Here is a 56542-nt window from a genome sequence, read left to right as displayed (position 1 = left end):
ATCGGCCTGCTCGGCGGCTACTGGGGCGGCCGTCTGCTCGGTTTCGACGAGGCCGTCTGCCGTACGCTCGCGATCGAAGTGGGCATGCAGAACTCCGGTCTCGCCGCGACGCTCGGCAAGCTCTACTTCACGCCCCTCGCCGCGCTGCCGGGTGCGCTGTTCTCGGTCTGGCACAACCTGTCGGGCTCGCTGCTCGCGGGAGTGTGGGCGGGTCGCCCGGCGAAAGGCTCGACCCGTCCCGACGGCGAGCGCGCGCTGCACGCCGGGCGCGTCTGATAGAGCGTGGGCGCGCCGCGGTTCGCATCGGGTGATGGATCACCGAATCGCGGCGCCCTCCCGACCGACGCGCGGCACGCTGCTGCGTTTGCAGACGAACGACGAACACGCGCCCCAATTCCCTTAGAATGGTTTTCTCGACAGCGTGCGCAGGCCTTCGCTGTCGCCACGCGAAAAGCTTGCAAAACAAGGGGAAAACAGCGTGCAGGGCCAATTCGAACAACATCGGCGGGCCGCGCGCCGCCACTCGATAGTCAGCACGACGAGGCAATTTTTCCTGCTCTGTTGCGCGGCGGCATTGGTGACCGCCTGCGCGACGAAGCCGCCCGCCACCGCGTTCAACCGCCAGCTCACGCACGCACTCCCCGCCACCGCGGATACGCCGCTGCGCGAAGCGCTCGCGCCGTTCGAGGCGAAGCATCCGGAGCAGTCGGGCTTTCGCGTGCTGGCGAACGGCACCGACGCGCTGCAGATGCGCATCGCGCTCGCGCGCGCGGCGACCAAAACCCTCGACATGCAGTACTACATTGCCAACGAGGACACCACCGGCAAGCTGCTGCTCGGCGCCGCGCTGTATGCGGCCGATCACGGCGTGCGCGTGCGCATGCTGGTCGACGATCTGAACTTCAAGGACATCGACCGCATCATGGCGGGGCTGAACTCGCACGACAACATCGAGATTCGCGTCTTCAATCCGTTCGGCAGCGCCCAGCAAGGCATGTTCGAGCGCACCACGAACGTCTTCACGCAGATCGGCCACTTCACGCGCCGCATGCACAACAAGGCGATGATCGCGGACAACCAGCTCGCGATCGTCGGCGGGCGCAATCTTGGCGACGAGTACTTCAGCGCCAGCGAAACGCTGCAGTTCCGCGACATGGACGTGCTCGCGGCGGGCCCGATCGTCGCCGACGTCTCAGCGAGTTTCGACGACTACTGGAACAGCGACCTCGCCTATCCGCTGCGTGCGCTGAACAAGCAGAAATTCGACCAGAAAGAACTCGACCAGACGCGCGACGACCTGCGCCACCACTGGCGCACCAATGCCGATCCGTACAACGCGAAACCGCTGAACGCGACGCCGCTCGCCGCGCAGATTACGAGCGAGCAGCTCGGCCTCACGTGGGCAAGTGCGGAATTCTGGGCGGACCTGCCGGAGAAGATCGCGCATCCGTCGCCGGACTACGTGAGCCCGCCGCTCGCGCGGCTGCGCGAACTGATGCGCGACGCGCAGCACGACTTCCTGATCGTGTCGCCCTACTTCGTGCCGCACGCGTCGGGCGTGCAGGCGGCCGGCGAGCTCACGCGCCGCGGCATCCGCATCGCAGTGCTGACCAACTCGCTCGCGGCTACCGACGCGGTCGCCGTGCAGGCCGGCTACAGCCCGTTCCGGGTGCCGCTGCTAAAGGCAGGCGTCGAACTGTACGAATTCAGGTCATTCCAGGACACGCCGAACGTGGGGCTGGTCGGCTCGCGTTCGCGCGCGAGTTTGCATGCGAAGACTTATGTGATCGACCACCAGATTCTCGTCATCGGCTCGATGAACCTCGACCCGCGCTCGGCCAATCTGAACACCGAGCTAGCACTCGTGATCCACAGCCCCGAACTCGCGAATCAGGTCGCCGGCATCATCGAGCGCGCCATCCAGCCCGATCACAGCTACCACGTGACGCTCGCCGACGCGGCCCAGCTCGCCTATCTGCGCTCGATCGGCGCGCCCCTGTCGCCGCTCGTCTGGACCGACGTCGAGAACGGCCAGACACGCACCTACATTTTCGATCCGCAGGCCGGTTTTTACCGGAATGCGCTAACGGGTCTATTCTCGTTATTGCCTGTCAACTCGGAACTTTGAGAAGCGGAGTCAACCATGACTGAAGACGTACGGATGGAGCGCGACACGTTCGGCGAAATCGCGGTGCCGAACGCCCGCCTGTGGGGCGCGCAGACGCAGCGCTCGCTGCAGAACTTCAAGATTTCGACGGAAAAGCAGTCGCCCGAGCTGATCACCGCGCTCGCGGTGATCAAGCGCGCGGCCGCCGAGGTCAACCTCGGCCTCGGTGTGCTCGACGAGCAGAAGGCCCGCGCGATCATGCAGGCGGCCGACGAGATCATCGACGGCAAACATCCGGACGAATTTCCGCTGGCGGTCTGGCAGACCGGCTCGGGCACCCAGACCAACATGAACCTGAACGAGGTGATTGCCAACCGCGCAAGCGAGCTACTCGGCGGCGAGCGCGGCGAAGCGCGCAAGGTGCATCCGAACGATGACGTGAATCGCGGGCAGTCGTCGAACGACGTGTTTCCGACCGCGATGCACGTGGCTGCCGCGGATGCCATCGTCAAGCATCTGCTGCCCGCGCTGAAGACGTTGCGCGACACGCTCGACGGCAAGGCGAAAGCGTTCACCGACGTCGTCAAGATCGGCCGCACGCACCTGCAGGACGCGACGCCGCTCACGCTCGGCCAGGAATTCTCGGGCTATGTCGCGCAGCTCGAGCACGGCATCCGGCACGTCGAGTCGGCGTTGCCGCATCTGTACGAGCTTGCGCAGGGTGGCACCGCGGTCGGCACGGGACTGAACGCGCACCCGAAGTTCGCCCACGGCGTCGCCGCCGCGATCGGCAAGCTGACCGGTCTGCCGTTCGTGTCGGCGCCGAACAAGTTCGAGGTGATGGCAGCCGCCGACGCGCTGGTATTCGCGCACGGCGCGCTCAAAACGGTGGCCGCGAGCCTGAACAAGATCGCCAACGACATCCGCTGGCTCGCGAGCGGCCCACGCTGCGGTCTCGGCGAGCTGTCGATCCCCGAAAACGAGCCGGGCAGCTCGATCATGCCGGGCAAGGTCAATCCGACCCAGTCCGAAGCGTTGACGATGCTGTGCGCGCAGGTGTTCGGCAACGACGTCGCCGTGAACATCGGCGGCGCGAGCGGCAACTTCGAACTCAACGTGTTCCGTCCGATGATCGCGCACAACGTGCTGCAGTCGGTGCGCCTGCTCGCCGACGGCGCGCACAGCTTCAACGACAACTGCGCGGCCGGCATCGAGCCGAATCACGAGCGCATCGATACCTTGCTCAACGAATCGCTGATGCTGGTGACGGCGCTCAATCCGCACATCGGCTACGACAAGGCCGCGCAGATCGCGAAGAAGGCGCACAAGGAAGGCACGACGCTGAAGGCGTCGGCGCTGGCGCTCGGCTATCTCACCGAGCAGCAGTTCGACGAGTGGGTGCGACCGAAGGATATGGTCGGACGCACCGCATGATGCTGCGCGCCTAGATCTTTCCCTGCGCGACTTCTTCCGGCTTCAGCTCGACGATCGCGTCGAGCGCTTCCTTCACGTCCATCGCGTACCTGGCGAGGCGTTTCTGTTCGTCGGTCTCTGGCAGGAAGGCGGGCACCGGCACCGGATGGCCGTTCTCGTTGACGGCGACCATGACGACGAGACAGTCGGTGGTCTGCAGCAGTTCGCCGCCCTTCGGATCGCCCGCGTGCACCGACACGTGGATGTGCATGCTGGTGCGGCCCGTCGCGACGACGCGCGCGCGCAGCTCGACCAGATTGCCGACGAGGATCGGCCGACGGAAACGGATATTGCCGACGCTAACCGTCACGCAATAGCGCCCAGACCATACCGCCGCGCATGCGTAGGCGGTTTCGTCGATCCACTTCATCAGCGCGCCGCCATGCACCTTGCCGCCGAAGTTGACCGAGGTCGGCTCGGCGAGAAAGCGGAAGGTGGTTTCCGAACGGTCCAGCGGTGCGGTGGGAACAGTGCTCATCTTGACTCCGGTCAATCGGATGCATTGAAAGGAGGCGATTATACGAGCGCAATATTGCGCGCGGCGCGGCGTCGATTGGGGACGCGGCGCGAAGCGCGCCGATGGGCCGAGGGTGGGCCTAGTTGTGGACGCTGATCCCTGTGTCGACGGTGCCGTACATGTTGATGCTGCCGCTGCCGGCCGACCCCGAGCCGGCTCCGCCCCCCGCGCAGGCGCTGGACAGCAGAACCGCCGCGGCGACGGCGAGAAGAGTTTTCATCACATCGATTTCCTGCAAGGACAGGCTTCGATTCTAGCCTGGCGGCTCGCGACGACGCGCAAACGCGGACCGAGCCGGACACGTCCGTCGCATCGATTGTTCACGCGAAGCTGAAACATCGAATACCCGATGCGCGTAGAGTAGGAATCGTGGCGGCGGGCTTTGCGATTGGACCGCGCTGCCCTGTGCCGCCCATTCAGGAGACCGCGCCATGACCGCCCCCCTCTTAGACGACCAGAACCACTTCCCCGGCCTGAGCCGCATCGGCGCGCTACTCGCCGATCCCGGCCGCGCCGCGATGCTGTGGGCGCTAATGGACGGCAGCGCCCGCCCAGCCGGCGAACTGACGATGATCGCGGGGCTGTCGCCATCGGCGGCGAGCGCCCATCTCGGACGGCTCACCGACGGCGGGCTGCTCGCGCTCGAAGTGCGCGGCCGGCATCGCTATTTCCGTATCGCGTCGGCGGACATCGCCGCATCGATCGAAGCACTCGCCAACGTCGCGCAGGTCAGCGCGCCACAGCGCTCCGTGCCGCGTCCGGCACGCACCGTGCCGCTAGAAATGCGCTACGCGCGCACCTGTTACGACCACATGGCAGGCGAGCTGTCGGTGCGCATGTTCGAGCGCATGCTCGAGCGCGGACTGCTGACGCAAGACGGCGCTTCGCTCGAAGCGACCGCGCAGGGCGTCGCCCGCTTCGCCGACTGGGGCATCGATATGGCCGCGCAGAAGACCCGACGGCGGCGCTTCGCTTGCACCTGCCTCGACTGGAGCATGCGCCGACCGCATCTGGGCGGCGCGCTCGGCGCGGCGTTGCTCGATGCGTGGTCGGCGCATGGCTGGGTCGAGCGGGCCGAGCGGCCGCGCGTGCTGCGCGTCACGCCGGCCGGCCATCAACAGTTCGATGCGTTTCTGGCCGGATAGACCGTTCACCTGCCGGCGGCCCGACGCCGCGAGACCTTTTGTTACACGCCAGTGAGTCCACCTTACAAATGAGCGACTCTTGAAACATAGGCGGCAAGTACAGTGACTGAACGGACCCGGCCCATTGCCGCGTCCGTCGGAGATCAGTCATGACACACGCCAAGCAGCCCGTGCAGCATGCCGGGATCCGACGCCGGATGAGCGGCTATACGCTGATCGCGGCCGCCGTCGCGCTCGCGGCGCAGAGCGCCCTGGCGCAGCAAGCGACACCCACGCCACAAGCCGCGGCGGCCGTCGGGCCGGGCGGCGATCCGTCGGGCGGCGCTCCGTCGGGGGGCGATCCGCCGGGGCGCGTCGCGCGGCTGAACTACACGGCCGGCGCCGTGACCACCGAGCCCGCCGGCGCGACCGACTGGTCGTACGCGCAGATCAACCGGCCGCTGACGACCGGCGACCAGCTATGGAACGACCAGAACGCACGCTCCGAGCTGCACATCGGCTCGACCGCGGTGCGCCTCGGCCAGAACACGAGCCTCGACGTGCTCAATCTCGACGACACGACCGCGCAACTGAAAGTCGCGCAAGGCACGCTATCGACGCGCGTGCGCGAGCTCGCGCCGGGCTCGTCGTATGAAATCGACACGCCGAACCTTGCGCTCGGCGTAAATGGTCCCGGCGACTACCGCGTCGACGTCGCGCCGGACGGCAGCAGCACGACCGTCACCGTGCGCAGCGGCAGCGCGATCGCGTACGGCGACGGCGGCCAGGTGCCGGTCGCGGCGGGTCTGCAGATCCGCTTTGCCGGCACCAGCCTGCAGCAGCTCGCCGACAACCGCGCCCCCGCTGCCGACGAGTTCGACCAGTGGGCCGCCAGCCGCGACGCCACCGAAGACCGCTCGCTGTCGGCGCGCTACGTATCGCGCGACATCCCCGGCTACGAGGACCTCGATGCCAACGGCACATGGCGCGAGACGCCGCAGTACGGCGAAGTGTGGGTGCCGAATGCGACGCCGGCCGGCTGGGCGCCGTATCACGACGGCTACTGGGTCTGGCAGGCGCCGTGGGGCTGGACCTGGGTCGACGACCAACCTTGGGGCTTCGCGCCGTACCACTACGGCCGCTGGGCCGAGCTCGACGGCACGTGGGCCTGGGTGCCAGGTCCGCTCGAAGCGGACGCGACGCCGGTCTATGCGCCGGCGCTGGTCGCATTCGTCGGCGACGACGACGGCGGCGTCGACTGGGGTGTGAACCTGGCGGTCGGCGGCGTCATCGCGGCGGGCGTCGCGTGGTTTCCGCTCGGGCCGGGCGAGCGGTGGCATCCGCATTGGGGCGGTCACGACCGCTGGAGCGCTGGGTACTACGACCGCGTGAACCGCACGACGATCGTCAATGACTACCGCCGCAACGTGAACATCCACAACGTGAACATCCACAACACATACGTGAACTATCGCGTGCCGGGCGGTGTGACAGCCGTGCCGGCGACAGCGTTCGTGCACGGTCAGCCAGTCCGACGCTTTTCGCAGAAGGTCGATCCGGCGCAGTGGCGCAACGCGCGGATCAACCCGGGCGCACCGGGGATCGCGCCGGTGCGCGAAAGCTTCGGGTCGGATCTGCGGCGCGCGAACTACCGGCCACCGGCGAGCGTCGTCGGCCGGCCGGTCGTCGCGACTCGCAATCCCGTCGTGCCGGCCGCTTATCACGACGAGCTCGCGCAGCGCTTCGCGCAAAGCGGCGGTCGGGTGCCCGGCGGCGGCCAGCCGGTCGTGCGCACCGCGGTGCCGGCGCATATGACCGGCGCACCGAACGCGCTGCCGATGGCGAACGTGCGGGTCGTGCAATCGCATGTGCCGGGACGTCCGCCGGGGATGGCCGCGGGTGCGCCCGGCGCGCCTGGCGCAATGGGCGGTAACGGCCCGCATGGCGTCGAGCAGGCTGGCCAGCGGCCCGGCGAAGCCAGCGTCGTGGGGCCGCATGGCGAAGCGCCGCAAGCGCGTCAGGGCATGCCGCCGCAGATGGTCGGCAAGCCGCGTCCGCCGCAGCCTGCCGAGAGCGGGCTCGCGGGCAATATGGGCCATCCGTCGAATGGTGTGCCGCGGCCGCCGCAAGCAGCCGGCGGGAATTCAGCCAACACGGCGGCGTACGCACGGCAGCGCGGCGCGCCGCAGGAATGGGGCGCGGTCGGCAGGTCTCAGCCGGCATGGACGCAGCCGCATACCCCGATGGCGCAGCAGGCACCGCGCATGGCGCAACCGGGCGGCGCGCAACAGCCGAGCTTCGCGCAACAGTCCGGTGTGCCCCATCCGCCGGACAACCCGGCTGCGCAGCAACAGGCGCGTGTGCCAAACTCGCATCCGCCTGTGACGCAACAGGCGCCGCACGCCCTCCCGCCGCAGCAACCGCGTCCCGAACCACAAATGCAGCAGGCGCAACAGCGGCGTGTCGAACCGCGTCCGCAGCCGATGCCGCAAGCCCGGCCCGAGCCGCGTCCGCAGATGCAGCAGCCACGCCCCGAACCGCGGCCCCAGCAGGTGCAGCAGCCACGTCCGCAACCCCAGCCGCAACCGCAACATGCCGAGCAGCACCAGGGCGGCGGCAATCGCGACGAGCATCACAAGAGCTAAGCAGGACGCCTGCCGTCCCGGCAACAATAAAGCCCCGCGATGCAAACCATCGCGGGGCTTCTGTTATTCGACGACGACAAGGGCGAGCGCTACCGCCCCGCTCCCACCGACATCAGATCGCCATCGGCGCCGTCAACGGCTCGTGATGCCGATAGCCGACCAGAGAGAAATCCGCAGGCTCGATCGTCTCGAGCCATTCCGGCTCGTACACGCCGGTCTTCGCGTAGTCGGGCACGCGATCGGAAATCGCGAGCCGCGGACTCTCGTACGGCTCGCGCTCGAGCTGCTGGTGCAGCATATCGAGCTGATTCTCGTAGATGTGCGCATCGCCGATGAAATAGCTGAACCAGCGCGGCGTATAGCCCGTCAGCCGTCCGACCAGATGCAGCAGCGCCGCGCCCTCGGTCAGATTGAAGGGCGTGCCAAGCCCGACGTCGTTGCTGCGGATATACAGGCACAGCGAAATTTCGCGGCGCGTAACGTTCGGCAGAAACTGGTACAGCAGATGGCAAGCCGGTAGAGCGATCTGGTCGAGCACGGCTGGGTTCCAGGCATGGAACAGAATGCGTCGATCGGCGGGGTTCTGCATGATCGTGTCGAGACACTGGCGCAGCTGGTCGATCGCCTTGTAAAGCAGCACCTTCGAGCGGCCTTCTTCGTCGAACTGCGTGATCACGCGAAAACCGCGCGCCTGCGCGTCAGCGAGTTGCGCACTTGCGCTGGCGTCGAGCACCTTGTAGGCCGGCCACTTGCGCCATTGCACGCCGTAGACATCACCGAGATCATCCGGGCCCTCGCGATACGGATTGGCGAGCCACTGCGCGTTCTGATTCGCGTTCCCGTCCCACACCTTGCAGCCGAGCTCGCGGAAATCCGCGGCGCTGCGCGAAGCACGCAGAAACCCGACCAGCTCGCCGATCGCCGACTTGAACGCGAGCTTCTTCGTCGTGACCGCTGGAAAGCCTTGTTGCAGATCGAAGCGCAGCATCGCGCCGGGCATGCTGATGGTGCGGATGCCGGTGCGGTTTTCCTGCCACGTGCCGGTGTCGAGAATCGTACGGACGAGGTCCAGGTATTGTTTCATGCAGTTTCCTTCGGCGCGGCGCGAACCCGATCAGGCGCGCACACGGAATTGAGCAAAACCCGATTCTAACAAGCGCGACCGCACGCCGCCGGGGCATGGCGCGCCGCATGGGGAATATCGAGGGATATATCAGACGGAAAGGAAAACACCGCGGTACGCGATATACGGGCGGCAAATACGTGCATGCAAAAGTGCTTCGACGCGACGCTTGGCCGGCTGGCGTCGCTGCGCCCGGAAGGCACAGTCAATCCGTCCGAACCGGCACAGCCCGAGACCCACGGCGACGCGCCAGACCTTCACATGCCACGTCGCCCGTCTCGCCGCTCGCCCCGCCGCCTACAGATGCTGCACCGACGCCGGCAAATCGCCGTGCGGCGGCGCCATCGGCTCACCTTCCATATGACGCATGCCGTGCGAGCACAGCAGCCGGTACAGCGTTACTCGCGAGATGCCAAGTTCCTGCGCCGCGTCTCCGAGCCGCCCGCGATGCCGCAGCAACGCAAGCTCGATCGCCTGACGCTCGGCCGCTTCGCGCGCCTGCGCGAGCGACACCGGCACGATCTCGACGTATTCGGCAAGTTCGAGGTCGCGCGCGGTGATCGCGCGTCCCTCCGACATCACGATCGCGCGCCGCACCCGATTGATCAGTTCGCGCACGTTGCCGGGCCAGCCGTAGTTATGCAGCGCGGCGATCGCGTCGGGCGCGAAGCCACGCAGGCGGCGGCTCGCATCCTTCTTGAAACGTTCGAGCATGTGCCGCGCGAGCAGTTCGATGTCCTTGCCGCGCGCGCGCAGCGGCGGCTCGTCGATCTGCAGCACGCAGAGGCGGTGATAGAGGTCGGAACGGAAGCGCCCTTCGATCATCGCCGCGGTCATGTCCACGTGCGTGGCCGAAATGATGCGCACGTCGACGTCGATCGCGCTATGGCCGCCGAGCCGCTCGACCTTGCGCTCCTGCAGGAAGCGCAACAGGCTCGCCTGGCTTTCGAGCGGCAGATCACCGATTTCGTCGAGAAACAGCGTGCCGCCGTTGGCCGCCTCGACCCGGCCGATCTTGCGCTGGTTCGCGCCGGTGAACGCACCGCGCTCATAGCCGAACAGCTCCGATTGCAGAAGATGCGGCGGGATCGCACCGCAATTGATCGGCACGAACGGCGCGTTGCGCCGCGCCGAGCGTTCATGAATGGCGACTGCCGTCAGCTCCTTGCCGGTACCCGATTCGCCGGAGATGAACACCGGCGCGTCGGTCATCGCGACCTTGCGGATCGAGCGGAACAGCGCGAGCATCGCGTCGCACGAGCCGACCATCTCGCCCTCGGCGCCTTGCGAGCCGTCGTGCGACGCCGTTTCGCTCAGCGAGATCATGCCGTACGCATGACCGACCGAGTCGACAATACGGTCGCCAGAAGACGGCACCGTCACGTAATCGAAACAGTAGTCGCGCACGAGCCGGCGCAACGCGGCGTCCTGGAGTTGGCCAGGCGTAGTGGCAGCGACCCAGCCGACGTTCGGCATGGTCAAACAGGATTCAAAAGCGGCGATTTCGTGCGGCTGGAAATCACTGGACAGATCGAGCAGGCCGCCAGCAGCCGAGCCGGTGCGCACTGCCCGGCGCGCATCGCGCGCCGATCCCACGACTTCGACATGCCAGCCACGCTGCATAAAACGCGTATTCAGTTCCGCGCTCGGGTCACGCGAAACGTAAATCAGTTGCCGCGTTGCGGGTTCCATTATTCAGATCCTCTCGCCAACGAACGTTAAGGACGACGCATGCACCTGAAATTGCGGTTCAGACACGCTGACTCGTCCAGGATTCGCGAATCGCAAAACCCGAACGGCCATTCCATTCCGTGCGGACAGCTGATCCCCAAGAGAGCGGCGTGTGTGTTCGAGACGGCCCGATTGGGCCTTTTTTAAATCTGAAGCTGTTTTCGAGAGCTTACTATACGCGCGCCGCTTCGAAAACAATTATGCGAATTTAATCGATCGATCCGTTGCCCATCAAGGCTTTGCGGCCGATCGCGATTTATTCAGCCGACAAATCAAACATTAGTGGAAGCGCTTTTCGTGGCGTTCTCGCGACAGTATTTCGTACCTTGCGGATTAACGAATTATAGGTATTTTCTGCTGATCCGTTTCAGGGCTGCAACGTTTTTTCCCGATTTGGAACGCATTAGTCGTGTTTGCGCTGGTTGGCGCCAGACGTATCAATGGATTGCGAGCGATGGCACACGTTTCGCTAATTGGCGTGCACCAGGGAGACACATCATGCGACTCGCATTCCGCATCGATCTGATAAGTCGCCGCGCACCATACTTCGCGATCTGCGCAGCTCTCGCGTTCAGCGCCCTACCGGCGAGTGCCGGCACGCCGACAGCGCAAGCCGCCCCGGCGCGATTCGCCACGCTGACGGATTCCGGCGATGCCGCCGACCCCGCCTCCGCCAGCCTGCAAGCCACCGCGCCGGTTGCCGCGGAGGACGACAGCCAGATTGCCGCCAACCCGTCGACCCCGGCTGCCGATGCTGCATCCATGAACGATATTTCGCTCGACGACCAGATGCTGTCGCGGCAACGCGGCGGCGCGGTCGGCATGTTGATGGTCGCCGCGACGCCCCGGTTGATGCAAAGCGGCGGCAACCAGGTGACGTTGTGGGACGAGATCGCGCCACCCTCGCCGCTGCCGGTGCCCGTCGATGCCGCGCGCGCCGCCCAGGGCAACGTCGCGACATACCAGCGCAAGTAAGCAGGACGAAGCCACGAACAGACGGCAAATAACCAGGCAATGCAGGACCGGTGGCCGCGCGAGCAGTGACGCGCCCCACGACGGCGGGACACAGGCAACAAGAGAGAAGGGACCGGGACATGAGTACGAACCAACAGACGCCGCACGCCCTCGGGCTGCCGGCGGCGTCGTTCAGCAACGCTCCCGTCTTGCCGCGCGCCGCTTCGGCCGGCACCGCCCTTCTCGCCAGCGTCCTCGTCACCGTCTGCTTCACGAGCCATGCCTATGCCGAGCAGGTTGCCAATCCGGGCGACCTCGTCGTCGAGCGCAGCGTCACGCCGCGCGACGCGTTCGTCCCCGTGCCGCGCGACCAGGACCCGGTCGCCGTGCGCGCCACCACGTTCCCGGCCAACTCGTTCGATCCGACGATCGCGACGCTCGTCGGCGACACCGATCTGACGAACGCGCACGGCTCGAACGGCGTCGCCGCCGGCGGCGTACTCGGCGGCACCGGCATGCAGGCCGTCACGCAGATCCTCTCCGGCAAGACGACCGGCAACACGATCCCGCTGAACTCGGGCGGCATCGGCGGACCGGCGACGGGCGTCGGCGGCACGATCAGCTCGTCGGTGACGGGCGCGCTCGCGCCGCTATCGAACGTGCTCGGCGGCGCGCTCGGAGGTCTGAAATGAGCACACGCCTGCGCCCCTCGCTGCGCTCGCGGCAAATCGCTGCGGCACGCCCGGCCCTGCGCGTCTGCACGTGCCTGTGCATGGGCGTCGCTGCGTTCGTCGCCGGCGCGGCTCACGCGCAGGCGCAAGCGGTGCCCATCGTCGGCGCCATCGCGACGATCGGCCCCGGCGCGGGCATGGGCGCGACGGGCGCGCTCGCGGTCAACGAAACGGCTGGCCTCGACAACGCGCAGGCCAACCAGATCACGGTAACGAACGGCGCCGCGGTCGGCAACGCGAACGCGAGCGTGCAAAGCGCGTCGGTGGCCGCGAACGTGCCGCGCGCGCAGGCGTCGATCGAAGCCAATGCGTTTTCGAACACATCCGGCGCGGTGCTGGTGAACCAGTCGGCCGGAGCAGGGAATCTGCAGCGCAACAGCACCCAGATCGGGACTGCGGCGCTCGGAGTCGAGACCGTCTCGGATGGGGAGCTATCCGCGACGGCCCCGAAAAACGGCAGTCCGGGGCAGTCGAACGCGATTCACGGCGTGCGCGAGGCAAGCATTTCCAGCGACGCCTTGCGCAACGCGAACGGAATCGTGCAGGTCAACCAGGCAGCCGGCGCCGGTAATGCCACGGCAAACAGTTTTGTGCTCCGTCCCCCGGCGGGCACTTTTTTTAACTGACCACACTTAAGTATCGGAGCGAATCATGAAGCGCACTCTCATTGCCACGGCCGTCCTCGTTGCCGCGTCCGGCAGCGTGCTTGCCGCGCCGCAGAAGGCCTACCTGTTCAATACGACGGTCGTCGGCGAGATGGTCGGCGTCGAAGGTCTGGTCGGACTGTTTGGCTGCGTGCATGTCTCCAGCACGGCTAACGCGGTGATCAACAACAATCAGACCGTCAACGTGAATGCGACGCTCGATCCGCAGGCCCAGACCTACACCAGCGGCAACGTGACCACGACCCTGAACAACAGCACAACGTCGGTCAGGGGCGGCGGCTCGGCATTCGCGTTCACGACGCAAAACCATACGTCGTCGAGCTCGGGCTCGCAGGGCTTCGAAGCCTCCGGCGGCTATGCGTACGGCAGCCAGAGCGCGAGCGTGACGAGCAGCGGCTATGAAACCAGCCAGCAGGCAGCCGGCATCGCGGGCACCTTCTCGCACACAAGTCAGAACTCGGGCGGCCAGCTGTCGGCCGGCGGCTCGATCGGCGGCAGCTACAGCTATCAGGACCACAACACGTTCTCGCACGGCAGCGGCTCGTTCAGCGCCCGCAGCGGCCTGCAGGCCGGTTATCGCGAATCGAGCTACGCGAACTCGTCGGGCGTCGCCGGCGGCTTCGAAGCGAGCGAAGCGTCCGGGCAAAGCCGTTCATGGGGCTTCAGGGCGAGCGAAGGCTCCGGCTATGCGATGGTCGGCGAGCAATCGTCGGGCTACTCGCGCAGCCGCTCGTCGTCGAGCGACTCGTATGGCGCCGCCTGGGGCATCGACGCAGGCATGTCGACGACCGACGTGACGACGCGCGGCTCGATCACGCAGCACATCAACAACGAAGCGGCCGCCACGCTGAATGCAACCACCGGCACCAACGCAGCCAGCAACGTGTCGGGCAACCTCGGCATCAACATCGCGGAAGGCATCGACAACGCGCAGAGCAACGACGTGTCGCTCGCCTCGGTCGACGTCGGCAACGTGTTCGGCAACGCGCAGGCCTTCAACGTGCAGTCCTCGGGCGGCAGCGCGACGATCCACAACTTCAATCTGAACGCGTCGGTCGGCAACGGGTCGCTGTCGGGTGTGACGGGCAACGTCGGTGTGAACATTGCTTCCGGTATCGGCAACGCGCAGGACAACGCGCTTGCCGGCGCCGTGACGACGACCTCGCCGGGCAAGGCGCTGACCACCGCGATGGATGCGACGGACGACAACTCGCAATCCGCGACGATGACCGTCCACGGGCAATTCCAGGGCACCGCGAGTCTGGGTGCCGATACGCTGAAAGGCGCCTCCGGAAACATCGGCGTGAACATCGCCGGCGGCGCGGGCAACGTGCAGCACAACGGCCTCGCCATCGCGGCGCTGAACAGCGGCAAGTAAGCCGACGACGCAGCGAGCGCGGGCAAGCAGAAGAAGCACAAAGCAGTCGGAGGGGCGCGCCGGCAGCCATCGAAGCTGCCGGCTCGGATCGGGCAGGAGACCAGCATGACCGGGTTCAAGGGGTTCCCGGCGCTACCGTTCGCCGTAGCGCTGGCAGGGTGCGTGCTGTGCGCGGATCACGCCGCCGCACAGTCGAGCATCGACACGTCCACGTTCGTCGGCGTGCCGTTGACGAAGACGGTCCGTTCAATGAAGGACCTGCGCTACAACCACATCGTCAATCAGCAATTCGATTACAGCTGCGGCGCCGCGGCGCTCGCCACCCTCCTAAAGTACGGCTACGGCATCGATATTCCGGAAACCGAACTGATTCGCCGGATGATGGTCTTTTCAACCCCCGAAGTCGTCGTCAAGAACGGCTTCTCGATGCTCGACATGAAGCACTTCGTCGAGACCATCGGACTGCGCGGCCGCGGCTTTCGCGTCAACGTCGAAGCGCTCCACCATCTTCAGATCCCCGTGATGGTCCTGATGAACATCGACGGCTACGAGCATTTCGTGATCGTCAAACATGCGCAGGACGGCCGCGTGTTCATCGCGGACCCGGCGCTCGGCAATCGCATCGTGCTCGAAGAGGACTTCGCGAAGACCTGGAACGGTCTCGTGTTCGCGGTCCTCGGCAAACCCTTCAGGGAGGATTCACCACTGTTGCAGGACAACGAGTCGCTCGCGCTGAAGCTGCGCGCCGCTGCGCTGGCAGCCGGCACCGCCGCGACGCCCTTTTTCGAGTACGGCTTGAACAAGGCAGACATGTTCTGATCCCGCCATGAAGTCACACTTCACACAGCTTGGGTTCGTGCTCTGCGCCGTCGCCTGCGGCGCAGGCGGCCTTGCCCACGCTTCGGAGGGCGCCGCCTCGCCACCGGCTCCCGAACTTTCGATACCGCCCGAGCCAGGCGCCGCGCCCCTGCGGGTGCAACTCGTCGGCGACGACGTGCTCGCGACCCAGACCGGCAAATACGCCGGCGCGACGATGATTTCCGGCTTCGTGCTGAACGTCATTTCGCAATGGCAGTTGCCCAACGGCGCGAGCGCGCTCGCCCAGGGATCGCTGAGCGCGGTACAGAACGGCGGCGGCCAGCTCACGAGCTCCGTCAGCACGTTCGCCAGCGTGAGCGGCGGCGCGCACGGCCAACCAGGCGATTCGGGCGCCAACCCGAATGCCCAGGCGCGCGGCGGCCAGAGCGTCGGCGTCAATGGCGTGTCGCAGATCACCCAGGTCGCGGGCGATCGCAACAGCGGCACCAACACCGCGCTAATCGACTTCAACAACAGCGCCGTGACGCTGACGGGCTCCGCCAACTCGCCGTCGGCATCGGCCAGCAATTCGACCGGCTCCGTGAAAGCCGGCATTTCGTTCGGCAGCAACGGCGTGAACGTGGCGCTGCAGACACCCGCTGGGCTCGCCACCCAGACCATCGCGCCGAGCAACGGGCAGATCGCCCAGTTGCTGCAGATTGCAGGCAATAACCAGCAAGTCGCCAACGCCCTGCAACTGCATCTGCAAACCCAGCAGATGTCGGCTTCGATGCTTCGTCAGTTAGGCGTACTGCAGGCACTGCAAAACAGGAGATGACGAAGCGGTCCGCCACCTGCCAGTTGCAGCAAAAGCAGTAAAGAAACGGCCGCGCAGTCAGCACCGCGCGGCCGGACCACCGGGGGAGCAAAAATGAAAAAAGTGTCATCGACCAGGGCACCGGGCATGGCTCTCGCGGCCATTCCGGCCGCCGTGATGCTGTGGGCTCTTTCTCAGTCGGCGAGCGCGCAGGCGCTCGCCGGTCAATCCGTGGAGGACCGTCTGAACACGCTGATGCGCGTCGTCGACGAGCAGCAGCGGCAGATCCATTCGCTCGAACGGCAGGTCACCGAACTCGAGATGGCGCAGCGCGGACGCGGCGTGCCGGGCGCCGACGCCCCCGCGGGCAGCGACACGGTGGCCGAGCAGCCCGGCGCCGACGGCCTGCCGGTGCCGCTGCCGCCGCTCGCGCAGATCGCGCCCGGCGCGCCCGCGCCGGCGGGCACCACCGGCACCGCGACCGGCGTGCCGGTCAATCCGCCGACGCCGGACGGCAGCAATGCAGGCAACGCCAGCGCCGGCGGCCTGCCCGCCGCCACCGACGGCAGCGGCGCGGTCGGCCGGACCCAGCGCGCGAACGAACCGGTGCGCACGCAGGCCGAGCAGGCGGTCGTGCAACGCGAGCATGCGCCGCTCTTCGACCACAAGCTGACGATGGACTTCGGCATCAGCGACACCTACTACGACCGTCGCCAGTTGCAGTTGTCGGGCTTCCTCGCGCTCGACGCGATTTTCCTCGGCAACATCAACCTCGGCCAGACCAAGTCGCACCAGGTAATGGCGGACCTCGACACGCGCTACGGCGTGTCCGACCGCATCAATGTCGACGTCGACGTGCCGTACCTGTATCGGCGCAGCACCTTCATCGTCGGCGGCGCGGGCGGCGCGGCGAGCACGCTGTCGGACGCGACGGTGTCGAGTCACGACATCGGCGACGTGAACTTCGGCATCTACTACCAGTTCGTCAGGGAAACCAATGCCTTGCCGGACGTGGTCGGCAGTCTGCGCGTGAAGGCGCCGACCGGCAGCTCGCCGTTCGGCGAAAAAGTCGTGCAGGTCGACGCGGACAACACCAACCTCGTCGCGCCGACCAGACTGCCGACCGGCACCGGCTTCTGGAACATCACGGCGGGTCTGTCGGTGCTGAAGACCTACGACCCGGTCGTGCTGTTCGGCAGCGTTTCCTATACCTACAACCTTGCGCGTTCGTTCGCGGACATCTCGTCGGTGCAGGGACAAACCGAACCGGCGACGGTCAAGCTCGGCGACATCGTGCAGTTCGGCGGAGGCGTCGCGCTCGCGTTCTCCGACAAGGATTCGGCCAGCGTGTCGTTCACGATGGCGCTCGAACCCGCGTCGCAGACCAGGTCGCCGGGCGGCAGCTATCAGAAGGTGCCGGGCAGCGAAACCACGGCCGCGGCGATGAATTTTGGCCTGAACCACGTCGTGAACAAGCATCTGACCATCAACGGCTCGGTATCGATCGGACTCACACCCGACGCGCCGAACTTCGTGGTCGGCATGCGCTTTCCGTACACCTTCTGACGTGCCAACGATACGAGGTCGAACGTGCGTGACTCACCTCATCTGACCAGTGTGGCTTCCGTCGCGGCAGCGGGATCGCATCTGTCGCTCGCGGTGCCGAAGCAGCGCGCCGCCGTCGCGCGACAGCTGCTGTACGTCGCGCGCACGCCCGACGAAACGCTGATCGCGCATCTGAAAAGCCGCGGCTGGCAGGTCGCGGCGGCGCGCTCGGCGCACGAACTCGGGCGGCTCGCGAAACCTGACATCGCATGCGCGGGAGTCGTCGATCTGGCGAGCTTCGCGCCGCGCGACATCGGCGGGCTCGAGGCGAGCCTGCGTCAGCAGCAGATCGGCTGGATCGCGCTGGCGACCAACGAGCGGCTCGACGATCCGCTCGTGCGACGCCTCGTGCGCCACTACTGCTTCGACTTCGTGAAGCTGCCCGTCGCGCACGCCACGATCGACTATCTGGCCGGCCACGCGTTCGGCATGGTCGCGCTGTGCGACCCGGAACTTCCGCCGCCCGTCAGCGAAGCGGGCGACGAGGAAATGGTCGGCACCTGCGAGGCGATGCAACAGCTTTTTCGCACGATCCGCAAGGTCGCGAACACCGACGCGAGCGTGTTCATCGCGGGCGAATCGGGCACTGGCAAGGAGCTGACCGCGCTCGCGATCCACGAGCGCTCGCCGCGCCGCAAGGCGCCTTTCACGCCGATCAACTGCGGCGCGATCCCGCCTCATCTTCTTCAATCCGAACTGTTCGGCTACGAGCGCGGTGCCTTTACCGGCGCGAATCAGCGCAAGATCGGCCGCGTCGAGGCGGCAGACGGCGGCACGCTGTTTCTCGACGAGATCGGCGATCTGCCGCTCGAAAGCCAGGCGAGCCTGCTGCGCTTTCTGCAGGAAGGCAAGATCGAGCGGCTCGGCGGACGCGAATCGATTCCGGTCGACGTGCGCATCATCTCGGCGACCCACGTCGATCTCGACGGCGCGATGCGCGAGGGCCAGTTCCGTGCGGATCTGTTTCATCGCCTGTGCGTGCTGCGCGTCGATGAGCCGCCGCTGCGCGCGCGGGGGCGGGACATCGAGATTCTCGCGTACCACATGCTGCACAAGTTCAAGACCGACAACGCGCGCAAGATTCGCGGCTTCACGCCGTCGGCGATCGAGGCGCTCTACAACTACAACTGGCCCGGCAACGTGCGCGAGCTGATCAACCGCGTGCGCCGCGCGATCGTGATGGCCGAGAACAAGCTGATCTCGGCCGACGACCTCGACCTCGCGGGCTACACCGAGCAGGAAAGCATGACGCTCACGCAGGCGCGCGAGGCTGCCGAGAAGCGCGCGATCGAGGCCGCGCTGCTGCGCCATCGGCACCGGTTGAACGAGGCGGCGGTGGATCTGAACGTTTCCCGCGTGACGCTGTATCGGCTGATGGGCGTGCACGGCTTGCGCGAACCGGGCAGCGCCGACGACAAGGGAGCACTCCCCGCAGACGGGCCGGCGCGGGAGTGAGCGGCGGGTACGCGTCGGTGTGGATCGACGGCTCGGGTAGAATCGCCCGGTTACCCTCCTCTTTCCATTCGATGACGACGCTCACCCTGATCGTCGCTCGCGCCAGCAACGGCGTGATCGGCCGAGACAACCAGTTACCCTGGCGACTGCCCGAAGACCTCAAATTCTTCAAGCGCACGACGATGGGCGCGCCCATCATCATGGGCCGCAAAACGCATGAATCGATCGGCCGGCCACTGCCGGGACGCCGCAACATAGTCGTCACGCGCGATGCCTCGCGACGCTTTCAGGGCTGCGACACCGCGACCAATCTCGACGAAGCGCTCGTGCTCGCCGCGCAGGACCAGGCGCCGCAGGCGTTTCTGATCGGCGGCGCAGAGCTCTACGACGAAGGGCTGCGCCATGCGGACAAGCTGATCGTCACCGAAATCGCCGCCGACTTCGACGGCGACGCGACCTTCCCCGCAATCGACCCGCAGGTGTGGGAGGAAATCGCGCGCGAAGCGCATCACTCGAATGCGCCCAACGACTTCGATTACGCATTCGTCACGTATCAGCGCAAGGACGTCTGACGGCGCGCGCCGCGCAAGCGATAAAAAACGCCACGCAACGTTCAGTTGCGTGGCGTTTTCGTTTGATACGGGGCTGCGCTGGAACGCGCCGTGCGGCTTACTGCCCCGCGATCGTCATCCGCTCGATCAGCACCGAGCCGGTCTGCTTGGTGCCGCGCGTGATCGTATCAGCGCCGACCGCGACGATATGGCGGAACATCTCCTGCAGCGTGCTCGCGACCGTGATTTCCTCGACCGGATACTGGATCTTGCCGTTCTCGACCCAGAAACCCGACGCGCCGCGCGAGTAGTCGCCGGTCACGTAATTGACGCCCTGCCCCATCAGCTCGGTTAGCAGCAGACCGGTGCCGAGCTTCTTCAGCATCGCCTCGAAGTCGTCCTCGGGGCGCGTGTTCGAACTGAGCAGCGACAGGTTGTGCGAGCCGCCCGCGTTGCCGGTGGTCTTCATGCCGAGCTTGCGCGCCGAGTAGGTGGACAGGAAGTAGCCCTCGACGACGCCGTCCTTCACGACCGAGCGCTGGCGCGTGCGCACGCCTTCCTCGTCGAACGGCGCGCTGCCCATCGCGCGCGCGACGTGCGGGTCTTCGACCACCTGCACGTGCGGCGCGAACACCGGCTTGCCGAGGCTGTCGACCAGAAACGAAGTCTTGCGATACAGCGCGCCGCCGCTCGTCGCCTGCACGAATGCGCCGAGCAGGCCCGCCGCGAGCGGCGCCTCGAACAGCACCGGCACCTTGCGCGTGTCGAGGCCGCGCGCGCCGATGCGCGCGAGCGCGCGCTGCGCCGCGTAACGACCGACCGCTTCGGGATCGGCGAGTTCGTCGGCGCTGCGCGTCGACGTGTACCAGTCGTCGCGCTGCATGTTGCGGCCGCTGCCGGCGATCGGCGCGCACGCGACGTAGTGGCGCGAATACGGATAGCCGGCGAGGAAGCCGCGCGAGGTCGCCAGCACGAACTGCGAGTGCTGTGCCGACACGCTCGCGCCTTCCGAGTTCTTGATCTGCGGATCGGTCGCGAACGCGGCGTCTTCGGCGCGGCGCGCGATTTCGACCGCTTCGTCGGCGGACAGATTCCACGGGTGGTACAGATCGAGGTCGCGCGGCGCGTTTTCGAGCAGCTCCGCTTCGGCGAGGCCCGCGCAATTGTCTTCGGCGGTGAAGCGCGCGATGTTGTAGGCGGCCGCGACCGTGTCCTTCAATGCCTGCCGCGAGAAGTCCGAGGTGCTCGCGTTACCGCGTTTGTTGCCGATAAACACCGTCACGCCGACCATCTTGTCGCGGTTGTGCTCAATCGTCTCGACTTCGCCGCGCCGTACCGAGACGGACAGGCCGTCGCCTTCGGAGATTTCGGTCGCGGCGTCGGTGCCGCCGAGCGCCTTCGCGTGACGAAGGATGTCCGAGGCGATTTCCTTCAGCTCATCCTGGGTATGCGGAAAAAAGCGCTGCTTGACGTCCATGTCTGCTGCCATTGTGGTTGCCGTCCTGTTGGGGCCGCGCGGCCCTGGGTATGCACACCGTATTCGGGGCAGGCGCGCGGGTGCGGGATAAATGCATCCCGCGATCATAGCAAGGTACGCGCCGCCGCGGGTCGGGCCGGCGCGGCAAGTTACAATACCGGCATGACACGCAAAACCCGCATTCAACCGATCGAATCCGTCGTCACGGAAGTCGACGAAAACGGCTACGATCGTCCGAGCAAGTCCCAGGTCAAACGCGAAATGCAGGCGTTGCAGGATCTGGGCTTGGAACTCGTCGCGCTGCCGAAAGACGCGCTCAAGCGCATGCCGATGCCCGAAAAGCTCGACGAAGCCGTGCGCGAAGCGCGCCGCATCACCGACCACGAAGGCAAGCGCCGCCAGATCCAGTACGTCGGCCGCGTGATGCGCTCGCTGCTCGACACCGAAACCGCCGCGCTGCGCACCGCGCTCGACACCTACAAGGGCATCAACAAGTCGGAGACGGCGAAGCTCCATTGGATCGAGCGCACCCGCGAAAAGCTGCTGGCCGACGACGCCGCGCTGACCGAGTTCATCCGCCAGCACCCGAGCGTCGACCCGCAGCAGGGCCGCACGCTGATCCGCAACGCGCGCAAGGAAGCGGAGCAGAGCAAGCCGCCGCGCTACTTCCGCGAGTTGTTCCAGTGGATCAAGAGCGCGGCCGGCACCGACGACGAAGCGGAAGACGCGCACGCCCCCAACCTCGCCGCGGAAGACGACGATGACGACCGCGACGCCTGATCGACGTAAGCAGCGTCAGCACCCCGACGAAATCGTGATCGGCCTCGTGTCGATCAGCGACCGCGCGTCGACGGGCGTTTACGAGGACAAGGGCATTCCGGCGCTGCAGGAGTGGCTCGGCGCGGCCTTGAGCTCGCCATGGCAGGTGGTCACGCGGCTGATCGCCGACGACGCGCCGACCATCTCGGCGACGCTGATCGAGCTGGTCGACGAAGTGGGCTGCGATCTGGTGCTGACGACCGGGGGCACCGGACCGTCGCGCCGCGACGTGACGCCCGAGGCGACGCTCGCTGTCGCGACCAGGGAGATGCCCGGCTTCGGCGAGCAGATGCGGCAGATCAGCCTGAATTTCGTGCCGACCGCGATCCTGTCGCGCCAGGTCGCGGTGATCCGCGAAACCGAACGACACGCCGCGCTGATCATCAACCTGCCCGGCCAGCCGAAATCCATCAGGGAAACGCTGGAAGGCCTGCGCGATAACGGCATGGTCAAGGTACCAGGGATTTTCGCGGCGGTGCCGTACTGCATCGACCTGATCGGCGGCCCTTACGTAGAAACGAACGTCGACGTGGTCAAGGCGTTCCGGCCGAAAAGTGCGCAACGCGCGCCGCGGCAAGACTGAGGTTCGAGGTTCGTGGCCTGCCCGTGCAGGCCCGCGCTTTACTGAGCGCTCGCGGCGGCGTCCGGCGCCGACGGCACAAGGAAATGCTCGCGGTAGTACTTCAGCTCGTCGATCGACTCGTGGATATCGGCCAGCGCCGTGTGCATCGCGCGCTTCTGGAAGCCCTTGTAGATGACCGGCTGCCAGCGCCGGCACAGCTCCTTCAGCGTACTCACGTCGAGGTTGCGGTAGTGGAAGAAGCTCTCCAGATCCGGCATCCAGCGCGCCATGAAGCGGCGGTCCTGGCAGATCGAGTTGCCGCACATCGGCGACTTGCCCGGCGGCACGTACTGGCCGAGGAACTCGCGGATCTGCGCGGTCGCATCGGCCTCGCTGACAGTCGACGCCTTCACGCGATCGATCAGCCCCGAGCGGCCATGCGTGTTCTGGTTCCACGCGTCCATCTTCGCGAGCGTTTCATCGCTCTGATGAATCGCGAGCACCGGACCTTCGACCATCCTGTCGAGCGTCGAATTCGTCACCACCACCGCGATTTCGATGATGCGGTCGGTGTCGGGCTCGAGCCCGGTCATTTCCATGTCCAGCCAGACGAGGTTCATGTCGCTGCGCACGAGCGGCGGCTGTTCGGTGGATGCGAGGATGTCAGTCATGAAGGCAACCCTGAGGGCCGCGCGGCGGGCTTCGCTGGAAACCCGCACGGCGCGGCATGTGTTCGTTTGAAATCGATTCGCGCGGTTCGAGCCGGGCCGGCCGCGCCAAAGCGCCGCCCTGAACTGCTCCCGGAACTCTTGCGTTGAACCGTCGCTTTAAACCGTATCTCCGCCGCGAGGCGGGAAGAAACATATAATTCTCGCATAGATACCACGGAATCCCCGGATGCCTACCCTGTACTTCACCGCCCTGTTCGTCCTCGCCGTCGTCGCGATGGTCGGCACCAAACTCTGGCTCGCGTCGCGGCAGATCCGCTTCGTCGTCGCGCATCGCGAACAGGTGCCGAGCCAGTTCGCGAACACCATCGCGCTCACCGCGCATCAGCGCGCGGCCGACTACACGGTCGAGCGCACGCGGCTCGCGATGGTCGAGATCGTCGTCGGCGCGGCCGTGCTGATCTGGCTCACGCTGCTTGGCGGCGTGCAGATGCTCGATCTCGCGATCTCCGACTGGCTCGGCCGCGGCTACGTCGGTCAGATCGCGCTGGTTGCCGCTGTGATCGCGATCACGAGCGCGATCGACCTGCCGTTCGATTACTACCGGCAGTTCGTCGTCGAGCAACGCTTCGGCTTCAATCGCATGAGCAAAAGCCTGTTCTTTTTCGACCGTCTGAAGGGCGCGCTGCTCGGCATCGCGTTCGGCCTGCCGTTGTTGTTCGTCGTGCTGTGGCTGATGAACCGCGCGGGCAACCTGTGGTGGCTGTGGGCATGGGTCGTGTGGGTCGCGTTCCAGATGTTCGGCCTGCTGATTTTCCCGACCTTCATCGCGCCGCTCTTCAACAAGTTCGAGCCGCTGAAGGATGAAGCGCTCGTGACCCGCATCGAGGCGCTGATGAAGCGCTGCGGCTTCGCCGCGAAGGGCCTGTTCGTGATGGACGGCAGCCGCCGTTCGGCGCACGGCAACGCGTACTTCACCGGCTTCGGCGCGAGCAAGCGCATCGTGTTTTTCGACACGCTGCTCGCGCGCCTGTCGGGCCGCGAGATCGAAGCGGTGCTCGCGCACGAGCTCGGCCACTTCAAGCGTCGTCACGTGATGAAGCGCATGCTGGTCACGTTCGCGATCAGCCTCGCGATGCTCGCGCTGCTCGGCTGGCTGACGCAATGCGTCTGGTTCTACGAAGGGCTCGGCGTGCGGCCGTCGCTCGTCGGCGGCAATAGCGGTCTCGCGCTCGTGCTGTTCTTCCTCGCGCTGCCCGTGTTCATGTTCTTCGTCACCCCGCTTGGCAGTCTCAGCTCGCGCAAGCACGAGTTCGAGGCCGACGCGTTCGCGGCGACGCAAACCGACGCGCACGATCTCGTCAACGCGCTCGTCAAGCTGTACGAGGACAACGCGTCGACGCTGACGCCCGATCCGATCTACACCGCGTTCTACTATTCGCATCCGCCGGCCTCGCAGCGGATCGACCGACTGCTGCAGCACGCATGAGCGGCCGCGCTCCGAAGAAGGCGTCGCGCGGCGCGTCGGCCACCGCATCCGGCATGTACGGCGTGCGCACGGGCGGCGTCGTGGTGGCCGCGCACGGCCGCCACTATCTGGTCGCTCCTGAAAACGGCGGCGCGTTGCTGCAATGTTTCCCACGCGGCAAGCGCAGCGAGGTCGCGGTCGGCGATCGCGTGATCTATGAGCCGACCTCGGCGGATCAAGGCGTGATCGTCGAGATCGGCGAGCGGCGCAATCTGCTGTATCGCTCGGATCAGTACAAGTCGCGAAGCTGTTCGCCGCGAACCTCGACCAGTTGCTGATCGTGCTCGCCACCGAGCCGCATTTCAGCGAGGATCTGCTCGGCCGCGCGCTCGTCGCTGCCGAGGCGAACGAATTGAAGCCGCTGATCGTGCTGAACAAGATCGACGTCACCGATGCTCTGGACGGCGCGCGCAAGCGGCTCGAGCCGTATCGCGCGCTCGGCTATCCGGTGCTCGAAGCGTCGATCCGGATGCAGCCCGAGGCGGCACGCGCCACGCTGACCGAACATCTGCATGGTCACGCGACGCTGCTGCTCGGCCAGTCCGGCATGGGCAAATCGACACTCGTGAACCTGCTGATTCCCGATGCCGAAGTCGCGACGCGCGAGATCTCGACCGCGTTGAACAGCGGGCGCCATACCACGACGTTCACGCGTCTTTATCCGCTGCCGCGGTCGGAGGGCACGACCGGCGTGAATGGCGTCAACGGCGCGGCCGGCGCGCTGATCGACTCGCCGGGCTTTCAGGAATTCGGCCTGCATCACCTGAGCGAAGGCCGGCTCGAACGCGCGTTCCCCGAGTTCCGGCCGCTGCTGCCAAACTGCCGTTTCTATAACTGCCATCATTTGCACGAGCCTGGCTGCGCGATCCTCGAAGCCGTCGCCAACGGGCGCATCCGCCGCGAACGGCATGCGCTTTATGCGCAGCTCGTGCACGAGGCGAGCCAGATCGTCCGCTGACATGAAACTGATGCGCGCGCCGAACCTGATCATCGGACAGCATTGGGTCAACGTGCTGGAGACCGCGGGCATCGCTTGCGAGCTGCACAACCGCTATCTGAACGGGGCGCTCGGCGAGATTCCGGCCGACCAGTGCGCGCCGGAGCTGTGGCTCGTCGATGAACGCGATGAGGCGATCGCGCGGCGGCTGATCGAAGCGGCCTCGCGAGGACCGGCACCGGGCGCGCCTCCATGGCAATGTCAGCAGTGCGGCGAGCTGCTCGAGGCGCAGTTCACCGTGTGCTGGCAATGCGGGACTGTGCGCGATCCGTTGAAGGGGTGAAGCGGAGTCGGGAATTGAAGAAGCCGGGCATTGCCCGGCTTCTTCTTGTGCTGCGCGCGTGGCCTGGCCGCTTCAGGCGAGCCACACCGCGATGGTCAGCATCAACAGCAGGATCATCCACAGTACGACTGCACGCCACACCAGCCCCACTGCCGATTGCAGCGTGCGCGGCGTGCAGTCGTCGCCGACCTGCACCGGACCGCCGTCGCCGGTGGCGAGCGCGTCGAGGCTCGACGGCTCCGCGAGTGGCCCGGCCAGGCGCGCGCCGAGCGCCCCGCTGCCCGCGGCGAGCAACACGCCGTCGTTCGTATCGGGCCACTGCCGCGCATGATTGCGCCACGCGTAAATCGCATCCTCGAAATTGCCGACGATCGCAAAGCCCAGCGACGTCAGCCGCGCCGGCACCCAGTCGATCACGAAGAACGCGCGCTGCGCGAAGCTCGAAAACGCGACGGTGCGGTCGTCGGCCGGCCGCGCCCATGCGCGCGCGAGATATTCCGCGCAACGGTACAGCACCGCGCCAGCGGGACCGACCGGAATCAGGAACCAGAAGAACACGCCGAACACATGACGATGCGACGCGACCACCGCGTGGATCAGCGTGTGACGCACGATCTCGCTGACCGGCATGTCGACGGTCTCGAGCCCGGTCCATTCGTTGAGAATTTCGCGCGCGCGTGGCACGTCGTCGTTGTTCAACGCGAGATGGATGTCGGTGAAGTAATGGCTGAACTGCCGGAAGCCGAGCGTGAAGTACAGCACCACGACATTCCACAGGAACGCGAGCATGAAGTGAATGTGATACAGCACGTAGTAGACGAGCGCGACCGCGAGCGTCCAGGGCACCACCACGACGAGCCACGCGAGCAGACCGTGACGTTGCTTGCCAGCATCGAATCCGTGCGCCGCCGACTCCGCATGGTATTGAAGCAACGCGGACAACGGATTGTTCGGCGACAGCGCGCGTACCTGTTCAATGATCAGAGCCAGCAATACGGAGAAAAAAGTCATGCGATGCGCCGTGCTTTTTAAGTTTTTTACGATTGTTTTATAACGATAGCACAGGGTCGGATGAGTCTGAACGCGGATGCTGACAAAGCGCCGACAAGTGCGTCGTTCGCGCAACTGTGCATCGTCGACGCGGCGATGCGAGTCACGTAATTTATGCGGCGAGGAACCGATACAGGTTGCGCAGCATCGCCGCCGTCGCGCCCCAGATGAAATGATGGCCGCCTTGCACCGCTGCTGGCGTGACCGTCTGCGCTTGGTGCGCGCCGCGCTGCTCGGCGGCCTCCGGAGCCACCGTCAATTCGCCGCGCGGATACGGCATCGCGAAGAAGCGGCGCTCTCCGCCCTCGTAGCGGAACAGGCGCTCTTCGTGGTTGGACGGGTCCATCAGGAACGCGAGCGGCACTTCGAAGACCTCGGCCACTTCGAGCGTATCGATCTCCAGCGAGAACGGCGGGTGCACAAGAGCGACGACCGGCGACACGCGAAAGCCGGTGCCAGTGAGATAGTCGGGCAACGCGCCGAGAACTTCGACGCGCGACGCGTCGAGGCCCACCTCTTCGTGCGCTTCGCGCAGAGCCGTTGCGGTCGCATCAGCGTCGAACGGTTCCTGGCGGCCGCCGGGAAAACTCACCTGACCGGCGTGATCGTTCAGATGGTCCGCGCGCTGCGTGAGCAACACGGTAAGACCGCGCGCGCGCACGACGAGCGGCACCAGCACCGCGGCCACGCGCGGATCGAGGTCGGTATTGCGCCACGGCGCATCGGCAATTTTCTCGGGTGTCCAGGCAAGCTGCCGATCAAAGCGCGCCCGCAGTGCATCGGGCGTCAGACGCTCGCGCGCGACCGGTGGCAGATCGGCGCCTGTCGCGATGACAGGCAGAGTTTCGGGCTCAAAGACGGGGCGGATCAACGGGTCTCTCTGATGAGCGTGGACATGCCGCTATTTTGACCTGGCCAACAAAAAAGCACCCGCGAGGGGTGCTTTTTCTTACAGCATTTACGCTTGGGAAGCAGCGCGGTCTTTCGAGACCAGCTTTTCCTTGATTCGAGCCGACTTGCCCGAACGCTCGCGCAGATAGTACAGCTTCGCACGACGCACATCGCCGCGACGCTTGACGACGATGCTAGCCAGCAGCGGCGAATACGTCTGGAACGTACGCTCGACGCCTTCGCCCGACGAAATCTTACGGACGATGAACGACGAATTCAGACCACGGTTACGCTTGGCGATCACGACGCCTTCGTAAGCCTGCACACGCTTGCGCGTGCCTTCAACCACGTTCACGCTGACGATGACCGTATCGCCCGGACCAAAATCCGGAATGGTCTTTTCGCCGAGAACGCGCGCGATTTCTTCCTGCTCGAGCTTTGCAATCAGATTCATCACTGACTCCTAGATCCATCTTGTCGGCGTTCGTACCTGCCTCACGCGCTTACTGCGTTGGGCTACGGCCCCGATAGAGGATGGGTTCACATCTGGCACCGCACACGCATGCACGGCACCGCCTTGTGTCCGCTCGAAAGACCGGGGCATCAGGCCTTCGGCTCTTCCTTCGCGAGACTCGCGAGCCACGCCTCGTCGGCACGGCTCAGCATTCTGTTCTTTCGGGCCTTCACGATCAGATCGGGCCGCTTGTTCAACGTGTTGCGCAATGCTTCGCGCCGCCGCCACGCTTCGATTTCCGCATGATGGCCGCCGAGCAGCACATCAGGCACCCGCACGCCCTCGTATTCCTCAGGACGCGTGTAGTGCGGACAATCGAGCAGCACATCGACGAAGCTATCCTGCACCGCCGACTGTGAGTCGTTCAGCACGCCAGGCAACTGACGCACGACCGCATCCATCAACGCCATCGCGGGCAACTCGCCGCCCGACAGCACGAAATCGCCAAGGCTTACTTCTTCGTCGACTACACGGTCCAGCAGACGCTGGTCGATCGCTTCGTAGCGCCCGCACAACAGGATCAGACCGGGTTCGGCCGCGAACTTCATCACGCGCTCGTGATTCAGTGTGTCGCCTTGCGGCGACATCATCACGACGCGCGCCGCGCCGATGCCCTGCTCCGACTGCGCCGCTTTCGCGGCACTGATCGCGTCTTCGAGCGGCCGGGCCAGCATAACCATGCCGGGGCCGCCGCCGTATGGGCGATCGTCGATCGTGCGGTAGTTGTCGGTCGTGAAATCGCGCGGATTCCACGTACGCAACCCATAGCGCTGCTGCTTCGCGGCCCGGCTGGTGATACCCCAGTCAGTCAGCGCGCGGAACATTTCTGGAAAGAGCGTCACGACATCGAACTGCATCGCTCTCCCCGCTCAACGATAGATTTCAATAGTCAGCTTCCCAGTCGACGACGATATGCTTTGCCGCCTGGTCCACCGTTTTGACAAAGACGCCGACGAACGGGATCAAACGCTCGCCTGCGACCGGCTTGCCGTTTTTGTCGGTAGCCGGATATTCGATACGCAGCACCGACTGCGCGCCGTTGTCGATCATGCTGGCGACTTTGCCGAGGTTGAGCCCGGCGAGATTCACCACGTCCAGGCCGACCAGATCGACCCAGTAGAATTCGTCGGCTTCGAGCGCCGGAAATTCGCTACGGCCGATGTATACGCGAGAACCGCGCAAAGCCAACGCCGTATCGCGGTCAGCGACGCCACCCAGACGGGCGACCACGCTGTCGCTATGTGTTTTGGCCTGCAAGGACGGCGCCGATTTGCGCTCCTGGCCTTTCAGCAGCCACCAGCGCTTCGCGCTCAGCAAGACGTCGCCGCCTTGCCCGGCATCCGCATGCGCGGCTACCTTGACCCAGCCTTTGAGACCATAGGCGTCGACGATTGCGCCGACTTCGACCGCATCGGCCGGCCAGCTTGCCGCCGTTTCGATGCGCATTTCTGCAGCTTCGAAATCGGCGTTCGCGGCATCGGCTTGCACCTCTTTCGCCTTGCCGTCGGTTCGTTCGACCGGCTTGCGGACGAATGCACCGAACGACGCCTGACCAGACGCCTTTGCGCGCGAAGCTGCCTTGACGCTACCAGAACTGCCGGAATCACGCTCAGACATCGAATAACCTCGACAATAACTTCGCAGCCTGCTTTGGCGTCTGCTTCAGTAAAACAAATTGCGCATCGGACTGCTCACGCGAGTTGCGCGAGCCGCCGGCCGAACCGACGACGATACGCCTGCGGGCCGCCATATCAAGCAGCCGGCTGCGCCTTTTGCGCTTCCTTCACGAGACGTTCGACGGTCGGCGACAGTTGCGCGCCAACACCTTGCCAGTACGTCAGGCGATCCTGAGCGATACGCAGGGACTCGCCCTTCGTAGCGACCGGGTTGTAGAAACCGACGCGCTCGATGAAGCGGCCGTCACGACGGCTGCGCGAGTCGGTGGCGACGATGTTGTAGAACGGGCGCTTCTTGGAGCCGCCACGAGCCAAGCGGATGATGACCATACTAGAATCCTTGAAAACCGGGGTTCGGAACGACTGAAACAGGCGATTATAGCGGGAAAGCGACGCCATAACAAACACTTACCGGGATAAACTGCGGAAACGGGCTGCACCCACCTTCTACAAGAGGTGCGAGAACCCGCTCAAACGCCCGAATTACCTGAAGGAGCGCCCGTGCAACGCCAGCCGAAACTCCCGTTTCCGTTCGCCTTTCGTGCCTTTTTCGTACGCTTTGCCGGACTTTCGCGCACCTCGTGCAGCCGGATTCTACGTGCGGTAGCGGCCGCGGTTATCGCCGCGCAGGCGTTGACTGCAATCGCCGCGCTGCCCATCGAGAAAATCAAGCTGCCGCCGGGCTTTCACATCGAAGTGTTGTCGGACGAGGTGCCGAGCGCGCGCGCGATGACGTTGTCGCCCAAGGGCATTCTCTACGTGGGTAGCGACGATGGCCATGTGTATGCGCTCGAGCTGCGGAACGGCCGCGTGACGGCTCACCACGTGATCGCGTCCGGGCTGCAGATGCCCGCCGGCGTCGCGTGGCGCGACGGCGCGCTGTATGTGTCGGCCGTGTCGAAAATCGTGCGCTTCGATGCGATCGACTCGCACCTGAACGATCCGCCGAAACCGGTCGTTGTCACCGACAAGCTGCCAACGGACACGCATCACGGCTGGAAATTCATCGCGTTCGGCCCGGATGGCAAGCTGTACGTGCCGCAAGGCGCGCCGTGCAACATTTGCCAGAGAGATCCGGACCGCTTTGCGATGATTGGCCGCATGAACCCGGACGGCAGCCACTACGAGGTCGTCGCGCGCGGCATCCGCAATTCCGTCGGCTTCGCGTGGCATCCGGTCACCCACGAACTGTGGTTCACCGACAACGGTCGCGACCTGCTCGGCGACGATATTCCGAGCGACAAGCTCAACCGCGCGCCGCATGTCGGCATGAACTTCGGCTTTCCGTACTGTCACGGCGGCGACACGCCCGACCCCGAGTTCGGCAAGGATCATCCGTGCAGCGAATTCACGCCGCCAGTGGTCAAGCTTGGCGCGCACGTGGCGGCGCTTGGCATGCGCTTTTACGACGGCCCGATGTTTCCCGCCGACTACCGCAACAATATCTTCATCGCCGAGCACGGCTCGTGGAACCGCAGCAAGAAGGTCGGCTACCGCGTCGTGCGCGTGATCACCGACCCTGACGGCAGCCACGCACGCCAGCAGGTCTTTGCCGAAGGCTGGCTGCAACCCGGCGAATCGGTCTGGGGCCGCCCCGCCGACGTGTTGCCGCTGCCAGACGGTTCGCTACTGATCAGCGACGATACCGCCGGCGCAATCTATCGCATCACGTATTCAGCGCCGTAACACGCGGATGCACGCATGTCCGGCTGAACGGCTGCACTCACCCTGAGCCAGGTCCGGCGCATCTCGCCACCCCGCTTTCAGCCTGGGCGATCGTCCTCCACGTGACCACCCGCGCGCCGCAGGCGTAGAATGCGCGTCGGTCCGCGCCCCCGCGGCGCGCCGCTCCTTTCGACCGCCCGTCACTCTGCCCACGCGTTCATGCCCACCGCTGCCTCGACTTCCCCGCGCTTCAGATCCAAGACGCTCACCGCCGCGTTGGCGTTCCTGTTCGGCAGCCTCGGCGCCCACCGCTTCTATCTGTACGGCACCCGAGACATCTACGGCTGGGCGCATCTACTCGGCACGCTGATCGGCATTCCCGGCGTGATGCTGCTGGTCGCGACCGAGCGCGCGTCGATCCTGGGCTGGGTCCTCGCGCCGATCGGCGCGGTTTCGCTGTTTGCCGCGTTTCTGGCGGCGCTCGTCTACGGGCTGCGTCCTGATCAGAAATGGGATGCGCAATTCAACACCCACACGCAACGCAAAAGCCGCTCCGGCTGGACGGTCATTTTCGTCGTGATCTTTTCGCTGCTGATCGGTGCGTTTCTGCTGATGACCGGTCTCGCGCTCGCGTTCCAGACCTACTTCGAAAGTCAGGTCGAAGCGGCCAAAGCGATTTCGCAGTAATGCCCCCGTGGCGGGACCCGCAGACGTTCCTGCGCGCTAGAAAAGCCTCAGTTGCGGATTGTCGCGCGCCGGTGCGCTCACCTGCTCGGCGCGCGGCGGCTCGATCCGGCGGAAATGCGACATGTCGAGAATGCCGCGGTCGCGCCCGTTCAACCCTAACCGGCGCACGGCCTTGTGAAAGCGCTGCCTGAGCAGATCCGCCCATAAGCCCTCTCCCTTCATGCGGGTCGAGAACGAAGAATCGTAATCCTTGCCGCCTCGCATGTCGCGCACACGGCTCATCACGCGCTCGGCCCGATCCGGGAAATGTGCGCCCAGCCAATCCTTGAACAGCGGCGCGACCTCCCACGGCAGCCGCAGCACGATATAGCTCGCATTGCTGGCGCCCGCTTCGGCGCATGCTTCGAGCACGCGCTCCATATCCGGTTCGGTGACGAACGGGATCACCGGCGCGATGCTGACGCCGACCGGAATGCCCGCCTCGCTGAGCGTACGGATCGTGCGCAGCCGGCGCGACGGCGTGGCCGCGCGCGGTTCGAGCGTGCGCGCGATGTCGGCGTCCAGCGTGGTGATGGTGATCGCGGCCATGAATTGCCCGCGCCCGGCCATCGGCGCAAGCAGGTCGATGTCGCGCTCGATCAGCGATGATTTGGTGATCGCCGCGAACGGGTGGTTGCGCTCGCTGAGCACCTCGATCACACGACGCGTAAGACGCAAGTCACGTTCGGCCGGCTGCCATGCATCGGTGGCGACGCCGAGCGCGATCGGCTCGGGTACATAGGATTTCTTCGACAGTTCCCGCTCGAGCAGCTCGGGCGCGTTGATCTTCGCGTAGATGCGGCTTTCGAAATCGAGCCCGGGCGACAAACCCAGGTAGCTGTGCGTGGGCCGCGCGAAGCAATAGATGCAGCCGTGTTCGCAGCCCCGGTAAGGATTCAGCGACACATTGAACGGAATGTCCGGCGACGCATTGCGTGTGAGGATGGTTTTTGCGCGCTCCTCGAACACCTGCGTGCGCAGGACCTTCGGCTCCCCGTCTTCGTCGGCCGTCTGCCAGCCGTCGTGGACGGCTTCGCGCTGGTCGACTTCGTAGCGGCCTTGCAGGTTCGTGACCGCGCCGCGCCCCTTGCGAGGCGCCGGCGGCGCGATCGGAAATTCGGGAATGTCAGGGGTGTCGGGGTCATCCACGGCGGGCCACGCAAAGCAAACGCAAACAGGAAGCGCCAAAGGAAAGCGGCGCAAAACACCTGTATAAATATACAGTGTTTACGCCGTTTGTCGAGCACTTCGTTGGTCGCTTGATGCGCGTCCAACCCCGTCAGTGAACCGGCACCTACTCGCCCACCGCGATCGTCAGCGTCTCCTTGATTTCCTCCATCACCACATAGCTCTTCGACTGCACCGCGCCCGGCAGCTGCAGCAGGATGTCGCCGAGCAACTTCCGGTAATCGGCCATTTCGCCGATGCGCGCCTTGATCAGATAGTCGAAATCGCCCGACACGAGGTGGCACTCGAGCACCTCGGGGATCTTCTGCACCTCGCGCCGGAACAGATCGAACATGTTGCCACTCTTGTGATCGAGCGTGATCTCGACGAACACGAGCAGCGCCGCGCCCAGCTCGGCCGGGTTCACGCGGGCGTAGTAGCCGGTGATCACGCCGTCGCGCTCCATCCGCTTGACGCGCTCGATGCACGGCGTCACCGACAGACCGACCTGCTCCGCCAGGTCCTTCATCGCCATACGGCCGTCCTGCTGCAGGAGCCGCAGAATCTTGTGATCGAGCTTGTCGAGAGCCCGCACGGGCTGGCGCTGGGTACGCATGGTGTTTTTTCTAAAAATGATGAAAATACAATAACAAAACCTGTCTCACTGCCAATAGTATAGCGGTTAACACTGGGCAAACGGCATTTCACCTCACATTGCAGCTCGCCGAATCGAATCAGATCGAAGCTCCGACGAGCGCCTTGCCCTCACTCAATTTTTGGATATCTGGAGCAGCTATGCGAGTCGTCGTTTTGGGCAGTGGCGTCGTCGGCGTGACGAGTGCGTATTACCTCGCGCGCGCCGGTCACGAAGTGACCGTTATCGATCGCGAAGCCGGCCCGGCGCTCGAAACCAGTTTCGCCAACGCGGGCCAGATCTCGCCGGGCTACGCTTCGCCGTGGGCCGCCCCGGGCGTGCCGCTGAAGGCCGTCAAGTGGATGTTCCAGAAGCACGCGCCGCTGGCGATTCGCGTCGACGGCACCGCGTTCCAACTGCAATGGATGTGGCAGATGCTGCAGAACTGCACGGCGCCGCGCTATGCGGTGAACAAGGGCCGTATGGTGCGGCTGGCCGAATACAGCCGCGACTGCCTGCAGGCGTTGCGCGCCGACACCGGCATCGAGTACGAAGGCCGCACCGGCGGCACGCTACAGGTATTTCGCACGCAACAGCAGTTCGACGGCGCCGCGAAAGACATCGCCGTGCTGCAGGATGCCAACGTGCCATACGAGCTGCTGACGGCCGACGAACTCGCCAAGGCCGAACCAGCCCTCGCCGCGGTGTCGCACAAGCTCACCGGCGGCCTGCGCCTGCCCGGCGACGAAACCGGCGACTGCCAGATGTTCACGACGCGCCTCGCGGCGCTCGCCGAGGAACTGGGCGTCAAGTTCCGCTACAACACGTCGATCGACGCGCTCGCGATGGCGGGCGGCCGCATCGCCGGCGTGCAGTGCGGCAGCGAACTCGTGCGCGCGGATTCGTTCGTGGTCGCGCTCGGCTCGTATTCGACGCGCTTCCTCGATGGCATAGTGAAGATTCCGGTCTATCCGCTGAAGGGCTATTCGATCACCGCGCCGATCGTCGACGCGGCTGCCGCGCCGGTGTCGACCGTGCTCGATGAGACCTACAAGATCGCGATCACGCGCTTCGACGACCGGATCCGCGTCGGCGGGATGGCCGAGATCGTCGGCTTCGACAAATCGCTGCGCGAGGCGCGCCGCGAGACGCTCGAGCTTTCTGTGAATGACCTGTTCCCGGGCGGCGGCGACACGTCGAAGGCGACGCTCTGGACCGGTCTGCGGCCGATGACGCCGGACGGCACGCCGATCGTCGGCCGCACGCCGGTGCCGAACCTGTTCCTGAACACCGGCCACGGCACGCTTGGCTGGACGATGTCGTGCGGCTCGGGCCAACTGCTCGCCGACTTGATGTCGGGCAAGCAGCCCGCGATTCGCGCGGACGATCTGTCGGTGCATCGCTATCTCGGCGAGACCGCGGGCGAGCATCGGCCGGCGTATGCGTGAGTTTGAGTGCGTGCGCTGACGCGGCCCTGGCCGCGACGCAGGCCGCAACAAACAGCAGCCGTACAAACAAACGGCGCCTCGCGGGGCGCCGTTTGCATTTCAATGTGCTGCCGCGATCGCGGCCGGCATCGAGGCATGCTCAGAACTGGTCTTCCGACAAAGCCAGCACGCCCTCTCCCCCCTTCGCGCTGACGATCGCCACTTCGAGCGCCGCCGCCTGTGGCAACACGTGCTCGGCGTAGAACCGCGCGGTCGCGATCTTCGCGTCATGAAACGCTGGGTCCTCGTCGCGCTTCGTCGCCGCGGCAAGCTGCGCACGCGCCATCTGCCAGCCGCCCAGCACGATGCCCGCGAGCTTCAGATAGGGCACGCTGCCCGCGAACACCGCATTCGGATCGCCCTTCGCATTGGCGACGACGAAATCGACGACCGCGCCAAGCGCGCGCTGGCCCTGCGCGAGCTGCGTGCGCATCGACGCGAACGCCGCGCCCTGCTGCGCGCCAAGCGCTTCAACCGTTTCGGCGACGCCAGCGAGCAGTTCCTTCGCGACCTTGCCGCCGTCGCGCAGCGTCTTGCGACCGATCAGGTCGTTGGCCTGGATCGCGGTCGTGCCTTCGTAAATCGGTAGAATGCGCGCGTCGCGGTAGTACTGGGCAGCGCCGGTTTCCTCGATGAAGCCCATGCCGCCATGCACCTGCACGCCGAGGCTCGTCACGTCGATCGACAGCTCCGTGCTCCAGCCCTTCACGATCGGCACGAGGTATTCGTAGATCGCCTGATGCTTCGCGCGCGTCGCATCGTCCGGATGACGATGCGCGATATCGCAGTGCGAGGCCGCGAGGTAGGCGAGCGCGCGCGACGCCTCGGTGAGGCTGCGCATCGTCGACAGCATGCGGCGCACGTCCGGGTGCTGGATGATCGCGACCGACTGCTTCGCGGAGCCGTCCACGGGACGGCTCTGCACGCGCTCTTTCGCATACGCGACCGCCTTCTGATATGCGCGATCCGAGATCGCGACACCTTGCATGCCGACCGCGAAACGGGCGGCGTTCATCATGATGAACATGTATTCGAGGCCACGATTCTCTTCGCCGATCAGCTGACCGAGCGCGCCGCCGTGATCGCCGAACTGCAGCACGGCGGTCGGGCTCGCCTTGATGCCGAGCTTGTGCTCGATCGACACGCAATGCACGTCGTTGCGCTCACCGAGCGAACCGTCTTCGTTGACGAGAAACTTCGGCACAAGGAACAGCGAAATGCCTTTCACGCCATCGGGCGCGTTCGGCGTGCGTGCGAGCACCAGGTGCACGATGTTCTTCGCCATGTCGTGCTCGCCCCACGTGATGAAAATCTTCGTGCCGAATAGCTTGAACGAACCGTCGGGCTGCGGCTCGGCGCGCGTGCGTACGAGCGCGAGATCGGAGCCGGCCTGCGGTTCGGTCAGGTTCATCGTACCGGTCCATTCGCCGGAAATCAGCTTGGGCACATAGGTCTGTTTTTGCGCTTCGCTGCCAGCGGTTAGCAGCGCTTCGATGGCGCCGTCGGTCAGCAACGGACACAGCGCAAAAGAGAGGTTCGACGCGTTGAGCATTTCGATGCAAGGCGTCGCGATCAGCTTCGGCAGGCCCTGGCCTTCGTAGTCGAGCGGATGTTGCACGCCCTGCCAACCGCCTTCGGCAAACTGGCGGAAGGCTTCCCTGAAACCCGGCGTCGCAGTGACCACGCCATCCTTCCAGCTGCTCGGATTACGATCGCCGTCGACGTTCAGCGGCGCGAGCACTTCGCCGCATAGTTTCGCCGACTCGTCGAGCACGGCCTTCGCGGTGTCGAGGTTCGCGTCCTCGAAGCCGGGCAGCTTCGCGATGACTTCCAGTCCGGCCAGTTCTTTCATCACGAACAGCATGTCCTTGATGGGTGCCGTATAGCTCATTTCGGTACTCCTCCCTTGATATGAAAAAAGGGCGCGGGACTTGGTGGGTCCTGCGCCCTTCGCTTGCTTTCGGCGGCCTCTTTCAGGCGCCGCGGCGCTTAGCCTAGTTCGCTCACGAGTTCCGGCACGAGGGTGAACAGATCGCCAACCAAACCGTAATCGGCCACGCTGAAAATCGGCGCTTCTTCGTCCTTGTTGATCGCGACGATGACTTTCGAGTCCTTCATGCCGGCCAGATGCTGGATCGCACCCGAGATGCCGACTGCGACGTACAGTTGCGGCGCGACGATCTTGCCGGTTTGGCCGACCTGATAGTCGTTCGGCACGAACCCCGCGTCGACCGCCGCGCGCGATGCGCCCAGTGCCGCGCCGAGCTTGTCGGCCAGCGGCTCGAGCACCTTCATGTAGTTCTCGCCATTGCCCAGACCACGGCCACCCGACACGATGATCTTCGCGCTCGTCAGTTCCGGACGATCGAGCTTCGTCACTTCGCGGCTCACGAACTGCGCGAGGCCTGCGTCGGCTGCCGCTTCGATCCTCTCGACCGCTGCGCTGCCGCCTTCGGCCGCGACGGCATCAAAACCGGTCGAGCGCACGGTGATGACCTTGATCGGATCAGCCGATTGCACGATCGCGATTGCGTTGCCCGCGTAGATGGGACGCTCGAACGTGTCGGCGCTATCCACTGCCGTGATGTCGCTGATCTGCGCGACGTCGAGCTTCGCGGCGATACGCGGCGCGACATTCTTGCCGTAGGCGGTAGCCGGCGCGAGGATGTGCGTGTAGTGCTTCGCCGCATCTTGCACAAGCGTCAGGACCGTCGCTTCGACGTTTTCCGCGAGGCCTGCGGCCAGTTGCGGCGCATCGGCGAGCAGCACCTTGCTGACACCAGCGATCTTCGCGGCGGCATCGGCCGCGCCCTGCGCGTTATGCCCCGCGACCAGCACGTGAATATCACCGCCGATCTTCTGTGCCGCTGCGATCGTGTTCAGCGTCGCGGCCTTGATCGACGCATTGTCGTGTTCTGCAATTACCAGGTTCGTCATTTCTCGGGTCTCCTCACAGCACCTTCGCTTCGGTCTTCAGTTTCTCGACCAGCGTCTTCACGTCCGGCACCTTCACACCGGCCGAGCGCTTCGGCGGCTCGGCGACTTTCAGCGTCTTCAGACGCGGCGTGACATCGACGCCGAGGTCTTCGGGCTTGACCGTTTCCAGCGGCTTTTTCTTCGCCTTCATGATGTTCGGCAGCGTTACGTAACGCGGCTCGTTCAGGCGCAGATCGGTCGTGACTACGGCCGGCAGCGTCAGCGACAGCGTTTCCGCGCCGCCGTCCACTTCACGCGACACCGTCGCCTTGCCGTCCGCCACGACGACCTTCGACGCGAACGTCGCCTGCGGCAGATTCGCGAGCGCGGCGAGCATCTGGCCGGTCTGATTGGAGTCGTCGTCGATCGCCTGTTTGCCGAGGATCACCAGTTGCGGCTGCTCCTTGTCGACGAGCGCCTTGAGCAGCTTCGCGACGGCGAGCGGCTGCAGGTCTTCGTTCGATTCGATCAGGATCGCGCGATCCGCGCCGATGGCGAGCGCGGTGCGCAGCGTTTCCTGCGCCTGCGCAACACCGGCCGACACGGCGATCACTTCGGTCGCGACGCCCGCTTCCTTCAGACGCACCGCTTCTTCAACCGCGATTTCGTCGAACGGGTTCATCGACATTTTCACGTTCGCGATATCGACGCCCGTACCGTCCGATTTCACGCGGACCTTCACGTTGTAGTCGACCACTCTTTTCACTGGCACCAGAATTTTCATGCACACGCTCCAAAGTTACGAATACGTCAACCCGATGAACATTATAGCGACTGCCCTCATGACAGCCGTGTCGCGGGCGCTTTGCGGGAGGATATCGCTCCTCACCGGCGTGACGGCAATACCGAACGATCGTTCTATTTTAATCTCCAAAAAACCCGGGAGACAACCCCGGGCTCCGACTCAGACCTCTAATTTCGCATTGCCGTCGTGTTCTGCGAGGTCCGCGGGCGTTGCATCACCAGGAGGTGATCACCGAGCCGCCGAATTTGCTGTCGACGAACTGCTTCACTTCCGGCGAGTGGTACGCCGCGACGAGCTTCGCGACCCACGGCTTGTTCTTGTCCGCTTCGCGAATCGCGATCACGTTCACGTAGGGACCTTTCCGGTCCTCGATCGCGATAGCGTCCTGCGTTGGCTTGAGGCCCGCTTCCATCGCGAAGTTGGTGTTGATCGCGGCGGCATCGACATCGCCCAGCGAACGCGGAATCTGCGCCGCGTCAAGCTCGACGATCTTCAGTTTCTTCGGATTGTCGACGATGTCGAGCGGCGTCGCCTTCAGGCCCGCCTCGGCGCGCAGCTTCAGCAAGCCCTGCTTCTGCAGCAACAGCAGCGCGCGGCCGCCGTTGGTCGGGTCGTTCGGCACGGCGATCTTCGCGCCCGGCTGCAGTTCGGCGAGCGACTTCACCTTCTTCGAGTAGATCCCCATCGGGTACGTGACCGTATCGGCGATACGGATCAGCTTGTAGCCGCGATCCTTCACCTGCGCCTGCAAATACGGGTCGTGCTGGTAGCTGTTCGCGTCCAGATCGCCGCCCGCGAGCGCCGCGTTCGGCTGCACGTAGTCGGAGAATTCGACGATCTTGATGTTCAGGCCGTTCTTCGCGGCGACCGTCTTCACGACGTCCATGATCTGCGCGTGCGGGCCACCGGTGACACCAACCTTGATCGTGTCTTCGGCATGCGCCGCGGTGGTGGCGAAGAGCGTTGCCGCGCCGAATGCGGCGGCCAGCTTGAGAATGAAGCGACGTTGCATGATGGACCTTTTCCGAATCTTTATTAGCGGGCTTCCGAACGCCCTTGTTTATTTGTGGCTCAGACGACGCACGAGCCAATCCCCAAACGACTGCACCAGTTGCACGAACACGATCAGTATCAGCACGACCGCGAGCATCACTTCTGGCAGGAAGCGCTGATAGCCGTAGCGGATGCCGAGGTCGCCAAGACCGCCGCCGCCGATCGCGCCGGCCATCGCCGAATAGCCGACCAGCGACACGAACGTGATCGTCAACCCGGCGACCACCCCCGGCAGCGATTCCGGCAACAGCACCTTGAAGACGATCTGGCTGGTGGTCGCGCCCATCGCCTGGGCCGCCTCGATGAGCCCGCGATCGACCTCGCGCAGCGCCGTTTCGACCAGACGCGCGATGAACGGCGCCGCGGCGATCGTCAGCGGCACGATCGCGGCCGCGGTGCCGATTGACGAACCGACGACAAGTCGCGTAAACGGAATCACCGCGACCAGCAGGATGATGAACGGCGTCGAGCGCACCGCGTTGACGATCACGCCCATCACGCGATTCAACGCGACGTTTTCGAGCACGCCCTGGCGGTTGGTCAAATACAGCAGCACGCCGAGCGGCACGCCGACCACAGCGCCAATCAGTCCGGAGATGCCCACCATGATGAGCGTCTCCCAGAACGACTGGACGAACATATCGAACATTTCACTCAACATGCGAGAGCTCCTCCACTACGACACCCTGCTCGCGCAGAAACGTGATCGCCTGCGCGACCTTGGCCGGATCGCCGCCCGCGAGTACCGCGAGCGAGCCGAACGCCTGCCCCTGGATTTCGTCGATCTGGCCGTGCAGGATGTTGAAGTCGAGCTCGTAGCGGCGAATCGTCTCCGACAGGATCGGCTGATCGACGCCCGAACCGGTGAACGCGAGGCGCAGCAGATGGCCGCTGCCGGTCTTCAACCGCTGCGCGACGCGCGCCTTCATGGCGGGCGGCAGCTCCTGCGCGATTACGTCGCCGATCAGCGCGCGCGTGACTTCGTGGTGCGGCTGCAGGAACACGTCGATCACCTTGCCCTCTTCGACGACGCGGCCCGCGTCGAGCACCGCGACGCGATCGCAGACCTGCTTGATCACGTCCATCTGGTGAGTGATCAGCACGATCGTCAGGTTCAGTTCGCGGTTGATGCGCTTGAGCAGATCGAGGATCGCGCGGGTGGTTTCGGGGTCGAGCGCAGAGGTCGCCTCGTCCGACAGCAGCACCTTCGGCTTGCTCGCGAGCGCACGCGCGATGCCCACGCGCTGCTTCTGCCCGCCGCTGATCTGCGCCGGATAGCGGTCCTTCTGCGCCGACAGACCGACGAGCTCGAGCAGCGGCAGCACGTTCGCCTCGATCTCGTCGCGCTTCAGGCCGGCCAGTTCGAGCGGCAGCGCGACGTTCTCGTACACGGTGCGCGACGACAACAGATTGAAGTGCTGGAAGATCATGCCGATCTCGCGACGCGCGTCGCGCAGTTGCGCGGCGGGCAGCGTCGTCAGATCGCGGCCGTTGACGAGGATGTTGCCCTCGGATGGGCGCGTCAGCAGGTTGATGGTGCGCACGAGCGTGCTCTTGCCCGCGCCGCTGCGGCCGATGATCCCGAACACCTCGCCCGCCGGAATCGTCAGATTGACGTTGTGCAGCGCCTCGACCCACCCCCGGGGCCCGGCAAACCGCTGGGAAACATTGCGTATTTCGATCATGGACAAACGAAAACGGCGGAGGCTGCCGGCGAGCATCGTGCTCCCGACAGGCGGCCGCCGTTTCTTTTATTGGGATTTAAGGTCGTCATTCTACCGTAGCGACGACATGCCCTTTAATAATCAATTTCGATTTTTTCATAACCTGAGGGCATTAGAGCCGCGCCTTATGCACGAAGCTCACGCGCTTCGCGCCGCTACGACTATGATCGGGCCACCTTCCTTCAGCACAGGCCGCCGCCATGCAGACTTCTCCGAGCCACACCGTGCGCGCGAGCGCCGGCAGTCTCAATAAAGATGCGCCGCAGCGCGGGTCGGTGACGACTGGCGATGGCATCGAATTGCCGCTGTATCGCTGGCGGCCGAACGGGCCCATACGCGCGACGGTCGCGCTGCTGCACGGCCTCGCCGAACACGCCGGCCGTTACGCCGCCGTTGCGGGCCGGCTCAACGCGGCGGGCATCGAACTCGTCGCGATCGATCTGCGCGGCCACGGCCACGCGCCCGGCAAGCGCGCCTATGTGAAACGCTTCGACGACTACCTGCTCGATGCGCAGGCGCTGCTCGACGCCGCCGCGCAAAGCTGTGCGCCGTTATTCCTGATGGGCCACAGCATGGGTGGCGCGGTGGCGGCGCTGTATGCGATAGAGCGCCTCGACGCGAGCGGGCGGCGCCTTGCCGGCCTGATCCTGTCGAGCCCCGCGCTCGCGCCGGGCCGCGACGTGCCGAAGTGGATGCTCGCGCTAAGCCAGGTGATCAGCCGCGTCTACCCAACCTTCCCGGCGATGAAGATCGACCCTGCGCTGCTCTCGCGCCTTCAGCCGGTGGTCAAAGCCAACCTCAACGATCCGCTCGTGCATCACGACGCGATTCCGGCGCGCACGGGCGCCGAGCTGCTGCTCGCGATGGCGCGCATCGAACGCGGACGCGCGAGGCTGCGCATGCCGCTGCTCGTGTTTCATGGCACCGACGACAAAGTGACCGAGCCCGACGGCAGCCGCGCGTTCGGCGAGCACGCGGGCTCGCCGGACAAGACGCTCACGCTGCACGAGGGTAGCTACCACGAGACGATGAACGACCTCGATCGCGATCGGGTGATCGAGGCGTTGGTCGAGTGGATCGAAAGGCGGGCGGTGGGACCGAGTTGACAAGACGCGGCGCTTGCTGGCCGTCGACTAGCGCTTCCACTTCGGCGCGCGTTTGTCGATGAAAGCCTGCACGCCTTCGAGCGCCGAGTCGTCCATCATGTTGCAGGCCATCGTCTGCCCCGCGAGCTGGTACGCGGCTTCGATACCCATTTCGAGCTGCCGGTAGAACAGACCCTTGCCCGTGCTGACAGCTTCGACCGGCTTCGCGCAGATGCTCGCGGCGAGCCGCGCGACTTCGTCGTCGAGCGCATCGGCTGGGGCGACGCGGTTCACGAGCCCCTGCTGGCGCGCTTCGGCGGCGTCGATGAAATCGCCGGTCAGCAGCATTTCGAGCGCGGCCTTGCGCGAGAGGTTGCGCGACAGCGGCACCGACGGTGTCGCGCAGAACAATCCGAGGTTCACGCCCGATACGGCGAAGCGCGCGGTATCGGCGGCGACCGCGAGATCGCACATTGCGACCAGCTGGCAGCCGGCGGCGGTCGCGATGCCATGCACGCGCGCGATCACCGGCTGCGGCATGCGCTGGATCGTCAGCATCAGCTTCGTGCAGCGCGCGAACAGCTGCTGGTAATAAGCAAGCGATGGCGCCGCGCGCATTTCCTTCAGGTCGTGCCCCGCGCAGAACGCGCGGCCAGCGCCGGCGATCACGACCACGCGGGCATCGGTCTTCGCGATCCCGGTCAGCGTTTGCAGCAGTCCGTCGAGCAACGCTTCGGACAGCGCGTTGAACGCATCGGGCCGGTTCATCGTCACGCGCACGACGCCCGCTACGCGATACGCGTCGTGTTCGATCGTGACCAGCGACGCGTCGCCGGTGCTGGCGGGACTGGCGTTCATGGCTCGCTCCTCGGTACGTGAATGTCGATTTTCGCTCGCTGGCTTTCGAGCCACTGTCGCCGCGTGCAGTCGGGCAACCTCAGATCTCCGCCAGCGACCGCACGTGCGCGACCACGCTGCGCCCGAGCGCCGACAGGTTGTAGCCGCCCTCGAGACAACTGACGATGCGCCCACGCGCATAACGCCGCGCGATCTCGCGCATCTGGTCGGTGATCCACGCGTAATCGTTTTCGACGAGGCCCATGTTGCCGAGGTCGTCCTCGCGATGCGCGTCGAAGCCGGCCGAGATGAACAGCATCTCCGGCCTGAATTCGTGCAGGCGCGGCAACCACAGCATATCGACCGCTTCGCGCACGGCCATGCCGTTCGAACGCGCCGGCATCGGCACGTTGCACATGTTGGCCGCCTGGTTGTCGGCGCCCGTGAACGGATAGAACGGGTGCTGGAAGATGCTGCACATCAGCACGCGCGGGTCGCCCGAGAACGCGGCCTCGGTGCCGTTGCCGTGGTGCACGTCGAAGTCGATGATGGCGACGCGCGCGAGACCATGCACGTCGAGCGCGTGGCGCGCGGCGATCGCAATGTTGTTGAAAAAGCAGAAGCCCATCGCACGCGCCGGTTCCGCGTGATGGCCCGGCGGCCGCACGCTGCAGAACGCGTTGTCGTAGCGGCCTTCGATCACCGCGTCGGTGGCGGCGACCGCCGCGCCCGCCGCGCGCAGCGCGGCCTGCCACGTGTGCGGATTCATCGTCGTGTCGGGATCGATCTCGGCGACGCCCTCGACGGGCGAGCGACCGCGGATGTAGTCGACATGCGCCTGCGTGTGCACTCGCAGCAGCGCGGCCTCGTCGACGAGCGGCGGCGATTCGCGCTCGATCAGCGCGTCGATGCGGCTTGCGATCAGTTGATCCTCGATCGCCTGCAGGCGCGCGGGACACTCGGGGTGCCACTGCCCCATGTCGTGCAGCAGACAGTCGGGGTGGGAATAGAAGCCTGTTGCCATAGTTCGTGTTGTGCGTCTCTTCTACGGCGCGACGCATGAACTGCGCGCGCGGCGTGTCTCCGTCGAGCGGCGCGCGCCCCCGCGCGCCTCCATTCGTCAAGTTACCACACGACGCCGCTGTCGCCGATTCAGCACGGTTTTGCGGGAGTCGTCGGATATACTTCCCCGACCCGTTATTCGCCGTTTCGTTCCTGCAGCTTTCCGACTGCTTCCAGCCTTTCACGCATCGCGCTCACTGCTCACCATGACCGTCAAGCTTGCTCTGTCCGCAGGATCCCCACGCAACCGTCTTCGCCTCGGCACCCACGCCGCCTCACTGATCGTCGCATCGTGCATGTTCATCGCAGCAAGTCCCGCGAGCGCGCAAAGCGCCACGAGGAAAGCACCGGTGCAACTCGCGCAGAGCCAGCCGCAGCAGCCGGTACCGCAAGGACAGACGTTCGAGGAAGAGATCATTCCGCAGCGCTATGCGCACAACGCGAACGTCGATGCGTTCATCAACGAGATGGTCGCGCGCTACGATTTCGACGAAGCGTCGCTGCACGCGCTGTTCACCGGCGTCAGCTACTCGGCGACCGCAGTGAAGCTGGTCACCCCGTCACCGACGCCGTCGGTCAAGAACTGGCGCTCGTATCAGGCGCGCTTCCTCGACCCGGTGCGCGTCAATGCCGGCGTGCAGTTCTGGCGCGAGAACCGGGCCACGCTGCAGCGCGCGTATCAGGAGTTCGGCGTGCCGCCGGAGATGATCGTCGGCATCATCGGCGTCGAGACGATCTACGGTCGCTACATGGGTAATTTCCGCGTGCTCGATGCGCTGACCACGCTGAGCTTCGATTATCCGAACACCGCGAATCGCGCGGACCGCCAGGCGACCTTCCGCAAGAATCTCGAAGACTACCTGGTGTGGACGCGCGACGCGCAGATCGACCCGAACACGGTGCTCGGCTCGTACACCGGCGCGATCGGCATTCCGCAGTTCCTGCCGAGCAGCATCGTCCAATACGCGGTCGACTACGAAGGCAACAAGCGCATCGATCTGCGCACGAGCGATGCGGATGCGATCGGCAGCGTCGCGAATTATCTGCGCCAGAACGGCTGGGAAAGCGGCCGGCCGGTGGTATGGCGAATCGGCTCGGACGCGGGCAGCCTCGGTGTCGCGCAGGCCGCGGCCAATGGGCAGCCGGAGCCGCACTGGCCGCTCGACCAGTTGCTGCGTGCCGGCCTCGTGCTGAACGAGCCGAACGTCGACATTGCTTCCGAAGCGGGCACCCCGGTCACGGTGGTCGATCTGCCGACGCCGGGACGCGGCACCGAGTTCGTGCTCGGCCTGAAGAATTTCTACGTGCTCACGCGCTACAACCGCAGCTTCTTCTATGCGCTCGCGGTGTATCAGCTGGGTCAGAAGGTCAAGGCGCAGATGCAAGCGATCGACGCGGCGAATGCCGCAAAAGCGGCCAACAACGGCAGCGCGTCGCAAGGCCAGGCGGATCAGTCGAACTCTGATTCGCAGTGAGTCACGCCGCGAGTCGCCGCGGGTGCCTCGCGTTGAAGGACGTAAAAAAAGCGCCGGCTCGACCGGCGCTTTTTATTGGTTCGTGCACCCGCGAAGGCGCCCGGCGACCCGCTTACGCGGGAAATACCCCCGTGGACAGGTAACGGTCGCCGCGATCGCAGACGATGAACACGATCGTCGCGTTCTCGACCTGACGCGCGATGCGCAGCGCGACTTCGCACGCGCCACCCGACGAAATGCCCGCGAAGATGCCTTCGACCGACGCCAGGCGGCGCGCCATCGCCTCGGCCGCGGATTGGCTGACGTTCTCCACGCGGTCGACGCGGCTGCGGTCGAAGATTTTCGGCAGATACGCTTCCGGCCATTTGCGAATACCCGGAATACGCGAGCCCTCTTCCGGCTGCGCGCCGATGATTTCGATCTGCTGGTTCTGCGTTTTCAGATACGTCGACACGCCCATGATCGTGCCGGTCGTGCCCATCGACGACACGAAGTGCGTGATGCGCCCTTCCGTGTCGCGCCAGATTTCCGGGCCCGTGCCTTCGATGTGCGAGGCCGGATTGTCCGGGTTCGCGAACTGATCGAGGATGATGCCCTTGCCTTCGCGCTGCATCTGCTCGGCGAGATCGCGCGCGTACTCCATGCCGCCTTTGACAGGCGTCAGAATGATTTCCGCGCCGTAAGCGGCCATGCTCTGGCGGCGCTCGACTGACAGATCTTCCGGCATGATCAGCACCATCTTGTAGCCGCGGACTGCGGCGGCCATCGCGAGCGCGATGCCGGTGTTGCCGCTCGTCGATTCGATCAGCGTGTCGCCCGGCTTGATGCGTCCGCGCGCTTCGGCCTTCTTGATCATGGACAACGCCGGCCGGTCTTTCACCGACCCCGCAGGATTGTTGCCCTCGAGCTTCGCGAGGATCACATTGTTGCGGCTACGGATCTCGTCGTCGGGAAGCCGGACGAGTTGTACGAGCGGCGTATTGCCGACCGTGTCTTCAATCGTTTGGTATGCCATATGGGGTCTAGCGATCGATGCGCGAAAGAGTGTCTTCAATCCGTCGATTCTAAACCACGATCTCCGGCGCTGCCCTGCAGCCCTTCTGTCCGCATGGATGCATGGTGTTGCTACGCAAAAAGCCCGCGGCTGCGAGCCGCGGGAAAGCGTGTGTACCAATCGATGCAATGGAACGTTCGCGAACCCTGCGCGCCGCAAGCCGCTCGTCAGCATGGCACGCGCAAGGCTCGCGGCCGCTTACTTCTTCACCGCCACTGCGGCGGCGCCCTTCTGCGTGGCGGCGGACGCGGCCGTAGCGGCCGGCTCCTTGCCCGCCGCAACTGCCGCAACCTGCGTGCTAGCAGCCGCACCAGCCGGTCCGATAGCGAGACCCTCCGCCTGCAGGCGCTCGATGGTGTGCCCGCCCATGCCCTTGACACGCGTGCCGAAATCCGCCGCGTCCTTGAACGGGCCGTGCGCACTACGTTCCTCGACAATCGCTTTGGCTTTTGCCGGACCGATGCCCTTGATGCCGCGCAGCGCGTCTTCGTTAGCCGTGTTGACGTCGACCGCCGCATATGCGTGGCCGAAAGCGGCGAGCATCGCCGCGGTAACCAGTACTTTTCGAAACATATTGGAATCTCCCTGTTGCCACTGGCCGGCGACCATCACCGGCCAGGAGATTCCAGTTTAAAGAGGATGACGTACGAATCACACCTGGCCGAACAGCCAACGCACGTAACGATCGACACCTTCCTGCACGCTCAGAAACGGCGCGTCGTAGCCGGCCGTGCGCAGTTTCGACTGATCGGCCTGCGTGAAGCACTGATACTTGCCGCGCAGCGCGTCGGGGAACGGAATGTATTCGATCAGCCCGCGTTGCACCTGATCCGCGAGCGACAGCGCCGGCTCGTTGTTCAGCGCGCGCAGCGTGTTGACCACGGTGCTCGCGATATCGTTGAACGGCTGCGCGCGGCCGGTGCCGAGATTGAAAATGCCTGACTTCTCCGGATGATCGAAGAAGAACAGGTTGACCTTGACGACGTCTTCGACCGAGATGAAATCGCGCGTCTGCTCGCCGGCCGCATAGCCGTTGTACTCGCCGAACAGCTTGACCTTGCCCTCGGCGCGGAACTGGTTGAAGTTGTGAAACGCGACCGACGCCATGCGCGCCTTGTGCGTTTCGCGCGGACCGTAGACGTTGAAATAACGGAAGCCCACGATCTGGCTCTTCGCGGTGGGCAACACGCGGCGAATCACCTGATCGAACAGGAACTTCGAATAGCCGTACACGTTCAGCGGCTGCTCGACCTCGCGCTCCTCGACGAAGCGGCTCGAGCCTCCATATGTAGCCGCCGACGACGCGTACAGGAACTGGACGTTCTGCGCGAGGCAGATGTCCAGCACGTCGCGGCTATAGCGGTAGTTGTTGTCCATCATGTAGCGGCCGTCGGTTTCCATCGTGTCCGAGCAGGCGCCTTCGTGGAATATCGCGCGCACCTTGCCGAAGTCGCCGCGCCTGAAGCGCTCGACGAATTCGGTTTTGTCGAGATAGTCGTCGATTTCGCAGTCGACCAGATTCCTGAACTTGTCCGCACGCGTGAGGTTATCGACGGCGATGATGCGCTGTTCGCCGCGCTCGTTGAGCGCCTTCACGAGATTGCTGCCGATAAAACCGGCCGCGCCGGTGACGATGACGGTCATGGTGATCCTGCGGTAGTGAGCTTCGTTCAGTCAACGCCGCGCGGGGTCCGCTGGTCCGTCGGACGACGGCGCCCCGCGGGCTGCATCAGGAAAAGAGTTCGTCGTAGTCGACGGTGGCGGTGCCCAGTTTGCCGACCACGATGCCGGCCGCGCGATTCGCGAGTCCGACCGCGTCAACGAGCGAAAGACCCGCGCCGAGCATCGCGGCGAGGGTCGCGATCACGGTGTCGCCCGCGCCCGACACATCATACACTTCGCGCGCAACGGCCGACGCGTGCAGGATGCCATCGTCGGAGAACAGCGTCATGCCCTCCTCCGAGCGCGTCAGCAGCAGCGCCTTGAACTGGAGCTCGGCGCGCAGCTTCGTGACGCGCGCGATCAGATCTTCCTCGGACTTCCACTGTCCGACGACCTCGCGCAATTCCGCGCGATTCGGCGTGATCAGCGTCGCGCCGCGATAGCGCTCCCAGTCGTCGCCCTTCGGATCGACGAGCACCGGTTTGCCGGCCGCGTGCGCCTTCGCGATCATTTGCGTGACGTGCGTGAGGCCGCCCTTCGCGTAGTCGGACATCAGGATCACGTCGTACGATGGCAGCAGTTCGTCGAAACGCGCGAGGCCCGCGAGCAGCACCTCGTGCGCCGGCGAGTTTTCGAAATCGACGCGCAGCAACTGTTGCTGACGCGACAGCACGCGCAGCTTGATCGTCGTCAGCAAGGCCGGATCGCGTTCCAGATGCGGCGTGACGCCGCTTTCGCCGAGCAGTTGCACGATGCGCTCGCCGGGCTCGTCATGACCGACCACGCACAAAAGACCCGCCTGCGCGCTGAGCGCGACCGCGTTGCGCGCGACGTTCGCCGCGCCGCCCAGCCGATCTTCCTGGCGCTGCACGTGCACGACCGGCACGGGCGCCTCGGGAGAAATGCGGTTGACGTCGCCGAACCAGTATCGGTCGAGCATCACGTCGCCGACCACCAGCACGCGCGCCGCGTTGAGCTGCGCGCGCGGCACGACCGTGAGCTTCTGCGCCGTCGTGGACGCGGGCGCCGCGGGCATGGCCTCAGGCATCGACCGGAAGTTCAGAGGGTTGGGCATAGGGGCGTCCAATGGCGTGGTAGTCGATACCGAGCTCGGTCATCGCGTCCGGTTCGTACAGGTTGCGGCCGTCGAAAATCAGCGGTGTCTTCAGCACCGATTTCAGATGCACGAAATCAGGACTCTTGAACTCCTTCCATTCGGTCACGATCACGAGCGCGTCGGCGCCGATCAGCGTTTCGTCCTGAGTGCTCGTGAACGTGAGACGCGCCAGCTGCTCCGGCGCAGCGTGCAGATCCATCGCGAATACGCGACGCGCCTCGGTCACGGCGACCGGGTCGTACGCACGCACGTTCGCGCCGCGCGCAAGCAACTCGCCGATCACGCGACGGCTCGGCGCCTCGCGCATGTCGTCGGTATTCGGCTTGAACGCGAGACCCCACACCGCGAACGCGCGGCCGCTCAAATCCTCGCCGAGCTTCGCGGTGATCTTGTTCACGAGCACGTCCTTCTGCTGGTAGTTCACTTCCTCGACCGCCTCGAGAATCCGCAGGTTGTGGCCGCTCTCGCTCGCGGTGCGAATCAACGCCTGCACGTCCTTCGGGAAGCACGAGCCGCCATAGCCGCAGCCCGCATACAGGAAGTGATAGCCGATGCGCGGATCGGAACCGATGCCGCGGCGCACCGCTTCGATGTCGGCGCCGACCTTGTCCGCGAGATTCGACATCTCGTTCATGAACGAGATGCGCGTCGCGAGCATCGCGTTGGCCGCGTACTTGGTGAACTCGGCCGAGCGAACGTCCATGTACAGCGTGCGTTCGTGATTGCGGTTGAACGGCGCGTACAGACGCTTCATCATTTCGCGCGCCCGCACGCCCGGTTCGTCTTCGTCGATACCGATCACGATACGGTCGGGGCGCATGAAGTCGTCGACGGCCGCACCTTCCTTCAGGAACTCGGGATTCGACACGACCGAGAAGCGATGCTGCGCGCTGCCGGCGAGCCCGCGTTTCGCGAGCTCTTCATTGATCACCGCGCGCACGCGCTGCGCGGTGCCGACCGGCACCGTCGATTTGTCGACGATCACCTTGAAACCATTCATCGTGCGGCCGATGTTGCGCGCGGCCTCGAGCACATATTGCAGATCGGCGGAGCCGTCTTCGTCGGGCGGCGTGCCGACCGCGATGAACTGCACGTCACCGTGCGCGACGCTCGCGGCGACATCGGTCGAGAACGTGATGCGGCCAGCCGCGCGCGTGCGGGCGATCATCTCCTGCAAGCCCGGTTCGTGAATCGGCACGCCGCCTTTGTTGAGGATGTCGATCTTGCGCTGATCGACGTCGAGACAGAAGACGTCATTGCCGATCTCGGCGAGACACGCGCCGGTGACAAGGCCCACATAGCCGGTGCCGATAATGGTGATTTTCATACGCTTTCCGGTGGAAGGTTCCGGTAATGAATGCCGCTCATGAGGCCGGCGATAAACTCGTTGCGAAATTCGCGGAGCGGTCGCGTCGCAATGAACGCCGACGCGGCCAAAGCCGCCCGTGCGGCGTCAACTCGGCGCGGTAATCGGCTCGACGCGGCGCGGTGCATAGGTTTCCCAACCGCTGCATCCGGGGCACTGCCAGTAGAAAAGCCGCGCCCGGAAACCACAATTCTGGCACGTATAGCGTGGCAGATTCTTGGTGCGCTGGCGGATCAGTGTGTGCATCAGTTCGAGCTCGCTGCGCCGCGGCTCTTCGGCGACGGCCTGCTGCGCTTCGAGCAGACGCGTCATGCCGGCCAGATTCGGCGACTTCTGCATCTGCGTGCGCGCGAGCGCATGCGCGGCATCGACGCCGCGCAGCGACGCGACGTGCTGATACGCGACGTCGAGCAGATCGTTGCTCGGATGACGGTCGACCCACGTGGTCAGCAGATCGGCGCCCTCCTGCGCGCGACCGAGCGCTTCATACGCCTTCATGATTTTCTCTGCGACGAGCGGCAGATACGCGGGGTTCTGCTCCTCGACGCCGCGCCATTGACCGATCGCCGCTTCGGACGCACCGCCGGCCGCGTCGACGTCGCCGAACAGGATCGTCGCCCGCACGTTGGTCGGGTTCGCCTTCAGCGCGAGACCGAGCTGATGACGCGCTTCGTCCGGTTTCTTCTGCTGCAGCGCTTCCTGAGCAAGTTCGCAATGGAACTGCGCGATTTCCTTCTCGAGCGACGGTGCGCCCATCGTTTCGAGGTGACGCGCGGTATCGATCGACTTGACCCAGTCCTTCTCGATCTCGTAGATCGTCAACAGCGCGCGTTGAGCGCCGAGTGCGTAATCGCCCGCCTGCAGCGAGCGGAAGGTTTCCTCGGCACGGTCGAGCAGACCCGCTTTCAGGAAGTCCTGGCCGAGTTCGTACAGCGCGTGATCGCGCTCACTGACAGGCAGGTCCGCGCGGCTCAGCAGATTTTGATGCACGCGGATCGCTCGATCCGTTTCGCCGCGCCGGCGGAACAGATTGCCGAGCGCGAAATGCAATTCGACCGTTTCAGGGTCGAGCTTGACGACCTCGATGAATGCGTCGATCGCCTGGTCGGGCTGCTCGTTGAGCAGGAAGTTCAGACCGCGAAAATAGGACCGCGGCAGGTTCGCGCTCTCGGACAGCAGCGTCTTGAGGTCGTAGCGCGCCGCCATCCAGCCGAACGCGAATGCGACGGGTATGACCAGCAGCCACCAGAAGTCTAGATCCATGCGATTAATGCAAATGTGCGGGAAAGCGAAAACGAAAAGCCGCGCTCAGAGCGCGCGGCGCAACGGAGTTCAGATCAGCGGCGGCAGCGGCGGCTGCTCGACGACGGCTGGCGTTTCGCGCGCCACGCGCAACTCGCGCCTGAGCCGGCCATTCTCCATGCGCAGACGTACGACGGCCGGCACCGCCGACACGAGCCCCGCGAGCAAGCCGATCACGAAAAACGCGAGACCGATCAGAATCAGAGGCGCCGACCAGACGTAGCCGGCGAGGAAATTCAGCGTAGCGGGTTGCGTGTTGGAGAGCGCCAGCACCAGCAGCAGCACGAACACCAGCACACGGATCAGCCAGACGATAAATTTCATGAATAGATCTCTTGACGGCAGTTGCGGGGTGACGCCGGCTCGATGACGCGTCGCGCCACGGTGTTGCCCGCGCCGAAGTGACCCGTATTGTAATGGATGACCTCGGGGCCGGGCAGCAAGTGGCGGGATGGCGCACTTACGGGTGATTCGCGAAATGCAAAGGACCGCACCGGGAGGCGCCCTCTTCTCAAAGGATGGACGAAAAAAAAGCGCCCGAAGGCGCTTTTCCTGGTCTTTTGCCGACTGGCTTTGGCCGCTGACGCTAGCTATGCCACGCTGCAAGACGCACAGCGGAGTCATTAAAGGTCGTCATCCGGCTCTTCGGCCTTCAGCGGCTCGCCCGCGCGACGGTCCACCCGCTCGCGCAATTCCTTGCCCGGCTTGAAGTGCGGTACGTACTTCTCAGGTACCAGCACCTTCTCGCCCGACTTCGGATTGCGTCCAACGCGGGAGGGACGGCGGTTGAGCCCGAAGCTGCCGAAACCTCGAATTTCGATGCGATGACCTTTGGCAAGTGCCTCCGACATCGCATCGAGCATCGTCTTCACCGCGAAATCCGCATCCTTGAGAACAAGTTGCGGAAACCGCGTAGCCAGCTGGGCGACCAATTCCGATTTGGTCATACTGCAGCAGACCTCTCAGGCTTACTGGTTCTGGCCGTCGAGCTTGGCCTTCAGCAGCGCGCCGAGGTTCGTCGTGCCGGTAGCGGCCGCGCTCGAATCCGAAGCAGCGAGACCGCGGATGGCTTCCTGCTGCTCAGCCGAATCCTTCGCCTTGATCGACAGGTTGATGCCACGCGACTTGCGATCGATGTTGATGATCATCGCGTTGACCTTGTCGCCTTCCTTCAGCACGTTGCGAGCGTCTTCCACGCGGTCCTGGGCGATTTCCGAAGCACGCAGGTAGCCTTCGACTTCACCCGACAGCTGGACCACAGCACCCTTCGCGTCCACCGACTTGACAGTACCGTCAACGACCGAACCCTTGTCGTTCATTGCAACGTAGTTGCTGAACGGGTCGCCTTCGAGCTGCTTGATACCCAGCGAAATACGTTCCTTCTCGACGTCGATGCCGAGAACGATCGCTTCCACTTCGTCGCCCTTCTTGTACTTGCGAACGGCTTCCTCGCCGGTTTCGCTCCACGACAGATCCGACAGGTGAACCAGACCGTCGATGCCGCCCGGCAGACCGATGAACACGCCGAAGTCGGTGATCGACTTGATGGCGCCGCTGATCTTGTCGCCCTTCTTGAAGTTGCGGCTGAAGTCGTCCCACGGGTTCGGCTTGCACTGCTTCATGCCGAGGCTGATACGACGGCGGTCTTCGTCGATTTCGAGAACCATGACTTCGACTTCGTCGCCCAATTGGACAACCTTCGACGGAGCAACGTTCTTGTTGGTCCAGTCCATTTCCGACACGTGGACGAGGCCTTCGATGCCCGATTCCACTTCGACGAATGCGCCGTAGTCGGTGATGTTGGTGACCTTACCGAACAGACGCGTGCCCGACGGATAACGGCGCGAGATGCCTTCCCACGGATCGTCGCCCAATTGCTTGATACCGAGCGAAACGCGGTTCTTTTCCTGGTCGAACTTGAGGATCTTCGCGGTGACTTCCTGGCCAACCGACAGAACTTCGCTCGGGTGACGCACACGACGCCATGCGATGTCCGTGATGTGCAGCAGGCCGTCGATACCGCCGAGGTCCACGAACGCGCCGTAGTCGGTGATGTTCTTGACCACGCCTTCGACGATCGCGCCTTCCTTCAGCGTTTCGAGCAGCTTCGCGCGCTCTTCGCCTTGCGTTGCCTCGATGACAGCGCGGCGCGACAGCACGACGTTGTTACGCTTGCGGTCGAGCTTGATGACGCGGAATTCGAGCGTCTTGCCTTCGTACGGGGTGGTGTCCTTGACCGGACGCGTATCAACCAGCGAACCCGGCAGGAACGCGCGGATGCCGTTGACCATCACGGTCATACCGCCCTTGACCTTGCCCGTGATCGTGCCGGTTACGAGTTCGTTGTTGTCCAGCGCCTTTTCCAGCGACAGCCACGAAGCCAGACGCTTCGCCTTGTCACGCGACAGGATGGTGTCGCCATAGCCGTTTTCCAGCGCGTCGATCGCGACGGAAACGAAGTCGCCCGCCTGCACTTCTACCTCGCCCGCGTCGTTCAGGAATTCTTCGAGCGGGATGTAGGCTTCGGACTTCAGACCAGCGTTCACGACCACGAAGTTGTGGTCGACACGCACGACTTCCGCGGAGATCACTTCGCCAGCGCGCATGTCCTGCTTGGTCAGCGACTCTTCGAACAGAGCCGCAAAAGATTCGGTATTCGGGGTAGAGGTTTGCAGGTCGGACATAAAAATCAGAGTTTGCATGGTCTTCGCAACGCCTGGCTCACCGGACTGGTCAGCAACTGCGGCAAATACGCGAACGCCACGCGGGGTTAAAGGGTTAAAAAAACAACGCTTCGCGACCATCGCGAAGCACCTACCAACAACAGGACTGCCGCTGTCTGGCCACTACCGCATGACCGTTTCAGTTACGCATGCGGGACCAGCGCTTCATACCATTGCACCACGTGCTCGACCGCCTGGTCGACCGACAATGCGGAGGTATCAAGCAGTTTTGCATCCGCCGCGGGCTTGAGCGGCGCGGCCGCGCGCTGACTGTCACGCTCGTCGCGCTCACGCAAATCCCGGAGCAAGTCATCTATATTAGCAGAAAATCCTTTTTGGATCAATTGCTTATGCCGGCGCGTCGCGCGGGCCTCGACGCTCGCCGTCATGAACACCTTCAGCACGGCATCCTGAAAGATCACGGTGCCCATGTCGCGCCCGTCGGCGACGAGCCCCGGCTGCTTGCGAAACGCCCGCTGACGCGCCACCAGCGCGGTTCGCACCGGCGCGTGAACGGCGATCGCCGAGGCGCGGCTGCCCACT

At 64.9% G+C, this 56542-nt stretch carries 54 protein-coding genes and 2 pseudogenes (2 of these 56 running past the window's edge); 24 read left to right on the top strand and 32 right to left on the bottom strand.

Features of this window, described 5'->3' with window-relative positions; genetic code table 11:
* The 3 genes from panS to fumC form a co-directional block, all read left to right on the top strand.
* On the top strand, window positions 1-276 hold the final stretch of the coding sequence (gene panS, locus OKW38_RS23870; RefSeq protein WP_429363316.1) for a ketopantoate/pantoate/pantothenate transporter PanS. Its footprint begins 684 nt before the window's first position; the window shows 276 of its 960 coding nt (coding positions 685-960); its start codon lies off the left edge, out of view; the stop codon is at window positions 274-276.
* Between the two features lie 250 nt (window positions 277-526).
* Window positions 527-2128 carry a phospholipase D family protein gene (locus OKW38_RS23865; protein ID WP_429336588.1) on the top strand — a complete coding sequence of 534 codons (1602 nt, stop codon included), beginning with the start codon at window positions 527-529 and terminating at the stop codon, window positions 2126-2128.
* Between the two features lie 15 nt (window positions 2129-2143).
* On the top strand, window positions 2144-3541 hold the full coding sequence (gene fumC / locus OKW38_RS23860) for a class II fumarate hydratase (protein WP_429363314.1): 1398 nt from the start codon (window positions 2144-2146) through the stop codon (window positions 3539-3541).
* Window positions 3542-3551: 10 nt separating this feature from the next.
* On the opposite strand, the gene OKW38_RS23855 is transcribed toward fumC, so the two are convergent.
* Together OKW38_RS23855 and OKW38_RS23850 are read right to left on the bottom strand one after the other, a co-directional pair.
* The gene (locus OKW38_RS23855) at window positions 3552-4058 is read right to left on the bottom strand and encodes an acyl-CoA thioesterase (protein WP_090801232.1); all 507 of its coding nucleotides are present in this window, start codon (window positions 4056-4058) and stop codon (window positions 3552-3554) included.
* 118 nt (window positions 4059-4176) lie between these two features.
* Window positions 4177-4317, bottom strand: coding sequence for a hypothetical protein (locus tag OKW38_RS23850; RefSeq protein ID WP_167368602.1), 141 nt, complete (start codon window positions 4315-4317; stop codon window positions 4177-4179).
* 211 nt (window positions 4318-4528) lie between these two features.
* On the opposite strand from OKW38_RS23850, the gene OKW38_RS23845 reads away from it, so the two are divergent.
* Complete coding sequence (locus OKW38_RS23845; protein ID WP_429363313.1) at window positions 4529-5242, top strand: ArsR/SmtB family transcription factor; 714 nt, start codon at window positions 4529-4531, stop codon at window positions 5240-5242.
* A gap of 149 nt (window positions 5243-5391) precedes the next feature.
* On the top strand, window positions 5392-7866 hold the full coding sequence (locus OKW38_RS23840) for a DUF6600 domain-containing protein (protein ID WP_429363312.1): 2475 nt from the start codon (window positions 5392-5394) through the stop codon (window positions 7864-7866).
* A 112-nt stretch (window positions 7867-7978) separates the two neighbouring features.
* Here OKW38_RS23840 and OKW38_RS23835 read toward each other — a convergent pair whose 3' ends face one another.
* Window positions 7979-8950, bottom strand: coding sequence for a thymidylate synthase (locus tag OKW38_RS23835; RefSeq protein WP_090801238.1), 972 nt, complete (start codon window positions 8948-8950; stop codon window positions 7979-7981).
* A gap of 336 nt (window positions 8951-9286) precedes the next feature.
* A complete protein-coding gene (locus OKW38_RS23830; RefSeq protein WP_090801240.1) occupies window positions 9287-10681 on the bottom strand; it encodes a sigma-54 dependent transcriptional regulator in 1395 nt (464 codons plus the stop codon).
* Window positions 10682-11218: 537 nt separating this feature from the next.
* Between OKW38_RS23830 and OKW38_RS23825 the strand changes: the two genes are divergently transcribed.
* From OKW38_RS23825 to OKW38_RS23785, 9 genes are all read left to right on the top strand, one after another.
* Window positions 11219-11695: a hypothetical protein gene (locus tag OKW38_RS23825; protein ID WP_429363311.1), complete on the top strand. Its 477-nt coding sequence runs from the start codon at window positions 11219-11221 to the stop codon at window positions 11693-11695.
* Window positions 11696-11814: 119 nt separating this feature from the next.
* Window positions 11815-12366, top strand: a complete 552-nt coding sequence (locus tag OKW38_RS23820; RefSeq protein WP_429363310.1) for a hypothetical protein — start codon at window positions 11815-11817, stop codon at window positions 12364-12366.
* Window positions 12363-13031: a hypothetical protein gene (locus tag OKW38_RS23815; RefSeq protein WP_429363309.1), complete on the top strand. Its 669-nt coding sequence runs from the start codon at window positions 12363-12365 to the stop codon at window positions 13029-13031. The genes OKW38_RS23820 and OKW38_RS23815 overlap by 4 nt, the downstream gene beginning before the upstream one ends.
* Before the next feature lie 25 nt (window positions 13032-13056).
* Entirely contained in the window at window positions 13057-14448 is a 1392-nt protein-coding gene (locus tag OKW38_RS23810) for a hypothetical protein (RefSeq protein WP_429363308.1), read from the top strand.
* A gap of 105 nt (window positions 14449-14553) precedes the next feature.
* Window positions 14554-15267: a C39 family peptidase gene (locus OKW38_RS23805; protein ID WP_090801251.1), complete on the top strand. Its 714-nt coding sequence runs from the start codon at window positions 14554-14556 to the stop codon at window positions 15265-15267.
* A 7-nt stretch (window positions 15268-15274) separates the two neighbouring features.
* Window positions 15275-16084: a peptidase C39 gene (locus OKW38_RS23800; RefSeq protein WP_429363306.1), complete on the top strand. Its 810-nt coding sequence runs from the start codon at window positions 15275-15277 to the stop codon at window positions 16082-16084.
* A gap of 93 nt (window positions 16085-16177) precedes the next feature.
* Window positions 16178-17629 carry a hypothetical protein gene (locus OKW38_RS23795; protein ID WP_429363304.1) on the top strand — a complete coding sequence of 484 codons (1452 nt, stop codon included), beginning with the start codon at window positions 16178-16180 and terminating at the stop codon, window positions 17627-17629.
* A 24-nt stretch (window positions 17630-17653) separates the two neighbouring features.
* Entirely contained in the window at window positions 17654-19123 is a 1470-nt protein-coding gene (locus OKW38_RS23790) for a sigma 54-interacting transcriptional regulator (RefSeq protein WP_429363302.1), read from the top strand.
* Between the two features lie 71 nt (window positions 19124-19194).
* Entirely contained in the window at window positions 19195-19695 is a 501-nt protein-coding gene (locus OKW38_RS23785; RefSeq protein WP_429363300.1) for a dihydrofolate reductase, read from the top strand.
* Window positions 19696-19792: 97 nt separating this feature from the next.
* Here OKW38_RS23785 and pmbA read toward each other — a convergent pair whose 3' ends face one another.
* The gene (gene pmbA, locus OKW38_RS23780) at window positions 19793-21163 is read right to left on the bottom strand and encodes a metalloprotease PmbA (RefSeq protein WP_429363299.1); all 1371 of its coding nucleotides are present in this window, start codon (window positions 21161-21163) and stop codon (window positions 19793-19795) included.
* Between the two features lie 150 nt (window positions 21164-21313).
* On the opposite strand from pmbA, the gene yjgA reads away from it, so the two are divergent.
* Complete coding sequence (gene yjgA, locus OKW38_RS23775; protein ID WP_429363297.1) at window positions 21314-21931, top strand: ribosome biogenesis factor YjgA; 618 nt, start codon at window positions 21314-21316, stop codon at window positions 21929-21931.
* A complete protein-coding gene (gene mog, locus OKW38_RS23770; RefSeq protein ID WP_429363295.1) occupies window positions 21912-22553 on the top strand; it encodes a molybdopterin adenylyltransferase in 642 nt (213 codons plus the stop codon). The genes yjgA and mog overlap by 20 nt, the downstream gene beginning before the upstream one ends.
* Before the next feature lie 38 nt (window positions 22554-22591).
* Here the strand turns inward: mog and orn are convergent, their stop codons facing one another.
* Entirely contained in the window at window positions 22592-23203 is a 612-nt protein-coding gene (gene orn / locus OKW38_RS23765; protein ID WP_090801266.1) for an oligoribonuclease, read from the bottom strand.
* A 226-nt stretch (window positions 23204-23429) separates the two neighbouring features.
* Here orn and OKW38_RS23760 point away from each other — a divergent pair, with 226 nt between their 5' ends.
* The 3 genes and pseudogenes from OKW38_RS23760 (at window position 23430) to OKW38_RS23750 (ending at window position 26008) form a co-directional block, all read left to right on the top strand.
* Window positions 23430-24689 (top strand): M48 family metallopeptidase, encoded by a 1260-nt coding sequence (locus OKW38_RS23760; protein ID WP_429363294.1) that lies wholly within the window; start codon window positions 23430-23432, stop codon window positions 24687-24689.
* Window positions 24686-25686: pseudogene (rsgA, locus tag OKW38_RS23755) on the top strand (ribosome small subunit-dependent GTPase A). The gene OKW38_RS23760 and the pseudogene rsgA overlap by 4 nt, the downstream one beginning before the upstream one ends.
* Window position 25687: 1 nt before the next feature.
* A complete protein-coding gene (locus OKW38_RS23750; protein ID WP_090801271.1) occupies window positions 25688-26008 on the top strand; it encodes a DUF2007 domain-containing protein in 321 nt (106 codons plus the stop codon).
* A 72-nt stretch (window positions 26009-26080) separates the two neighbouring features.
* Here OKW38_RS23750 and OKW38_RS23745 read toward each other — a convergent pair whose 3' ends face one another.
* From OKW38_RS23745 to rpsP, 6 genes are all read right to left on the bottom strand, one after another.
* Window positions 26081-27019, bottom strand: coding sequence for a CobD/CbiB family protein (locus OKW38_RS23745; protein ID WP_429363292.1), 939 nt, complete (start codon window positions 27017-27019; stop codon window positions 26081-26083).
* A 151-nt stretch (window positions 27020-27170) separates the two neighbouring features.
* Entirely contained in the window at window positions 27171-27929 is a 759-nt protein-coding gene (locus OKW38_RS23740; protein ID WP_090801275.1) for an NUDIX hydrolase, read from the bottom strand.
* Window positions 27930-28016: 87 nt separating this feature from the next.
* Window positions 28017-28403: a 50S ribosomal protein L19 gene (gene rplS / locus OKW38_RS23735; RefSeq protein WP_013090115.1), complete on the bottom strand. Its 387-nt coding sequence runs from the start codon at window positions 28401-28403 to the stop codon at window positions 28017-28019.
* Between the two features lie 149 nt (window positions 28404-28552).
* Complete coding sequence (gene trmD, locus OKW38_RS23730) at window positions 28553-29320, bottom strand: tRNA (guanosine(37)-N1)-methyltransferase TrmD (RefSeq protein ID WP_090801276.1); 768 nt, start codon at window positions 29318-29320, stop codon at window positions 28553-28555.
* Between the two features lie 25 nt (window positions 29321-29345).
* Window positions 29346-30080, bottom strand: coding sequence for a ribosome maturation factor RimM (rimM, locus tag OKW38_RS23725; RefSeq protein ID WP_429363290.1), 735 nt, complete (start codon window positions 30078-30080; stop codon window positions 29346-29348).
* A 134-nt stretch (window positions 30081-30214) separates the two neighbouring features.
* On the bottom strand, window positions 30215-30469 hold the full coding sequence (gene rpsP, locus OKW38_RS23720) for a 30S ribosomal protein S16 (RefSeq protein WP_013090118.1): 255 nt from the start codon (window positions 30467-30469) through the stop codon (window positions 30215-30217).
* Between the two features lie 261 nt (window positions 30470-30730).
* Here rpsP and OKW38_RS23715 point away from each other — a divergent pair, with 261 nt between their 5' ends.
* Together OKW38_RS23715 and OKW38_RS23710 are read left to right on the top strand one after the other, a co-directional pair.
* Complete coding sequence (locus tag OKW38_RS23715) at window positions 30731-31825, top strand: PQQ-dependent sugar dehydrogenase (protein ID WP_425199390.1); 1095 nt, start codon at window positions 30731-30733, stop codon at window positions 31823-31825.
* Window positions 31826-32023: 198 nt separating this feature from the next.
* Window positions 32024-32491 (top strand): NINE protein, encoded by a 468-nt coding sequence (locus OKW38_RS23710; protein ID WP_090801282.1) that lies wholly within the window; start codon window positions 32024-32026, stop codon window positions 32489-32491.
* A gap of 36 nt (window positions 32492-32527) precedes the next feature.
* Here OKW38_RS23710 and OKW38_RS23705 read toward each other — a convergent pair whose 3' ends face one another.
* Complete coding sequence (locus tag OKW38_RS23705; protein WP_184027770.1) at window positions 32528-33679, bottom strand: PA0069 family radical SAM protein; 1152 nt, start codon at window positions 33677-33679, stop codon at window positions 32528-32530.
* 145 nt (window positions 33680-33824) lie between these two features.
* The gene (locus tag OKW38_RS23700) at window positions 33825-34313 is read right to left on the bottom strand and encodes an Lrp/AsnC ligand binding domain-containing protein (protein WP_090801287.1); all 489 of its coding nucleotides are present in this window, start codon (window positions 34311-34313) and stop codon (window positions 33825-33827) included.
* 47 nt (window positions 34314-34360) lie between these two features.
* Here OKW38_RS23700 and OKW38_RS23695 point away from each other — a divergent pair.
* A pseudogene (locus tag OKW38_RS23695) lies at window positions 34361-35779 on the top strand (D-amino acid dehydrogenase); the annotation flags it as partial.
* Window positions 35780-35918: 139 nt separating this feature from the next.
* Here OKW38_RS23695 and OKW38_RS23690 read toward each other — a convergent pair.
* The 6 genes from OKW38_RS23690 to OKW38_RS23665 form a co-directional block, all read right to left on the bottom strand.
* Window positions 35919-37709, bottom strand: a complete 1791-nt coding sequence (locus tag OKW38_RS23690; RefSeq protein WP_429363288.1) for an acyl-CoA dehydrogenase — start codon at window positions 37707-37709, stop codon at window positions 35919-35921.
* Between the two features lie 98 nt (window positions 37710-37807).
* Window positions 37808-38755, bottom strand: a complete 948-nt coding sequence (locus tag OKW38_RS23685; protein WP_429335113.1) for an electron transfer flavoprotein subunit alpha/FixB family protein — start codon at window positions 38753-38755, stop codon at window positions 37808-37810.
* Window positions 38756-38768: 13 nt separating this feature from the next.
* Window positions 38769-39518 (bottom strand): electron transfer flavoprotein subunit beta/FixA family protein, encoded by a 750-nt coding sequence (locus OKW38_RS23680; protein ID WP_429363286.1) that lies wholly within the window; start codon window positions 39516-39518, stop codon window positions 38769-38771.
* Window positions 39519-39753: 235 nt separating this feature from the next.
* Window positions 39754-40551, bottom strand: coding sequence for a MetQ/NlpA family ABC transporter substrate-binding protein (locus OKW38_RS23675; RefSeq protein ID WP_429363284.1), 798 nt, complete (start codon window positions 40549-40551; stop codon window positions 39754-39756).
* Between the two features lie 48 nt (window positions 40552-40599).
* On the bottom strand, window positions 40600-41253 hold the full coding sequence (locus OKW38_RS23670) for a methionine ABC transporter permease (protein ID WP_184061353.1): 654 nt from the start codon (window positions 41251-41253) through the stop codon (window positions 40600-40602).
* Entirely contained in the window at window positions 41243-42277 is a 1035-nt protein-coding gene (locus OKW38_RS23665) for a methionine ABC transporter ATP-binding protein (protein ID WP_090801299.1), read from the bottom strand. The genes OKW38_RS23670 and OKW38_RS23665 overlap by 11 nt, the downstream gene beginning before the upstream one ends.
* Window positions 42278-42516: 239 nt before the next feature.
* Here OKW38_RS23665 and OKW38_RS23660 point away from each other — a divergent pair, with 239 nt between their 5' ends.
* Window positions 42517-43422: an alpha/beta hydrolase gene (locus OKW38_RS23660; RefSeq protein WP_090801301.1), complete on the top strand. Its 906-nt coding sequence runs from the start codon at window positions 42517-42519 to the stop codon at window positions 43420-43422.
* 27 nt (window positions 43423-43449) lie between these two features.
* On the opposite strand, the gene OKW38_RS23655 is transcribed toward OKW38_RS23660, so the two are convergent.
* Window positions 43450-44259 carry an enoyl-CoA hydratase gene (locus OKW38_RS23655; RefSeq protein ID WP_429363282.1) on the bottom strand — a complete coding sequence of 270 codons (810 nt, stop codon included), beginning with the start codon at window positions 44257-44259 and terminating at the stop codon, window positions 43450-43452.
* A 79-nt stretch (window positions 44260-44338) separates the two neighbouring features.
* Window positions 44339-45262: a histone deacetylase family protein gene (locus OKW38_RS23650; RefSeq protein ID WP_429335117.1), complete on the bottom strand. Its 924-nt coding sequence runs from the start codon at window positions 45260-45262 to the stop codon at window positions 44339-44341.
* A gap of 334 nt (window positions 45263-45596) precedes the next feature.
* Between OKW38_RS23650 and mltB the strand changes: the two genes are divergently transcribed.
* Window positions 45597-46775 carry a lytic murein transglycosylase B gene (gene mltB, locus OKW38_RS23645; RefSeq protein ID WP_184061350.1) on the top strand — a complete coding sequence of 393 codons (1179 nt, stop codon included), beginning with the start codon at window positions 45597-45599 and terminating at the stop codon, window positions 46773-46775.
* Window positions 46776-46887: 112 nt separating this feature from the next.
* Here the strand turns inward: mltB and cysM are convergent, their stop codons facing one another.
* The 10 genes from cysM to cmk all read right to left on the bottom strand — a co-directional run.
* Window positions 46888-47790 carry a cysteine synthase CysM gene (gene cysM, locus OKW38_RS23640; protein ID WP_090801307.1) on the bottom strand — a complete coding sequence of 301 codons (903 nt, stop codon included), beginning with the start codon at window positions 47788-47790 and terminating at the stop codon, window positions 46888-46890.
* 237 nt (window positions 47791-48027) lie between these two features.
* Window positions 48028-48402 (bottom strand): ComEA family DNA-binding protein, encoded by a 375-nt coding sequence (locus OKW38_RS23635; RefSeq protein WP_429363280.1) that lies wholly within the window; start codon window positions 48400-48402, stop codon window positions 48028-48030.
* A gap of 78 nt (window positions 48403-48480) precedes the next feature.
* Entirely contained in the window at window positions 48481-49473 is a 993-nt protein-coding gene (gene rfaD / locus OKW38_RS23630; RefSeq protein WP_184011054.1) for an ADP-glyceromanno-heptose 6-epimerase, read from the bottom strand.
* A gap of 85 nt (window positions 49474-49558) precedes the next feature.
* A complete protein-coding gene (rfaE1, locus tag OKW38_RS23625) occupies window positions 49559-50566 on the bottom strand; it encodes a D-glycero-beta-D-manno-heptose-7-phosphate kinase (protein ID WP_090801312.1) in 1008 nt (335 codons plus the stop codon).
* Entirely contained in the window at window positions 50532-51935 is a 1404-nt protein-coding gene (locus tag OKW38_RS23620) for a UDP-glucose dehydrogenase family protein (RefSeq protein WP_090801314.1), read from the bottom strand. Before OKW38_RS23620 ends, rfaE1 begins: the two co-directional genes overlap by 35 nt.
* A 126-nt stretch (window positions 51936-52061) precedes the next feature.
* Entirely contained in the window at window positions 52062-53237 is a 1176-nt protein-coding gene (gene lapB, locus OKW38_RS23615) for a lipopolysaccharide assembly protein LapB (protein WP_429335120.1), read from the bottom strand.
* A gap of 69 nt (window positions 53238-53306) precedes the next feature.
* Window positions 53307-53600 carry a LapA family protein gene (locus tag OKW38_RS23610; RefSeq protein ID WP_090801318.1) on the bottom strand — a complete coding sequence of 98 codons (294 nt, stop codon included), beginning with the start codon at window positions 53598-53600 and terminating at the stop codon, window positions 53307-53309.
* Between the two features lie 299 nt (window positions 53601-53899).
* Window positions 53900-54223: an integration host factor subunit beta gene (locus OKW38_RS23605; RefSeq protein ID WP_006050255.1), complete on the bottom strand. Its 324-nt coding sequence runs from the start codon at window positions 54221-54223 to the stop codon at window positions 53900-53902.
* A gap of 21 nt (window positions 54224-54244) precedes the next feature.
* A complete protein-coding gene (gene rpsA, locus OKW38_RS23600; protein WP_008921410.1) occupies window positions 54245-55978 on the bottom strand; it encodes a 30S ribosomal protein S1 in 1734 nt (577 codons plus the stop codon).
* Between the two features lie 164 nt (window positions 55979-56142).
* Window positions 56143-56542 carry the 3' portion of a (d)CMP kinase gene (cmk, locus tag OKW38_RS23595; RefSeq protein WP_429363279.1) on the bottom strand. 287 nt of this gene lie beyond the right edge of the window, so 400 of the gene's 687 nt are visible here — the last part of the coding sequence; its start codon lies beyond the right edge, outside the window; the stop codon is at window positions 56143-56145.

The sequence above is a fragment of the Paraburkholderia sp. MM5496-R1 genome (genome assembly GCF_050436205.1).
In the GTDB taxonomy this organism is placed as follows: Bacteria; Pseudomonadota; Gammaproteobacteria; order Burkholderiales; family Burkholderiaceae; genus Paraburkholderia; species Paraburkholderia tuberum.
The sequence above is the reverse complement of the archived record's forward strand: the minus strand, read 5'-3'. Positions and strand labels throughout refer to the sequence as shown.

Excerpts from the sequence above, each read along its gene's own strand:
- fumC (WP_429363314.1), top strand. The coding sequence starts at position 2,144 with ATGACTGAAGACGTACGGATGGAGCGCGACACGTTCGGCGAAATCGCG.
- OKW38_RS23855 (WP_090801232.1), bottom strand. The coding sequence starts at position 4,058 with ATGAGCACTGTTCCCACCGCACCGCTGGACCGTTCGGAAACCACCTTC.
- OKW38_RS23850 (WP_167368602.1), bottom strand. The coding sequence starts at position 4,317 with ATGAAAACTCTTCTCGCCGTCGCCGCGGCGGTTCTGCTGTCCAGCGCC.
- OKW38_RS23845 (WP_429363313.1), top strand. The coding sequence starts at position 4,529 with ATGACCGCCCCCCTCTTAGACGACCAGAACCACTTCCCCGGCCTGAGC.
- OKW38_RS23840 (WP_429363312.1), top strand. The coding sequence starts at position 5,392 with ATGACACACGCCAAGCAGCCCGTGCAGCATGCCGGGATCCGACGCCGG.
- OKW38_RS23835 (WP_090801238.1), bottom strand. The coding sequence starts at position 8,950 with ATGAAACAATACCTGGACCTCGTCCGTACGATTCTCGACACCGGCACG.
- OKW38_RS23830 (WP_090801240.1), bottom strand. The coding sequence starts at position 10,681 with ATGGAACCCGCAACGCGGCAACTGATTTACGTTTCGCGTGACCCGAGC.
- OKW38_RS23825 (WP_429363311.1), top strand. The coding sequence starts at position 11,219 with ATGCGACTCGCATTCCGCATCGATCTGATAAGTCGCCGCGCACCATAC.
- OKW38_RS23820 (WP_429363310.1), top strand. The coding sequence starts at position 11,815 with ATGAGTACGAACCAACAGACGCCGCACGCCCTCGGGCTGCCGGCGGCG.
- OKW38_RS23815 (WP_429363309.1), top strand. The coding sequence starts at position 12,363 with ATGAGCACACGCCTGCGCCCCTCGCTGCGCTCGCGGCAAATCGCTGCG.
- OKW38_RS23810 (WP_429363308.1), top strand. The coding sequence starts at position 13,057 with ATGAAGCGCACTCTCATTGCCACGGCCGTCCTCGTTGCCGCGTCCGGC.
- OKW38_RS23805 (WP_090801251.1), top strand. The coding sequence starts at position 14,554 with ATGACCGGGTTCAAGGGGTTCCCGGCGCTACCGTTCGCCGTAGCGCTG.
- OKW38_RS23800 (WP_429363306.1), top strand. The coding sequence starts at position 15,275 with ATGAAGTCACACTTCACACAGCTTGGGTTCGTGCTCTGCGCCGTCGCC.
- OKW38_RS23795 (WP_429363304.1), top strand. The coding sequence starts at position 16,178 with ATGAAAAAAGTGTCATCGACCAGGGCACCGGGCATGGCTCTCGCGGCC.
- OKW38_RS23785 (WP_429363300.1), top strand. The coding sequence starts at position 19,195 with ATGACGACGCTCACCCTGATCGTCGCTCGCGCCAGCAACGGCGTGATC.
- pmbA (WP_429363299.1), bottom strand. The coding sequence starts at position 21,163 with ATGGCAGCAGACATGGACGTCAAGCAGCGCTTTTTTCCGCATACCCAG.
- yjgA (WP_429363297.1), top strand. The coding sequence starts at position 21,314 with ATGACACGCAAAACCCGCATTCAACCGATCGAATCCGTCGTCACGGAA.
- mog (WP_429363295.1), top strand. The coding sequence starts at position 21,912 with ATGACGACCGCGACGCCTGATCGACGTAAGCAGCGTCAGCACCCCGAC.
- orn (WP_090801266.1), bottom strand. The coding sequence starts at position 23,203 with ATGACTGACATCCTCGCATCCACCGAACAGCCGCCGCTCGTGCGCAGC.
- OKW38_RS23760 (WP_429363294.1), top strand. The coding sequence starts at position 23,430 with ATGCCTACCCTGTACTTCACCGCCCTGTTCGTCCTCGCCGTCGTCGCG.
- OKW38_RS23750 (WP_090801271.1), top strand. The coding sequence starts at position 25,688 with ATGAAACTGATGCGCGCGCCGAACCTGATCATCGGACAGCATTGGGTC.
- OKW38_RS23745 (WP_429363292.1), bottom strand. The coding sequence starts at position 27,019 with ATGACTTTTTTCTCCGTATTGCTGGCTCTGATCATTGAACAGGTACGC.
- rplS (WP_013090115.1), bottom strand. The coding sequence starts at position 28,403 with ATGAATCTGATTGCAAAGCTCGAGCAGGAAGAAATCGCGCGCGTTCTC.
- trmD (WP_090801276.1), bottom strand. The coding sequence starts at position 29,320 with ATGCAGTTCGATGTCGTGACGCTCTTTCCAGAAATGTTCCGCGCGCTG.
- rimM (WP_429363290.1), bottom strand. The coding sequence starts at position 30,080 with ATGTCTGAGCGTGATTCCGGCAGTTCTGGTAGCGTCAAGGCAGCTTCG.
- rpsP (WP_013090118.1), bottom strand. The coding sequence starts at position 30,469 with ATGGTCATCATCCGCTTGGCTCGTGGCGGCTCCAAGAAGCGCCCGTTC.
- OKW38_RS23710 (WP_090801282.1), top strand. The coding sequence starts at position 32,024 with ATGCCCACCGCTGCCTCGACTTCCCCGCGCTTCAGATCCAAGACGCTC.
- OKW38_RS23700 (WP_090801287.1), bottom strand. The coding sequence starts at position 34,313 with ATGCGTACCCAGCGCCAGCCCGTGCGGGCTCTCGACAAGCTCGATCAC.
- OKW38_RS23690 (WP_429363288.1), bottom strand. The coding sequence starts at position 37,709 with ATGAGCTATACGGCACCCATCAAGGACATGCTGTTCGTGATGAAAGAA.
- OKW38_RS23685 (WP_429335113.1), bottom strand. The coding sequence starts at position 38,755 with ATGACGAACCTGGTAATTGCAGAACACGACAATGCGTCGATCAAGGCC.
- OKW38_RS23680 (WP_429363286.1), bottom strand. The coding sequence starts at position 39,518 with ATGAAAATTCTGGTGCCAGTGAAAAGAGTGGTCGACTACAACGTGAAG.
- OKW38_RS23675 (WP_429363284.1), bottom strand. The coding sequence starts at position 40,551 with ATGCAACGTCGCTTCATTCTCAAGCTGGCCGCCGCATTCGGCGCGGCA.
- OKW38_RS23670 (WP_184061353.1), bottom strand. The coding sequence starts at position 41,253 with ATGTTGAGTGAAATGTTCGATATGTTCGTCCAGTCGTTCTGGGAGACG.
- OKW38_RS23665 (WP_090801299.1), bottom strand. The coding sequence starts at position 42,277 with ATGATCGAAATACGCAATGTTTCCCAGCGGTTTGCCGGGCCCCGGGGG.
- OKW38_RS23660 (WP_090801301.1), top strand. The coding sequence starts at position 42,517 with ATGCAGACTTCTCCGAGCCACACCGTGCGCGCGAGCGCCGGCAGTCTC.
- OKW38_RS23655 (WP_429363282.1), bottom strand. The coding sequence starts at position 44,259 with ATGAACGCCAGTCCCGCCAGCACCGGCGACGCGTCGCTGGTCACGATC.
- OKW38_RS23650 (WP_429335117.1), bottom strand. The coding sequence starts at position 45,262 with ATGGCAACAGGCTTCTATTCCCACCCCGACTGTCTGCTGCACGACATG.
- mltB (WP_184061350.1), top strand. The coding sequence starts at position 45,597 with ATGTTCATCGCAGCAAGTCCCGCGAGCGCGCAAAGCGCCACGAGGAAA.
- cysM (WP_090801307.1), bottom strand. The coding sequence starts at position 47,790 with ATGGCATACCAAACGATTGAAGACACGGTCGGCAATACGCCGCTCGTA.
- OKW38_RS23635 (WP_429363280.1), bottom strand. The coding sequence starts at position 48,402 with ATGTTTCGAAAAGTACTGGTTACCGCGGCGATGCTCGCCGCTTTCGGC.
- rfaD (WP_184011054.1), bottom strand. The coding sequence starts at position 49,473 with ATGACCGTCATCGTCACCGGCGCGGCCGGTTTTATCGGCAGCAATCTC.
- rfaE1 (WP_090801312.1), bottom strand. The coding sequence starts at position 50,566 with ATGCCCAACCCTCTGAACTTCCGGTCGATGCCTGAGGCCATGCCCGCG.
- OKW38_RS23620 (WP_090801314.1), bottom strand. The coding sequence starts at position 51,935 with ATGAAAATCACCATTATCGGCACCGGCTATGTGGGCCTTGTCACCGGC.
- lapB (WP_429335120.1), bottom strand. The coding sequence starts at position 53,237 with ATGGATCTAGACTTCTGGTGGCTGCTGGTCATACCCGTCGCATTCGCG.
- OKW38_RS23610 (WP_090801318.1), bottom strand. The coding sequence starts at position 53,600 with ATGAAATTTATCGTCTGGCTGATCCGTGTGCTGGTGTTCGTGCTGCTG.
- OKW38_RS23605 (WP_006050255.1), bottom strand. The coding sequence starts at position 54,223 with ATGACCAAATCGGAATTGGTCGCCCAGCTGGCTACGCGGTTTCCGCAA.
- rpsA (WP_008921410.1), bottom strand. The coding sequence starts at position 55,978 with ATGCAAACTCTGATTTTTATGTCCGACCTGCAAACCTCTACCCCGAAT.